Here is a 57,671-nt window from a genome sequence, read left to right on the forward strand (position 1 = left end):
GTAAAGGACGAAAAAGCCGAAGTATTGATTATTTCTGCACAGATCGAGTCCGAAATTGCACAACTGGAAAGCTACGAAGAACGTAAAATGTTTTTAGATGACCTTGGCTTAGCGGAATCTGGCGTTCACAAGCTGATCCGCGCTGCGTATTCGCTTTTAAATCTGGCGACTTACTTTACCGCTGGCGTACAGGAAGTTCGTGCCTGGACGATTGAGAATGGATTTACAGCCCCTCAGGCTGCAGGTGTCATCCACACAGATTTCGAAAAAGGATTTATCCGCGCTGAAGTAATCAAGTATGACGATTTCGTCACGCTTGGCTCTGAAAATGCAGTAAAAGAAGCTGGAAAATTATCAGTGGAAGGAAAAACATATATTGTCCAAGATGGCGATATCATGCACTTCCGTTTTAACGTATAGGCATCACAGCTAGCCAAACAGGTGAACATAAAAAGAGGCGAACACTTCAAAAGTGTTCGCCATTTTTATGTTTTAATCATCTCCCTTTCTATTGTCAAAACTATGCCCCACCTAGCGGACGAGCTATTATCAAATTCGCCTTGTAAGCACAGTGAGTACACCTTTTTATTGTACAGTCACTGTGCTCTCACCTTAGTCGAACCCCGCTCACAGGGCGAAGTAAGTACCGCATTGTTGTCAAGTAGACCCCTAGAAGCCTCCACTAAAAACACTTTTACATTAAGCTAGGGATACAACGCTTACTATTTAACAAAATAGCGATGCTCAATCACCTCTACTTTTTTGATATCCTTATCTTCTAATACTTTCTTAACATCACAATGGCCGGTTACGCCACGATAGATCAAAGCTCCACCAAGGGTTAGTCCAGACAATCCAGTAAGTGGGGATTTAAACAGTTTTTTAACACCCAAGCCCAATATGAATCCGCCGGCAATCACCGACAGAACACGCTCAGAGGTGCCAATATTTTCTTCGATACAATCGTCTTCGATCTTTGTTTTTATCTTATCAAATGCAAAGTTTAGTAGGTTACTCATAATTATCTTTATTTTATTTATCGTACATGTTATAAACAAATGGTGCCCTAAAAAAGTTTAGGAATAGAATAATAGTTTTTTATGTTGTTTCTCCGACGACATCTCTTATATTCGTATTTAACAAATTAGAAATACATGCAAATCAAAAAATATTCTGGTGAATTAGTACCCTTTAATGGTGAATCGCTACGCCATTCGCTTTCTCGTTCCGGTGCCAATGCCGACCAGGTTAATCAGGTCTACGATAAGGTACTCAACGAAATATATGATGGCATTTCAACAAGAGAGCTCTATCAGCTGGCCTTTGATACTTTAAAAACAGTACGAAATTCCTTCGCCGCACGCTATAGCCTTAAGAAAGCCCTGCGTGAACTCGGCCCTGAAGGCTTCTACTTCGAAAAATACATTGCTCACCTATTGCGATCCATCGGTTATGAAAGCACCACGGGACAGACCGTACAGGGGCATGCTGTTTCGCATGAATTGGACGTTGTAGCCTATAAGGACGGCAAACTGATTACCGCGGAGTGCAAATTTCGAAACGATATCGACGCTAAAATATCCGTAACTACGCCGATGTATTATCTTTCAAGATTCAAAGATATCAGCAATATCAATTATCAGTTTTTTGGGAAGCAGCTGCAGTTTCAAGAAGGCTGGCTGATTACCAATGCTTACTTCACTTCCGACTCGATTGATTTTGCCAAATATTATAATATCAACCTGCTCTCTTGGGATTACCCTAAAGAAAATAGCATTAAAAAAAGAGTAGATAAAGCAGTTTTCTATCCAGTCACTTGTCTAACAACTCTTTCAGACCTTGAGGAACAACAACTGCTCAAAAATCAGCTTATTTTAGTGAAAGATATCGTCAGTAATCCCGAAAAATTGGATCTTCTAAACTTAACAAAAGAACGGAAAGAAAAGGTTTTAAATGAGGCTCGCGAACTCATAAACTATCAAGTGGAAGAAGAGTATTAATAACATACTAAAAAAAGCATTATGTATATCTGTCCAAACAGGTATACATAATGCTTTTTTAGTAACCGATAGTACTCTTACAGCTTGGTTGGATGATAGATCTTGCCATATTTTGCAAGCGCGCTTAAATCTATTTTTTCCCAAAATATGCCATAAATAGCCGCTCCGGAACCTGACATCGAAGCATATATCGCTCCTTTTTGATATAAAGTTTCTTTGATTTCTTTCAACAATGGGTAATTCTCGAAAATACCATCCTCAAAATCATTTCGAATATGAAACTTCCATTCTTGGATGGGCAAACGAATCGCTTCTTCCAAATTAACTTCGGGTACCTTAGGTTGTACACCAGCATAAGCTTCAGCCGTAGAAATATGAATATTGGGCATAATGACTGCAATATGGTAGCCATCCAAATTTAGAGTTAAGTTTTTAAAATCAGTCCCAATGCCGGTTGCAAAAACAGGATTATTTGCGATAAAAAAAGGACAATCGGCTCCTAGCTTTGCAGCATACCCCGCTAGTTGCTCTTCTGTAAGATTCAATTGAAAGAGCGTATTGAGCCCTTTCAAAACAAAAGACGCGTCGGCAGAACCGCCCCCTAAGCCTGCTCCGATCGGAATTTGTTTGATCAAATCAATTGAAACGGGCGGAATGCCATAATCTTTTTCCAACAATTCAAAAGCTCTTATACAAAGGTTATCACGGAGATTTCCTGGGATATGTTCTCCCTGAATATTTAGTGTTGTCTCTGCAGCAGTCGTATCCAATAATTCGATAATATCGTAAATTGGAAGTGGATAAAAAACACTGTTCAGCTCATGATAACCATCCGTACGCTTGGCAATTACTTGCAGTCCAATGTTTAGTTTAGCGTTTGCAAAAAGTATCATGTGAAATGCTCTAAATCGTATATTTTTAAATTAATAACTTACCAATGAAAAGATATTATCACTGAACCTGGATAATCTTCCTTTCGCCTTTAGGAAGTCTAAAGAGATGATAAAACTATAAGCGACGATCTCGCCACCAAGTCTTTCAATAAGTTTACTGGCAGCAACGACGGTACCCCCTGTTGCTAAAAGGTCGTCGTGTACCAATATGCGGCTTCCTTTTTCAAAAGCATCTTCATGGATTTCAATCGTTGCTTGGCCGTATTCCAGTGCATAAGATTCAGACACGGTCTTAAAAGGTAATTTACCTTGTTTTCGAATTGGAATAAAAGGCAAGCCCAGCCTATTGGCAAGTAAAAATCCAAATAGAAAACCCCGGCTCTCAATTCCAGCAATAGCATCTATCTCTATTCCTTGCAATTGATCAATAATCGCATCAACCATTTCGCTACACAATGCCGCATCTTTCAACAAAGGGGTAATATCTTTAAAGACAATACCAGGTTTAGGAAAATCCACAATATCCCGGATTTCCAGTTTCAATTTATCTTGAATCATTCTCAAATATTAAATAAGGCGCAATCTTCGCAATCGCAAGATCTGAAAGTGTTCCTATTTTTGTCAAATCTTCTATATTGACATAACTTCCATGTTGATCCCGATAATTGACGATTAGTTTCGCATCTTTAGGGCTAAGATACGGATGTTTAGCCAATGAATTTGCATCAACTTTATTAATATTGATTTTTTTGATTCCATCTAAATTAGCCACAACAATATAGTCTTTAATCAGATCATACGTTTCAGCGGTAACTCCATAAACCTCCTTTAACTGTTCTATACGATAGAAACCACCAAGAACATCTTTATATTTCAAAATGCGTTTGGATAGAATCGAACCTATCCCTTTAAGACTGATTAGTGCCGTGGTATCACAGGTATTAATATCGATAAGTTCAGCTTTATTTCTTTCAAATTTATCATAAAGCAAAGGCGCTCTGTCTTGTTGTTTTGTTCGTTCCGAATCGGGAATTGTTTTTATTTGGATGTAAGGTTCTAATCTCTTGTAAAGTCGCTCATTAATAGAGTAAATTTTCTTCAGATCGGTTTTTACCTTAAATCGCCCCCCTTTTTTTTCATAATTTTTCAGTACTGCAATCTGTTTATCAGAAAGTCCCAACTTATGCCAATCAGCGTGAGGTAAATTATTTGGATCAAAATAAAATAGCTTTTCATCATCTAAATCTGTAGTCGGCGAGATGGACACAACACTTTCGTTTTTATTCACATAGGGGCTATTAAACTCCTGTTTGTTGGGTGTACTGGAAATCTCTATAGAATCGTGAAAGGACTGTTCAAAAAGTTTGGCCTGATTTGGAATAGGATCTCTCGTATTACGTTTAATCAGCGTATAAATCGTCGCAAACAAAACGATAATCACCAAAATAATGAAAAATCCATTTTGTTCTGTTTTACTAAATTTAAAATAAGCCAATAGCCTTTTCATAAGCCGCTAACAATTGGGTTGTTTAAATTTAATAAATTATAAGGAAAATAAAAAGGGAATTATTAAAAAACAATTCCCTTTTTATTAATTATTATCTACAAAGAGATTTATAACTTTGACTTATCAACTTTTTCAACTTGACTACCGTCTTTTAAGGTTTTGGAAATCGCATCAAATGGTCTAGAAACGACCTCGTCCCCTTTTTTCAGTCCTGAGGTAACAATGATATTTTTATCATCCTGAATGCCTGTCTTCACCAAAACCTGCTTAACTATTTTATCTTTTAGGACAAATACATATTCATCAACTTTTTTATTTGTATTTGTAGAGTCTTTATCATCAGAGCGCACGGTTACCGATTGAATCGGTACAACCAGTCCTTTATCGTGTTTTGTAAATATCTGAACTGTTGCTGAAAGTCCCGGTTTAAATGGCGATGCCACATTCTCTTTCATCAAGTCTTGATACGATTCCGCGCTGATGCGAACTTTTACATTAAAATTTGTCACCTGATCTGTCGATGATGTCGCCGTAGTTGTCGTTGCGATGTTTTTAGACGAGCTAGCGATTTCGGTCACAACACCTTTAAACTTTCTGTCCTTAAAAGCATCGACTTCAATCTCAGCTTGATTCCCTACTCTTACATTGTTAATATCATTTTCATTTACATCGACATTAACCTCCATCGAACTCATATTGGCGATACGCATAATTTCTGTACCCGCCATCTGCGCTGTTCCAACCACACGCTCACCCTTTTCAATAGACAAGAGAGAAATGATGCCATCTGATGGCGCATAAATTGTCGTCCGATTTAAATTGTCCTGTGCTTCTTTTACTGAGGCTTGTGATTGGTCAATACCATATTTTGTAGAACGTACAGTCTCTCTTTGTGCTTGGATAGAAGCCTGTGCTGCATGATATTCTGCCGAACTTTTATCCATTTCTGAGGCAGAAATAACACGTTTTTCAAAAAGTTCCTGATTCCGTTTATAGGTAGCAGCCACATTTTTGAAGTTTTCTTCCTGTTGTTTTAATTGCTGTTGTGCAGCGGCTAAATTGGCCCGCTGTGAATTCATTGCTGCAACAGAGCGATCATAACCAGACTGCAAGATATCGGGTTTGATCCGACAGAGTACTTGTCCTTTTTTAACAAAATCACCTTCTTTAATGTTAAGCTCAACAACCTCTCCAGATACCTCCGAACTCAGTTTGACCTCCACCTCAGGCTGAATCTTCCCACTTGCAGAAACTAATTCATCAACATCAGTCTCTTTTACTACATCCACCGCGACTTTGGTAATCTCTCCTTTGCCAAACCAGCCTGCTTTAAAACCTATAAAACCAAGGACTACCAAGAGCACAACTATTATTAATATAATTTTTCCAATGCTACGTTTTTTCTTTGCCATTTCTTTTGTTAAATCAAATAGGTTAATTGTTATCGAATTGAATTGGATTTCCGAGGTAATAATCGATGATCTTTGATCTGAATATTACATTATATTTTGCTTGAATAAGGTCAAATTCGGCCTTATTTCGTTCCGTTTGAGCAGTAAACAGCTCCAATGAATTCGCCATACCAATATCGTAACGCTCTTTTGTCGCCTTAAATGCTGTTTCAGCACTTTCAAATGCTACGGTAGCCGAGCTATAGCGTTGTTTGGCCGCATTCACGTCCAATACAGCCTGATTAACGGCCTTGTTTAAGTTATTTTTTGCCAATTGCTCGGAGGCTTCAGCCTGTTTCAAACCGATCTTTGCCTTTGCTACATTTACTTTATTCTGATTTCTTGAAAAAATTGGAATAGCAAGAGATAAACCGGTAAAAAAAGACTTATTATCCGATATCTGCTGGCCAAAAGGCACTCTAAAAAGGGTCGCAGGATCCAATGGATCTGTTTGCCTTGTTGTTGCAGACGAGTAATTCGTTCCATAATTCACATTCAAATTGAGTGTGGGATAATAGCCCCCCTTTGCAATATCGATTTGTTTCAATGCGACCTCTTTATCCAATGCAGATTTGTGAATATCAGGCTGCAATGTGAGCGCTTTCTGGTAAACATCCACCGCATTTTTATCCACTGCATGAACCAATATAGATTCCAAGCTTGGGCGCTCCAAGGAAATAGGCGTTTCAGGAGGCATTTCCATCAACTGCTTCAAGGTCAACAAAGACATTTCGTATGAATTTTTCAAATTAACTTTGTTCAATTCATTTGTAGCAACCTGATTTTTTGATTTGGCAAGATCGGCAATCGTTTTATTACCAACCGCAAACTGAATAGAGTCCAATGAAAATTGCTGTTTCGACAAAGCGATCTGGTCTTCACTCGCAACCATCATCTCATGATTGGTAATAGCTTCCAAATAATTAACCAACACATTGAGCACAAGGTCATTCTTGATCTTATCCACCTGAGTCGCCGTAGACTCCAGTTGCAATTTATTCGCTTTGATCTGATTGATCTGTTGAAAGCCCTGAAATAAATTGACACTCGATCCCACCGAGCCACTGGTTCCTTTTGTCCAGGTGTTATTGACGATTCGTCCGGAAGTTAAATCGAAGCCAAAGCCATAACGAAAACTTTGATCCACGCTAGCACTCAGGTTTGGCAATAAATTACTTTTTGCCTGAAACAAGTCCTGCTCGGCAAGATCTTTGTTCAATGCAGCTTGCTTTATTTGTACGTTCCGTTCCAATGTTATACGAATGGCTTCTGCCACCCCCACAACCTGTTGGGCTTGAACCAAATCATTAGTTCCTAGAAATAACCCAGTAAATACTACTGCAGAATAATAAAATCTTTTCATGTCCATATGTAGAACCATACATTTTTTTTTAGATTTGAACTTCATTTATCGGTTATGTATTTTGTCAAATCTCCATTTTTCCTTAGATGGCTATATCCCAAATCAATATGGAATATGCCACGTCATGAAAAAAAAGTCTATCTTACTTTTGACGATGGTCCAATTCCTGAAATTACACCTTTTATACTCGATATCCTAAAAAAATATCAGGCAAAGGCAACATTTTTTTGTGTTGGTGAAAATATTAAAAAAAATCCACATTTGTTTCAACGAATTTTAGATGAAGGGCATCAGGTAGGCAACCATACTTACAACCACCTCAAAGGCTGGGAAACACATGATGAGCAGTATTTGGCAAATGTTGCGAAATGCCAGGAACTGACCCAAACCGATCTTTTTCGTCCGCCTTATGCCCGAGCAACAAAATCCCAACTCCGTCAAATTTATAAAAAATACCGAGTGATCATGTGGGATATTATGTCGGGTGATTTTGATCCGAATTTAAGTCCCGAGAAATGCCTGGAAAACGTTCTGCCCAACATTAAAAATGGCTCTGTTATTATTTTTCATGATAATATCAAAGCCATTCCTCGTGTCGAATATGTTCTACCTAAAACAATAGAGTTTTTATTAAAAAATCACTATCAGCTTTCGAGAATAGATTAAGGTTTACTTCTAGCAAACGTTACCTCAGATTCGTAATATTTGCCTACACTAGCACTGAAATACCCCAGTGCATTGTTGCTTAAATTTGAAATCGGATTAGATGGTGAAGCCGAACCGGGATTAATCATTTGAAAACTATTCCAGTAATTGTACGCCCCTACATCGATACATTGACGTAGGATACGCACGCGATCACCTACTTTCAAATCTCTATCGCGGTCGACAATATCATGCTGCACCTCTAAGCCATTGTTATACTTATCGTTAAAGACATCAATAAAACGTAGTTTACCCCCATTGACTGACATTTTATACTTATAATAGTTGCCTTTTTCCGGTGGATCGATAAATACGAGAGTCGGGTAGTAAATCGTGTCAGTAAAAATAATTCGCTCTGAAAGCCCTATAGAATCCACATCCACATAGCTGGGAACCGTTGATACTCCTTGGATCTCCCTTCCATCAGCGGTCTTTACCTGTAACTGGTAAGTGACCTTCTCCTGTAACCGTAATGTCTTATTGGTATACACCCCATCAGCCCCTGCTTGAAACGTATAAGTGCGATTATTTTGCATATTCTTAACGCTCACCTCCGCATCTGTTATCGGAGAAAATAGAGAGTCTTTAATGCTCACAACCTTCTGTATACTAATCTCATGTTGTTGATCCGAAACCATCAAATCTGCGGTAATAACCAATTGACCTGTATTTTCGGGCAGTTCCAAATCTATTTTGTCCTCGCAGCCCCCTAAAGTAAATAATGCAACAGCTATAACTCCTAATATCTTCTTCATTCTTTGCTAAAATTTAAAATTCCAAGTAATCGATGGTATCGTCCCAAATAATGCTATCCGATAAATCTCGGTGACGTTGGATTGTCCTTCTTTTTCTCTAAAGTCGATCAAATAAGCATTTTTTCGATTATAGGCATTATAGAGACCAAACGACAAGCTCGAGTAGCTATTCTTTGTCCGTTTAATATCATAAGTTGCTGCCAAATCCAGGCGGTGATAAGCAGGCATCCGCTGCCCATTTCTTTTATCGTAATAGAAGATCGTACGATCGTCAACAAAATATTTCCCCGCAGGCATCGTTACAGCGTCTCCTGTATAGTAAACGAAATTGGCACTTAAATTCCACTTCGGATTTAATTGATACTGCGCCACGATGGCTATATTATGCGTTTTATCCTGCCGTGCACTAAACCATGCGCCATCATTGATTTGTTCAAATTGGCGCTCACTTTTGGATAAGGTATAACTCAGCCAGCCGCTAAATCGTCCCAGTCTCTTTTTCAGAAACCATTCAATGCCGTACGCTCTACCTTTTCCAAACAGCAATTCTCCTTCCAGCAATTCATTGGCCTGTAGATCGGCGCCATTCCTATAGTCAATCTGGTTCTTTAAATCTCGATAATAACCTTCGACGGAAAATTCATATCTGTTGGATGCAAAATTTCGAAAGTAACCCAGCGAATACTGATTGGATAGCTGGGGCTTAATCGTATTATTGCTCAGCACATATTGATCTGTAGGAAGACTACTGGTTGTATTGCTCAATTGATGCAGGTACTGAACATTGGTATTAAAAGAGGCCTTTATCGTCGTTAAATCATTGATAGCGTAGTTTAAGGAAACGCGAGGTTCCAGATAGAAGTACTTTTTACCCAACTTGCCATTTCCCACATAGGTAGAATCTATGGCCTCACCTGCAGGATCGAAAGTATAAAATGTCCCTGGCCCTAATGTTGCGTAAGCAGATGCCCTCAATCCATAGTTTAATTTTAAACGATCATTAATAGACCAGTCATCGGTCAGATAAGCAGCAACATCAGCACCCTTGCGATGTTGGATTTGCAATGAATTCACCTTCGAATCTTCCCCCGCTTCGATACTTGCCGGTCGGATTTCCTGCAAGGCTGCCTGCAATCCAAATTTTAGATTGTGACGGTCCGAAAGATTGTATTGAAAATCTTGTTTAAAATTATAATTAAAGATGTCTGAACGGATTTTAAAGTTGTTATCATCCTCAATCTTAACCTGATAATTGAATTTGCTAAAAATAAGCGTAGTATTGCTAAACAACCTATTGCTCCACACATGGTTCCAGCGCATCGTTCCAGTCGCATTTCCCCAATTGAAATCAAACAAATCATGATAAGCCATCGCATCCTTGCCGAAATATCCAGACAAGTAAAGTGTATTCTTATCATTGATACGATAATTTAATTTTGCATTGAGGTCATAAAAAAAGAGCGCGCTCTTCTTAATATTCTCATCACTTGAAAGCTTTAAGAAAAGATCGGCATAGGTACGTCTACCGGAGATCATAAATGAGCTCTTGCCTTTTTGAATCGGCCCTTCCAATTTAAGACGCGAAGCAATAAGCCCTAAGCCGCCTTCTACATTGAAATGCTGGTTGTTTCCGTCCAAGGTGGTAATTTCCATCACCGATGATATTTTGCCACCATATTGGGCTGGAACACCTCCTTTGTAGAAATTCACGTCTTTGATCGCATCGGAATTAAAGGTCGAGAAAAAACCGAACAAATGGGAACTGTTATAGACAGGAGCCTCATCCAGCAAAATCAGATTTTGGTCGCCACCGCCGCCACGCACATAAAAATTGCTGCTTCCTTCCCCCCCGCTGGTTACTCCCGGAAATAGCTGAATGGTCTTGAGAATATCCTTTTCTCCAAATAGTACGGGGACTTTTTCGATTTCCTTAGGGCTAAATTGTGTCAACCCAGGGGTTAGATCCTTTATTGATTTGCGCCTATTTCCGGTTACGGTAACCTCAGCGAGCTGATTTTCCTCAGGTACCAACTGAATAATATAAGTGGAGTCCTTGTCAAGGTGGACAGAGAATGCTTTCGTTCGATAGCCTACAGATGATACTTCCATCCCTTTGCCGGCATCACGGACAGACAAACTAAAAAAACCATATTTATTTGAAGCAGTAGATTTTTTCTCTGTATCGTTTCGTATGACGGCGCCAATGATATTCTCACCGCTGATACTGTCCCTAACAAACCCAGAAATAGATTTAGACTGTTGACTATGCGCTTGCTGCGCGCAGAACAAAATGGAAGAAAAACAAAATACAACCTTTATAGGTTTAAACATAATCAAGTGAAGTCAAAAATTTTGCTGAAAATAATAAAAAAGCCTTACAATTTGTAAGGCTTAATAATAAGTTTATAATTTGTTAGTTAAGGTCTCTGTTTAACAAAAATAGCATTTTATTCATTTATGCCAAATATTTATCCATTTTTCTTTTCACTTTTCTTCGCTTGATCAAAATATCCTTTAAAAAAAACCATTTGATAAACAATTGACCGAGACCAGTATTCCCAATTGTGCCCACCTTCACTTGTAACAAAGGTATGATTTATATTATGGTACATTAGTTTATCGTGCAGTGCAACATTCACGGTGTAGAAAAAATCTTCCTTACCGCAATCGATGATTAGGCGAAGTTTATTATTGACTAATTTGGGAACCATATTAATAACAACACGATTATCCCATTCTTGCGGTACATCAGCATAATTCCCAATGCGATCTTTAATTTCCCAGTTTAAGGGAAAAGGTCTAAAATCTACCCCACCAGCTGTACTTCCTGCAGCGCCATAGCTATCCTGATGTTTTATGGCCAGCGACAGCGCACCATGCCCACCCATACTTAATCCCGTAATTGCCCTTCCGCTCCGATCTTTGATCGTCGAATAATGCTGATCTATATAATCAATCAGCTCTTTGGACACAAAAGTTTCATATTGGTAGTTTTTATCATTCGCGACATCCCAGTACCAGCTTCCAAAACCACCATCGGGGCAAACGACCATATAACCGTACTGATCCGCCAATGCGCTCACACTTGAATTTTTAACCCAATTGCTATAATTACCAGAATAACCATGCAACAGGTAAAGGACCGGATAACTGATTTTGTTCGAGTAATTTTGAGGAAGAATTACGACAGTTTTAATTGCTTTACCCATGGATGGGCTCTGAATGGACAGGGTATCCACTTTGGCAGCAAAGGCGTTCGTGAAAGTACATAAAAATAAAACGAAGGCAATTAACATAAGCCTAATACCTCTTGAACAAAATAGGCAGTTTTTGATAGGCTCGGTTTGATGAAAATTATGCACCGAATAACTGAAAATAGGTCTAGTGTTTATCATAAATTTATTGATTTCTTTCAAAAAAATAAAGATAGGATTTTAAACCAAATGGACGCTCGCTAATTGTATAAAATCCATTTCCCTTGCTATCGAAAGCTATCGCTTCCCCCTGCGGCTCCACCTGATAAGGCAGAATAGCTGGCTTTTGTTGGAATACCTGTTTCCAGGATTCACTTCGGTTTCTCTGCCAATAGAAAATATGGGTAATATTCTTTACAAGCAACTGTGTACCGGTCGGATCTATAGCGGCAGCAGTAGCAAAAGTAAATGGCAGCTCCGCTACGCTATTTAAGGTAAAATACTGCTGTTTAGAATTTGTAAATACCGCTGCGGAATAAACAGTCGATCGAAATTCACGTTTAGATATTACATACAACATTTTGTCTATTGGATCAATCATAATCGATTCGGCATCTAAACGTTGCTGGCCCGGAAATTTAAGAAAGATAGCCCGAATTGACTTCTTCGGAATAAGCCCAGGATCATCGGCCTGAGGCTCAGGAAATACATACAGGCATGTCCAGGTTCTTTTCCCGGTGTTGTTTCCGATGTCCGCAAGGACGAGAAAATAAGTGTTCCCAATTTTCACTCGATCGATATCCTCACAGTCGACGACCGATACACCCTCAAGTGAAAATTTTTTCAGTAGTTTGGCCTGATGATCGATTAAATAAATCGTTACACCATCACCACTATCATTATGCACCCAAAAATTGCCCTCCAGATAAGCCGGTGTAATGCCAGACACCTCTTTCAGTTGTGGATCCGTCAATTCCCCGAGGGCAATTTGCGTTTTAAAATAATCCTTCCTATTTTGGCCGTAAACCTGCAGACTTAACAGAGAAAATACAAGCAGCAGGCACAGGTTCACTCGTGCAATATTCATGTTTAAAGATACGTTTTTATTGATATTTACATTCTAATTATGAAGAAGCCTTCCACATACAGTTCATTACTCCTTTTTTTAACACTTTTATTCCCCTGTCACAGCTTGCTTGCCCAGAGCTCTTCATTTCGCGTAAAAGTAAAATCAGGTCTTCGGCAAACACCACCCTATCTTGTCAAGTACTACAACAGCAAAGATTGGGAGAAATTCTATGCTGAAATCTTGCAATTTGATTATGACCCCAAATTTGAATACGACATCAAGATTCTCAAACGTCAAAACGGTTCACGTTCGACATACAACTTAGCCAAAACGATTACAAAATCACTATCGGAAAATACAGCAGTGGCCACATGGGAAGTTGGAGAAAACTACGTGAATGCCCAGAGCCTTGGCAAACTGAAATGTCTGCAGGTAAAATCTGATAAAAGGAATAAATGGGAATACCTCACTTCAACAATTCAAGGTTTCGATTACCAGGAGGGTTACCGTTACCGCATTCGTGTAAAACAAACGAAACAAAAAGATACAGACTCCGTCAGTTATAGTTTAATTGAAGTCCTATCAAAAGAACGTGCAAACGAACTGCCCAGTGTGGCCGCATTTCTTGCTCGTTTTAAATGGAAGCTGCTTCAGTTAAATGGAAAGGATGTCAGCTCCAGCAAAGCAAGTATCGGGTTCGATGCCAGAAATGGCACGATTACCGGCACAACGGGATGCAACAATTTTTGGGGAAATTTCGCCGTTAAAGACGACAAAATCAGCTTTCTGCACTTGTCAAGCACCATGCGCGCCTGCAATGGCATAAATATCGAAAATGACTTTTTTCAAATTTTTGAACAAAAACAAATTCAATTTGACATAGCCGAACAAACCTTAAATTTATATAACGACAGAAAACTAGTGATGATTTTTGGGTTGGAGCGAGAATAAAAAAAACACCCAAAGTCTGGGAGACTTTGGGTATCTTAGCCATATTATTAACCTATTTTATGAAAAGTATTTATGCCATTTGGAAATGACATAAACAAATGTGTGAAATAAATCGGAAACAATCGAAAGCATAATATCATTTTAACAAAATTTTAACATTTCAAAAAACAATGAGACAAATGGGCATATAAATGATCCATTTAGACATATCCCAATCAAATCTATCCCGTACCTTACAAGTTTAAACCGACATAATGATTAAAACATTTTTAACATCAACAACCTTACTTTTAACCGCGACACTTTTTGCCCAGAAGAATCCTGTTATCACGGGAAACTACGCTGATCCTGAAGGTATTATCTATGGAAATAAATACTGGATATTCCCAACCTATTCAGCGCCTTATGAAGAGCAGATATTCTTTGACGCGTTTTCATCTTCCGATTTGGCCACCTGGACAAAACATAGCCGTATCTTGGAGAACAGCAACGTTAAATGGGCGAAAAAAGCCATGTGGGCACCTGCGGTGTTGGAAAACAAGGGGAAATATTATCTGTTTTTCGGAGCCAATGATGTGCATCAAGGAGAGATCGGAGGCATTGGGGTTGCTGTAGCCGACAAGCCAGAAGGTCCTTATACCGACCTATTGGGCAAACCCTTAATTAACGATATTATCAATGGTGCTCAGCCGATAGATCAGTTTGTTTTCAAAGATAAAGACGGCACTTTCTACATGTATTACGGCGGTTGGAAGCACTGCAATATGGTCAAACTCAAACCAGATTTCACAGGCTTGCTCCCTTTTGATGACGGTACCTTTTACAAGGAAATCACCCCTAAGGATTACGTCGAAGGACCATTTATGTTTATAAAAGATGGAAAATATTATTTCATGTGGTCGGAAGGCGGTTGGACAGGCCCCGACTACAAAGTCGCTTATGCCATCGCCGACTCGCCCTTTGGCCCTTTTGAACGCATCGGAACAATATTGGAACGAGATCCTGAAGTCGCTGTTGGCGCCGGGCATCATTCAGTCATCAAAGTCCCCAACAAGGACAAATATTTTATTGTCTATCACCGTAGACCGCTTGGCAAAGATGGAGCCAATGAGCGGGTAACCTGTATCGAAGAAATGAAATTTGACAAAAATGGACATATCATACCTGTTAAGATGACCTTTACAGGTGTCAAATATCCATTAAAATAGCAGAATTACTTCTTTTCGCAAACAACAAAAAAGCCCAGATCAATTGAACTGGGCTTCTTTTTATATGAAAACGATTACCGCTTAAATACTAGATATTACATTATTCAATGTTTCAGACGGACGCATTGCCTTAGCTGCCAATCCATCATTCGGGAAATAGTAACCACCGATGTTTTGCGCATGCCCCTGAGCCGCGATCAATTCTTCATTGATTTTCGCTTCATTTTCTGTTAACACATTTGCAACGGTCGCAAATTTCTCAGCTAATTCAGCATCTTTTGCTTGTGCTGCCAAAGCCTGCGCCCAATATAGTGTCAAGTAGAAATGCGATCCACGGTTATCAATCTGACCAACTCTACGTGCTGGAGATTTGTCGTTCGCCAAGAATTTCTCCGTTGCTTCATCCAATGTCTCCGCCAATACCAGCGCTTTTGGATTATTTTGTGTTTGAGACAAGTGTTCCAAAGAAGCACCAAGTGCCAAGAATTCACCTAATGAATCCCAACGCAAGTAACCTTCTTGAAGGAATTGTTCGACGTGTTTCGGAGCCGAACCACCAGCACCTGTTTCAAATAAACCACCACCATTCATCAATGGAACGATCGACAACATTTTAGCTGATGTACCCACTTCTAAGATCGGGAATAAATCCGTCAAATAATCACGCAATACGTTACCAGTCACTGAAATAGTATCTTCGCCCTTACGAATACGTTCCAAAGAGAATTTCGTCGCATCAATCGGAGATAAAATACGAATATCCAAACCAGTTGTATCAAAGTTTGGTAAGTATTTTTCTACTTTTTTGATGATTTCTCTATCATGTGCACGGTTTTCATCCAACCAGAATACAGCTGGTGTCTCAGATAAACGAGCACGATTTACAGCCAATTTCACCCAGTCTTGAATTGGAGCATCTTTCGTTTGACACATACGGAAGATATCTCCTGTCTCCACTTTTTGCTCCATGAAAACATTTCCTTCCGCATCCACCACGCGAATAACGCCGTTTCCTGCAGCTTGAAAAGTTTTATCATGGGATCCGTATTCCTCAGCTTTTTGCGCCATCAAACCTACATTTGGCACAGAACCCATTGTTTTTGGATCTAAGGCACCATGCTCCTTACAGTCTTCAATTGTCGCTTCGTAAACGCCAGCGTAACAACGATCAGGAACCATAGCAATCGTATCTTCTTCTTGACCGTCTTTATTCCACATCTTACCACCGATACGGATCATTGCTGGCATAGAAGCGTCAATAATTACATCAGAAGGTACGTGGAAATTTGTAATGCCTTTATCCGAATTTACCATCGCCAAAGCAGGACCATTTGCGATAGCAGCGTCGATAGCAGCTTTCACTTCAGCCTCTTTTGCATGACCTGCGATTTTAGCATAAACCTCGCCTAAACCGTTATTTTTATTGATACCCAGCTCTTTGAACAAATCGCCATATTGCGCAAAAACATCCGCAAAATAAGTTTCAACAACAGCACCAAATATAATCGGATCAGAAACTTTCATCATTGTTGCCTTTAAATGCGCAGACAACAATACTCCTGCGGCTTTCGCTTCAGCGATAGCATCAACTACAAAAGCTTTCAATGCAGTTAAGCTCAACGTTGAAGAATCGATAACTTCACCTGCTTTCAGCGCAGAAAGTCCTTTTAATTCTGTTACTGCACCTTGTGCATCAACAAACTCAATTTTAAATTGGCCTTCATTTTCAACGGTTACAGACTGCTCTGAACCGTAGAAATCACCTGAAGTCATGGATGACACCTTTGTTTTGGAATCTTTCGCCCAAGCACCCATTTTATGTGGATTTGCTTTTGCATAATTCTTAACCGCTTTAGGCGCACGGCGATCCGAGTTTCCTTCACGTAATACAGGATTTACAGCAGAACCCAATACCTTTGCATACTTAGCTTTGGCTGACTTTTCTTCATCTGTGGTCGCTTCATCAGGATAGTTCGGAACAGCGTATCCTGCTTGCTGTAATTCAGCGATAGCACCTTTTAACTGCGGAATTGATGCGGAGATATTCGGTAATTTAATGATGTTTGCTTCAGGAGTTGTTGCCAACTGACCCAACTCAGCCAATGCATCAGCAATTTTTTGATCTTCTTTTAAAAATTCTGGAAAGCTAGCAAGAATACGGCCTGCTAAAGAGATATCTCTCAATTCAACATCGATACCAGCTGTAGCTGTAATCGCTTGAACGATAGGCAAAAACGAATAAGTCGCTAATAAAGGAGCTTCATCTGTTTTTGTCCAAACAATTTTTGATTTGTTTGACATAGTAATCTATTAGAAATATGTTTAATTTTTAATGCTATGTGAAATAATTGAAAAATCTGAATTTCTCAAAAATTCGCCTAAAGATAAGAATTAATGCCATAATTAACGAGGAATTGCACCCCTTTTGACAATAAAATTGTGAAAATAAATATATTTTGGCAATACAGAATAAGTCGCTTCACCTCCGCCCAAAAGTATCCCTCTTGACATTTCAGTGACCGGATACTACAGGCGAAATCCTATTTTAGCTCAAATTAAAAAACACAACTGACAATGAAAACATTCAAATTGAACAATGGAGTTGAAATTCCGGCAATTGGATTTGGAACTTGGCAAATTCCAGAGGGCGAAGAAGCTTATCAGGCAGTTAAAGAAGCTCTTGCCGCTGGATACACACATATTGACACTGCGGCTATATATGGAAACGAAAAGAGTGTTGGAAAGGCTATAAAAGACAGTGGTATAGATCGTAATTCACTGTTTATTACAACAAAACTCTGGAATACCGAGCGTGGATACGATAAGACAATTGCTGCATTTGAACAATCACTCAGCGATCTACAATTGGATTATCTCGATCTTTACCTGATTCACTGGCCAGCCAATGAAACACAGTTTGCAAACTGGTCTGACATCAACGCCGATACCTGGCGAGCTTTTGAGCATCTGTATCAACAGGGGAAAATAAGAGCTATCGGTGTGAGTAATTTTCCAAAAGACTACCTCGCCAAATTATTGGAGTCAGCGACAATCGTACCTGCTGTGAACCAGATTGAATTTCATCCGGGTTATCTTCAGGAAGATACCGTGGCGCTCTGCCAATCCAATGACATCCTTGTTCAGGCTTGGTCACCACTGGGTTCGGGCAGAATATTGCAGGATGAAACACTCGTTGCACTGGCAAAAGAAAAGAATACAAGTGTTGGACAGATCTGTATCAAATTTGCTTTATCCCAGGGCATCTTGCCGCTGCCAAAATCAACCAATCCCGATAATATAAAAAGAAATTTAGCTATCGACGATTTTGAGCTGACAGCAAGCGATATCAAAACTATCCTCGAACTCCCTGAAATGGGTTTTTCTGGATCGGACCCTAAAAAAGTCGCCTTTTAAGAGCGATAATACAGAATTTATGGAGTCGGTCTAAGGCTGCTCCATAAATCCTATATTGTAGAGCTTCCAGCACAAAAGAAATTGATTGTCCCTTTTTGCTGAACAGCATAGAACAAATTTTTGCTACTATAGCGGTAAAGTTGCCTACGCTATTCCTTACTTTTTTATTGAAAAAATGAATGAAATAGAACTTATAGATCAATCGGAACTTCCTGCGCACGGAGAAGACTACCACTATCATCCCTTATGGACGACTTGTATCCTGCTGTATAGAGGCTCTATTCAGGTCAATAGCAATGGTACCCCCACCGATCTTCAAGCTGGCAACATCCTCTTTATCGGATACAATAAGTACTACAGCTTTACAGCAATTAGTAACGATGCTGTTTTTAAAATACTCCATTATGACCGGAATTTTTCCAACCGAATACGATTGTCGATCAGTCGATACGATGCGTATCGGTTAATCAATGCCAATCGCTCCACACCCTTTACTCCTGCCCCCAACGATTTTGAAGCTATCTGGACATTGTTATCCACTTTACATAGCAACCGTAAAAAACCGATCGATCCGAAGAAGGATTTTCTCCAAAAAGCCAATATCAATATTTTTATGGCGATTATTTACCTTTTGGCCGATGTGATCTATACTGCCGGCGAAAGCTCCGGAAAGACACACAACAAAAGAAAGGAAGAAATTACCGTGCATTTTTTACAGCTTATAGCCGATCACTACAAAGAACAGCGCGATCTAGCATTCTACGCCGACCGCCTCAATATTTCCATCAAGTACCTGTCGATCAGCGTCAAGGAGATTACAAAAGAATCGCCCTCTGAAATTATTAGCAACTGGCTAGTCACAGAAGCTAGAGCGCAGCTCACCATTTCTACCAAAACAATCAATCAGATCTCACAGGAATTTAATTTTTCAGATCAATATGCTTTTAGCAAGTTTTTCAAAAAACATGTCGGGATAACACCTAAGCTATTTCGTGAACAGCAAGCTAATCTTGTTACCAATTGAACATCATAAAGCAGGAATCAAACATTTCTTGTCACCCCAAGGCATGCTAACTTTGTATCACATATATAAACAAAGTTAAATACCATGAATACGAAGTCAAGAGCCCGAAAAATAGGTTTTTACTTGACGTTATGCTTCTTTACATTCTTTTGCAATCAAACATACGGTCAAGACAGCATAAACAGCCGGAAAATAACAATTGAAAAACTGTTCGAATTTGCTATCCATAACCACCCAAATCTTATCGTTTCGGCATCAGCTGTAAGTATCGCCCAACAAAAAACAGAAGTTGCAAAATTAAGAAGGCTTCCCGAAATCAGCGCTTCGGCATCTGCTTTTTACCTCGGCAATGCTGCGTTGATCGACAAAGACTTATCAGGATCGGAAAAGATACCTCTACCCCATTTCGGTAATAATTATGCTTTGGAGGCGAAAGAACTTATCTGGAAAGGAGGTGTGGTAAAAAATAGCATCAAAGCCTCTTCCTTGGGTGAGGAGCTGGCTGAATTAGATCATAAGAATGAAGAACAGAACATTAAAATTTTGGTTTTAGGGTACTACCTTGATCTATTTAAACTTAAAAATCAGGAAGCTGTCTATAATCAAAATATTGAGCTTGCCCACAAAAGGCTAGACCTGACGGAAAAATTATATAAACAGGGCATGATCACCAAAAATGATGTCATCCGAAACCAATTGCAAATATCTGAATTGGAGTTAGCGAAAGAGGTCATTCAAAACAATCGGAAAATCCTGAATGACGAGCTTATAGTCGCGTTAGGACTACAGGAGGGTACAGTAATTGAGCCGGATGATAAACTATTAGATAGCAGATTTCAGCTGGCAGACCTCGCGAGCTTGAAACAAGACGCTTATGTATCCAGCCCGGGCCTTCAGCTTGCGGCCAAAGAGACCGAGCTTTTGCTGACAGAAAAGGCTATTACAAAATCAGAACGATCCCCTGCCCTCAGCGTATTCGCGGGAAACAGCCTTGTGAAACCCATCACCAATGTGATGCCAGTGATCGACAAATACATGAATACCTGGAATACTGGTATCTCCCTGAGCTATACGATTTCATCAGTCTACACAACAGGAAAAAAGCTTAAGCTAAATGATCTACAAATTGAAAAAAACGAGAAATACGCAAGCGCTCTGAAACAAAAAACCAGCGTAGCTGTTAATACTGCATACATTAAATACAATGAGGCCTACTCACAACGCAAGACTTTGGAGTACAATAAAGCCCTTGCAGATGAGAACTATCGTATTATTGAGAAAAAGTATTTGAACCAATTGGCGTTGATCGTCGATATCATGGATGCATCAAACTCAAAACTTGAAGCGGAATTGAAATACACAAATGCTGAAATCAATATCGTGTATGCATATTACAAACTTTTAAAAGAGACTGGAAAGATCTAGTACATTTTTCTTTTGCCTAATTTAATCAGTTTTATATATGTAAGGCCTCGTTAAGAAATTAATGGGGCTTTTTTATCTGCAATATTTTAACTCATTATTATGGCAAATTCATTTTTTAAAACGATTCGGACATCCATCAAGCACTGGTATATCCCATTGATTATCGGAATTCTATTAATTCTTTTGGGTTTCTATACCATTTCCACACCTGTTGCTGCATTTCTCACATTAGCGATTCTATTTTCATGGTCATTTATTATTTCCGGTATTTTGGAAATCATTTTTGCTGTGCAGAATAAAGATGAAGTGGATGGTTGGGGCTGGTACCTCACCGGGGGCATCCTCTATACCCTATTCGGCATATTGCTCATTGCCAATCCGCTGTTGTCAGCAAACACCTTGGCATTTATCGTGGGTTTTTATGCACTTTTTAAATCCTTCCAACTGCTATCCTTTTCCTTTGATCTCAAAAATTACGGTAGTAAATCTTGGGGTTGGAATTTGTTATTTGCCATTTTAGGCATTATTTTCAGCTTTATCTTGCTTTGGAATCCACTATTTGCCGGTTTCTCACTGGTGATCTGGACAGGAATGGCTATCAGTACGGTTGGTTTCGCAGCCTGTGTATTTGCATTTCAGCTGAAAAGTCTCAAAGATATCCCGAAAAAGCTACCAGACGAGTGGAAAGAGCGTTATCAGAAGCTTAAAGAAGAATTTGATCAACATCGTAAATAGAAAAAGGGCAATTAAGCCCTTTTTTTATCAATATAAATTCGGTGGTCAAGGTTATTTACTTATTTCAACAATCTTAAAAGGCACTTTATGAAGTGGATAATCTTGCTTATCCGTTTTTACACGACTTATTTTCATGATCACATCAAAGCCTTCATAAATTTCACCAAAAACGGTAAAATCATGATCGAGTCTTGGCTGTCCTCCGCGAGCTAAGTACTCCTTACGTTGTGCTGCAGTATATTTTATGCCTTTCTTTAATTCCAGACTATCAAGTTCAGCTGCCGTGATTTTCTTTCCAACCACGAAATAGATCTGATTCAAAAAAGATGCTTTCGCCGGATTTCCATCCCGTCCTGCCCCCAGAGCACCCATTTTATGAAAAGCCCGGTCATCAAACTCTGCTGCCAATCGTGGTTTTTTATGAAGGGGATCTGCTGCCTCACGTTTTTCAATATCAATATCATGCTCTCCGCCCTGCACAACAAAATTTTCAATAATGCGATTAAACAATGCTCCCTGATACACAGTATCCCGAATGGATCGCAACATCAAATCGCGATGATTGGGCGTATAGTCATAAAGTACAACTTTAAAATCGCCAAAATCAGTCTTGAAAAGCAGATGTTTTGATTGTGCATAACAATTCCCCAATACAATAAAAAGAAAGCATAGGATGGTCAGAATTTTCCTCATAGTACGAATTAATCAGTTTCTTAGATTTCATATAAAAATACATTAAATTTCGATTTATAAAAGACATCACGCAGTAGTTTTCCAAATGCGCTTGAAGGACATCTGCATTGGATTCTTCGGAAAGTTGCCCTGCACTAAAAAATTACATACGTCGTGTAAAATTAAAACTTGCAAATAAGCATAAATTTATCTTAGTTTGGATTAAAACTATTCAAGACTATGCAGTATACAGCAAATCCAGACCGATATCAAGATATGATCTATAATCGTTGTGGTCAATCCGGTCTTCTATTGCCTGCCATCTCATTGGGAATGTGGCATAATTTCGGTGACGACACACCCCATCAAACCAAAGTTGATATTTGCACAACCGCGTTTGACTTGGGAATTACCCATTTCGACCTCGCAAACAATTACGGTCCACCTGCTGGGAGCGCCGAAAAGGCCTTCGGACAAATATTAAAAGAACAATTTTACGGCCTCCGCGATGAAATGATTATTTCATCAAAAGCAGGATATCACATGTGGAATGGGCCTTATGGAGAATGGGGAAGCCGTAAATATCTGATATCAAGCTGTGAGCAATCACTCAAGCGCCTGGGTATCGATTACGTCGATATTTTCTATTCACATCGTTTCGACCCCAATACCCCCTTGGAGGAGACCATGTTGGCGCTGGATCAGCTAGTCCGCAGCGGAAAAGCACTTTATGTCGGTATTTCATCCTATAACTCGCAACGCACAAAAGAGGCCTATGCGATCCTGAAATCATTGGGTACACCTTTTATTATTCACCAGCCCAGCTATTCCATGTTAAACAGATGGGTAGAAACCGATGGCTTGCTTGATACCTTGGATGAGATAGGCATCGGTTCTATCGTATTCTCTCCCCTGGCACAGGGCATGCTCACCGATAAATATTTACAGCATATCCCGGAGAATAGTCGCGCTTCGCAATCCAAATCACTTCAGACGAAATTTCTGAACGAAGAAAATCAAAAGAACATCCAGGCTTTACATGCAATTGCACAGCGTAGAGGACAGTCGCTCGCACAGATGGCGATTGCCTGGGTATTACGTAAGAAGCAGGTTACATCGGCGCTAATTGGCGCGTCAAGACCACAACAGGTCATTGATTGCGTTGGTGCACTGAAGAATCTGTCGTTTAGCCCGGAGGAAATTCACGAAATTGATCTTTATGCAAAAGATGGGCATATTAATATCTGGGCTAAATCGGCTGAGATCGATTAAGATTAATGCCACAGAAGTTTTCATCCGGGGAACCGCTTCGCGCCCAGTTGAATTCCATAAAACAAAAAAGAGCCCGGCACTATCGGGCTCTTTCCGTTGATTAACCCATTTTTTTCAATATCTTTTCAAAGGTGTTGATATTCCGGCTTGTCATCTTATCTTTAAGATTCTTTTTTCCTAACACCTTTCCAAAACTGGAATCCAAAGTATTTCCCTTGGGCACACGCCAATAAAAGACCGTATTGACAATTTCAGCCTTCTCCCCTGGCACCTGCGTCGAATTGCTGAATTCATCCATCAGTATTGTTTCGACACCTGCTGTCCCTACAAAAGCATATACATGGAAGTCCGTATGCATTTCAAACGGAATGTTTGCCTGCAGCAATTCCACCTCTTCCTGTGACCGGATGAATAAAAAAGCTTCATAAGAAAAATATGCCGACATGGACTCCTCCAATAGCCGCTTGAGCGGGTCGGCCGCTTTGTCCGACGAAAAAACAATATTTCCAGAAGCCAGTACCGAAGTGACATCAGTTACACCGGCGTCCTTAAAAACTTGACAGACATCTACCATCTTCATGTTGGTTCCCTTCACATTGACGCCGCGTAGAAAAGCACAGTATTTCATGTTATTAAATTAATCGATTAATTCGTCCATCGGATTCCAAAACAACTTTCTAAAATCCTTGATCCGTAAATTATTCACAACAAGCCCCTCAGCTTCAAGCCGTTCTTGAAATCCAGGCACCGCAAGTGTACCGCTACTTGATATAACACGATGGGCAGGAACATCTTTCGGGCATCCTCCCATCGCTTTCCCTACGTGCCTTGAGTGGTTAGGAAAACCTAAAGCTTTTGCTATCGCTCCATAAGTCGTTACTCGACCTTTGGGAATCAGCTTTGCAACCTCATATACTTGTTGTTTGAATTGCTCATCCATGTTAATTTATATTTTATTTGCGTTGTTTAGCATGTCAAAAAATTTTCATTCCCTATTTCCACAGCAAAAACGGAAAGTAAACTAAGTTACAAAAGCTACTATAAGTTATTACTGTCTTTAATTGATTCACTTGTCTAATTTTTTGTTTCCATATGATTGAGGGGGAAAAGATTCTTCCAATTGTCTATATACACGACTCCAGCTAGGGTTATCATCAGCATTCAGTTTTACATATTGCCCCTTTTTTGTTGTAATGCTTATTTTTATATCTATTCCATCGTATGGCTGACGCGATTCCTCCTCTTTAGCGGCAATAAATTTTTCCAAATCAATTTTATCCAATAGCGAGTTCCATTTGTCTTCCGTATTGCCGTATGATTTTATCGTACTCTGTGCTGTATCAATTGCAGAAAATAGACAATAAACACTATCTCGTGTTATCTTCATCGTATAACCTTTTGAAGGTGTTACTGTAAATCCGCCAACCGTAGAAATTGACACTGCAGTAATCTCATTTTTATTATTTTCTGCTGTCACCCGCTGTGAGTTATGCGTACAGCTTTGCCATAAGAATAGCTGTACGACCAAAAGCGAGAGCTGTAAAATCAATTTTCCGCCCATATTTTATGCCTTTAAACGCTAATAAGTAAATAATTAAACAAAAAAAAAGCGTTTTGTGTTGTTAACAGACAACGCTCTTTGCTGCTTACCTAATTTACATAAGTTATTGGGATTTCGTGCTCCCAATCTCTGCATTCGTTACATATCAAACCGATCAGTTGCCTTGGATCAGCTCGAAGGCTGTTCCTCGTAGTGCCATACTCACTCGTGACTGGAAATTTTATTCCCTAACAAAAAGTTGTTCATTCCGTTTCCTATCAAAACACATTGATACAGGACAAAAAAAACAAGTGTTTTTTTATAACTATAGGTTAATATTCACTTTCCTTTTAGTGCCTTTTCGAAGGAAAAAAACGGAAGCTTCACAGCCCCAGTAGGGATAAAGCACATGCTAAGCACAGATAAAGCACAGATAAAGCACAGATAAAGCACTGTTCATGTATAAAGCAAAATGCGCTTTAAAGGTACTACAAGCATGCGTGAAGGCTGCACAAAGCGACCAAAAATGAGGGCAAATAGAGCTAGATTTAGTTAATTAATAACTATTTAAATTCATTCGATGAATATACGTAAATGCTCGTTGTTTTATCATTTAATCACTTGAAAATAAAATAGAAATAGGTGTTAATATAAATAATAGGAGTCCACGATTTTGTTTATAATGGTTGTTTTTCATGAATAGATTAAATAAAAAAAGAACTAGTAAGGTGCTTGCTATTCTTTCTGATTTTTCAGAAAAAATTTGAGCGGAGCTAACACGCTATAGCTCCGCCCGCTTAGCATTCTTTTGAAATTCCATCTACCGTAATTCGAACATAGACAATGCGGATAGTTCGGCTTTTTCTCTTGGGCTCTTTAGAAAGAAGTTTAGCCCATAACTTTGTTCTAACATAATCAAACTTTTTAAGGGTTATAAATGTCGAACCAAAGATTTAAGTACTCAAATCGTTAACCTAAGCATATACTTAACATTAAGTACTTAATAATATTTTTTGTGGCACTTTTTAAAAATTTGAAAAGTGCCACGAATGTGCCACAAACTTTTTGAGTATTTTTACATATTTCACCAATATCCACAAACAAAAAAAATCCTGCAAATCATTGATTTGCAGGATTTTTACATTTTTCAGTGCTTTTTTAAAACTTTAAATTTGCACTTGGCGGAGAGTGAGGGATTCGAACCCCCGAACCTGTGACAGTTAACGGTTTTCAAGACCGCCGCATTCGACCACTCTGCCAACTCTCCGCGACAAAAGTACGAATTTCCACTCTCCTACCAAATTTTATTTTATATATTGTGCTTATTGAGCTTTTATAAACTGAATATCAGCACTAAATTTTACATCGTCGCTCACCATTACCCCTCCTGTTTCCAATGCCGCATTCCAATTAAGGCCAAATTCTGAACGTTTGATTTTGCCCTCTACAATAAAACCAGCTTTGGTATTTCCCCAAGGATCTTTTTGGATACCTGCAAATTCTAAGTCAAAAGACACCGGTCTAGAAACGTCACGGATTGTCAAATTTCCTTTAATTTCATTATTCTCCAAGCTTGTTGCTTCAAATGTAATTGCTGGATATTTCTCCACATCAAAGAAATCTGCACTTTTTAAGTGACCATCACGTTGCTCATTACGCGTATTGATGGACGCAGTGTCAATAACAACTTTCGCTAGGGCATTTTTAAAATCTTCACCATCGGCGTCAACATCTATTTTAAAACTGTCAAAGTTCCCTTTAACGTTCGTAATCATCATGTGTTTTACTTTGAATTCTATCTCGCTATGTGCAGCGTCTAGTTCCCATTTTCCTTGTGCCATAATTTTATGTTTTTTCTATTTGTTTAATAACACAAAGGTAACAGCAGTTTTATTCATTTTGTTTGACCTAGATCAATAAAATAATCTTGTTGAAAAGCAATCAGTTATTGAAAAACCACAAAAAAAAGTTGGCGATATTTTGGAAATATAACACAAATGTCTACTTTTGCATTACCGAAAGCGACGCGCCAATAGCTCAGCTGGATAGAGCATCGGTTTTCTAAACCGACGGTCTCAGGTTCGAATCCTGATTGGCGTACTTAAAAGCCCCTTTGTTCAACGCAAAGAGGCTTTTCTTTTTATACACTATATGGTTTCAAAAGTTAAGATTCATTAAAATCTCGTCGATATGGCAGTCGAGCTTGAAGATGAAAATAAGCTAAGGTTTCTCATTTTTAAATTGACCATATAATCAAACCTATTTCTTAACAAACTCGCGCACGCGCTCATCTTTAATTACACCCGACCAGTTCAAACCATAACCAAAATCGTAAGCATGTCCGGCTTGATCAACATATACCTCCATATCAAAGGGCACATCCTCTGCTTGCTTCTCTACTATAGCCATATTCGCTGGCATTTGAACCGGTAAAAGACCAGATGGTTCATACTTTCCAAACATAACATCCAATACAGCCTGTGTCGATACGCCAAAATTCAAAACAATACCAGAGACTTCCTTTTCAAACTCGGCAAATACCATCGGCTTGTTGGCAGTTACAGCAACCAGAACTGGTTTATCTTTCATCATATCCTTCGTATCCAATATCGTCTGAAGATCCATCACATTAGCAGCAGTCACCATTTTATTCTTATAAGACCTATTCTTAATCGATGGATCGATTACTGGATCACCTGCAGCAATACTCTCCGCTCTAGCGTTTGAGGCTGTATAACTGCCATACTGCAAGGAAATGGGAACATAGCCATTTCCACCATTCCTGCGATCCCTTTCGCTATACCCACCTTCGGCACTGATCGGGCTCTGTACAAACACGATTGCAAGATCAGCTTCATTGGGGTTATCGGTTACATCGGCATATTTTTGCAAGAGATCAATGTTGGCGGGGTATTCCAATCGCGCCTGTGTATAGTTTCCCCACCAATCTTTCATTGCTGCCCTATACATCTTCGGAACATAAACTTTCTTCCGTCCACGAATAGGCAATTGCTGATCACTATTCTTTAGTAAAACAACGGACTTTACCTGTGCGTCGTAGCCCTCCTTCATATAGAGGGGATTTCCGACAGTGGCACGACTTTCCTCGACATCCAAATATGGATTTTCAAAAAGCCCTACCCGGAAAATATTTAACAGAAGCCTTCTAGCGGAGGCCTCAAATCGTTGTCTCATAAATTTCTGTCCGTGCTCTTTCACACCCAGTTCATAGGCCGTCAAAACAGGAGCCTTATCGTTATTGCCTCCAAATTGATCTACACCTGCCATTAATGCTTTATAATGACGCTCTGCCACCGACAGCTGTTCTACCCCCCAGGGTTTACCTGCAAATCCATCTGGCTTAGGCGCTTCATCTCCCGTAATCAACCAGTCCGAACAGATCACACCATCATAACCGTAGGTGCCACGCAACAAGTCGGTAAGCAAATATTTGCTATAACCATTTCCCACATTTTCACCATTCTTCTTGTCCTGACCAAAAGAAATCGTATAATAGGGCATAACTGCGGCAGCTTTGCTCGTCTTTCCAGTCAACTGGAAAGCTCCATTGACAAATGGAATAATATGTTGCTTCAGATTATCACCTGGATATACCGCAAACTTTCCAATAGCCCAATGGCCGTCCCGACCACCTTCCTCAGGCCCTCCACTGGGCCAATGTTTCACCATAGCATTGACACTCTTATACCCCCAACCTAAGGCAATTTCGTCTTTCCCGCTCGATGTCTGGAAGCCATCGATATAAGCTCTAGCCATGGCTGTGGTCAACTCGGGGCTCTCTCCGAAAGTCATACCAATGCGGTACCAACGCGGCTCAGTACCCAAATCTATCTGTGGAGATAATGCCGTCGTGATGCCCAATGATCGATATTCCGAAGCCGCCACTTGCCCAAAACGTTTAACGATAGCCGGATCGAATGTCGCCGCCATCGCAAGTCCATCCGGCCACATCGAAATTTGTCCCCCTGCCCCTGCATTGAACTCCGCACTGACAACTGCATTATGACGTGGATCGGAACTATTATTCGCCGGGATACCCCATCCCAACCCTTCCACAAAACCCTGCAACTCATTATTCCAGCGGGCAGCGGTTTCCGGATCTTTTACTGCCGTTAACAGGACATGCCTAAGCCCATCCTTCTTCAGAAATTCGCGCTGCTGATCGGTTAGAGCCCAAGGTGAAACAAGACCTTCCTGGTAATTTTTTCCTTGATAGGTGCCAGCCATAAATCCAAGTGCCGGTGCTGGTAAAGCTTGATGTCTGCTGTACAACATAAGCCCAGCAATCTGATCAATAGATAATTTTGAGGCGAGATCTTTGGCACGTTCCTCTGGTGTCAAACGCCAGTCTTCATAACGATCTAATTTCCCATTTCGATTGAGATCCTTAAATTTATTTCCAGCAATGCTTAGGATCTTCACTCCCGAAGTTGTCGAATACCCCAATACAGGGCCGTATTTATTCTCAATCTTTTGGTAAACCTGGGCTTGTGCCGAAAACGTTAAAAATAGACTGAAAGATGAAGCGAATAGTAGTTTCCTTGCGTTCATATAATCTGTTATTTTAATAAATGAGTTCGTAGTCAAAACGTTCGCCTTATCGGCAATAAAAACATTTGGCTTGATACGTTATAATCAGTTACTTATATTGCTTCGTTATGAAGCAATACAATTGTACAACCTTTTTGTTCAATTACAAAATAAAATCAACGAAATAACACAAAAAGCTAACTATCAATATATTGTTTTAACAAAAAAGCCCCTAATGTAATTTTTGACACAAAGTATTGTTCGACTTTTATCGGCCAACTTGCCTCCCATTGAGATATTTTTTTGTAATATTAAGCCAAAGACAGAAAGTACATGGATTTCAGAACACAGATTATTAACGCATCGGCAGAGAGTTATGAAAAATTTCTACCTCACATTTCTGTAGACACCGTCGTCTTTGGCTTCGACCAAGGTTCTTTGAGAATCCTTTTATTAAAAATGAACTACAATAAAGAGTGGTTTCTTCCTGGAGGTTATGTAGGGAAAGAGGAGGATACTGACGAAGCGGTCAAACGTGTACTTTATGAACGCTCGGGTGTAGAGGATATCTTCTTGGAAGAATTTGCCGTATTTGGAAGCCCGCAGCGCAGCCAGCAATCCTTTGCGGATTACCCCGACACACTGTGGAACAAACAGCGTTTTATTTCAATTGGTTACTACGCGCTAGTAAATTACAAACATGTTGTTCCTCAACCTGATTCCTTAAGTGAGACCTGCCAGTGGATCGATTTTAAGGACATCACTGAACTTAATATCACCATGGACCACCGCAAAATCATCAGCAAGGCTCTTCGGACTCTTCGCGAGCGGCTTTCTTACAAACCAATAGGATACAATTTACTACCAGACAAGTTTACACTGCCCGACTTGCAAGGGCTCTACGAAACAGTACTCGGTAAAAAACTTAATCGAGGCAATTTTTATCGTAAAATGAAAAACATGGGTATCCTTCAAAAACTTGACGAACAGCGGAAAGGTGGAGCCCATAAAGCTCCCGACCTCTATAAGTTCAATGTGGAAACCTATAATAATATCTTACAGGAAGGCTTAAATACCTGGTAGTACAATCACCAATACTTTGATACCAAATTTATAATAGACTACAGCATAGTCACCACTGACACAGGCCAACATTCTACCATCGGCTAAACTATCCCGCAAGAAACTGAAAGTCGCAGTACTGAAGTCCAACCTTTACAATTGATCTATACAATATATTTATTGACAATATTTTCCAAATCTTCCAAATCAAAAGGTTTAGATAAAAAATCATCCGCTCCAGCACGATCTGCTAGGGATTGAATATCGTTGTTTGCCGAAACGTAAATTACAGGAATATGGCTAAAGCGCTTATCTGATTTAAGCAATCTAGTCGCTTCAACACCACCTATGTTTGGAATCCAGTTATCCATTAAGATAAGGTTGGGCTCTGCAGATTCCACCTTTTGGATAATATCATGTGAAGTTTCCGAAACTTCAACATGGAACCCTAAATCTGTCAAAACAACCGTTATAACCTCCAAAATAATGGTATCGTCCTCAAATATCAATACCGTTTTTGCTTTACTCATATAAAATAGTTTATGTATACCTTCATTGTTTTACATCAGACACAAAAGATTCACGCCTGCCTGCACCCCCTTATAAGGTATAAAGTTTTTTCCAAATTTTTTGATCCCCTACAGGTGTAAAGTTATGCTGAATACCTGAAAATCGTATGGTTTCTTTACTACCTAATGCCAAATATCCTAAATTTTCTAGACTCGCGTCAAATAATTTAAAGACACGCTCCTGCAAGTCTTTATTAAAATAGATCAAAACATTGCGGCAAAGGATTAATTGAAAGCTATTAAATGAAGTGTCTGATACCAGATTATGGGTAGATAAAATCATTTTTTGCTTTAGATCGGCATTGAATTTCGCCCATTCATAATTTGCTGTATAATATTTCGAAAAATCCTGTTTTCCTCCAGACTCTATATAATTTTCAGAAAAAGATTTTATCTGGCTCAATGGATATACACCATTCCGGGCAATATCAAGTACCCGTGGATTAATATCCGTTGCATATATCAATGACTTGTGATACAGATTCGCCTCTTTTAGCAAAATGGACATCGAGTAAGCTTCTTCTCCTGTGGAGCAGCCTGCAATCCACACACGGATCAACGGGTATGTACCCAATTGTGGTAGAATTTCCTCCCGTAGCTGACGAAAGAATAAAGGATCCCGAAACATCTCAGTTAAGTTAACGGTAATCTCTTCTACAAAGTGCTGCAAAAATGCAGGATTGTCCTTTAATACAAAGCGAAGTTCAGCAAAGCTTGCCAAACGGTCATTCGTCATGATCCGATTAATCCTCCTCTTCATCGAGGCACGGCTATACTGCAAAAAATCATACCCGTAGTCTCGATAGATATCTTCAAGCAAAATATCTATTTCATGGTCTTTTATGATACTATAGCCCAACATTTAGATTAACTGTTCAATTTCACCCATCAATTTATCGACATCAATCGGCTTCGAGACATACGACTGGGCTCCAGCTTCCAAGCATTTCTCCCGGTCTCCACTCATCGCTTGCGCTGTCACGGCAATAACCGGAATTTTACCCATCAAACTCGAATTACGAATTAGCTGAATCGCCTCATAGCCATCGATTTCAGGCATCATCATATCCATCAATATCAACGCCACACCTTTATTCGCCTCCAAGATCTCCATAGCCTCGCTCGCACTCGTGCTGCTCAACACCTGATATCCCTTAGCTTTCAACGTCAAACGCAATGCAAAAATATTGCGTTGATCGTCGTCCACAATTAATATTACCTTATTCTGATCCATATATCAGTTGTCCTCAATTTTCATATAACCACACACGCAATAAAGACAAGAGTTGGTCAATATCCACCGGCTTCGAGATATAATCCGAAGCTCCTGCCTGAATACACTTTTCACGATCCCCGATCATCGACTTTGCCGTAACGGCGATAATTGGTAATCTTGCATAGTCCACATGTTGTCTGATATTCTTAATCGCCTCATAACCATCCATCTCAGGCATCATCATATCCATCAATACAATATCTATAGGTTCTCCGGACATCAATACCTCCAACGCTTCTTTACCATCCATCGCGGGAATTACCTTCACTTGAAATTTCTCCAATGCTTTGGTCATCGAGAAGATATTCCTAACGTCATCATCAGCGACAAGAACCTTCTTGCCCTTCAATACGTCGGTCAAAGCTCCAAGCCCATTGTTCTTCCTCCTAGCGTCGTCTGAATTATTAACCTCAATCAAATGAAGAAACAGGCCTACCTCATCCAGAATCCGTTGATAAGAATGAGCCGTCTTTACAACAACTGAGTCTGCATATTTTTTAATTTTCAACTCTTCAGCCTTGGACAAATTCTTGCCTGTAAAGATAATGATCGGCAAGTTCTCCAGTCCTTCATGTTGTTTGATTGCTTCCAACGTATGGTAGCCCATTTCATCAGGTACTCCCATGTCCAAAATCACACAGTCCACATCCGCCGTGCGTAAAGCTGTAATGCTATCCTCTACATTATCTTTTACTTCAAGTGATATATTAAAACTACTTAAGAAATAAGACAATGCACTTGCATGCTTTGGATTTTCTTCAACAATAAGCACCTTCTTCGGTGAACGACTTAACGCCGATTCAATTCTTTGGAATACCGAAGTCATTTGTTCTAACGCAACAGGCTTATTAATAAAATCGATCGCTCCTTTTAACAAACTTTCTTTCTTCACCTCAAGCGAAGACATAATATGAACCGGAATATGGCGTGTAGCCTTATTGCCCTTCAATTGATCCATGACAGCCCATCCATCCATAATTGGCAATTGAATATCAAGCAAAATAGCAACTGGGTGATATTTCTGGGCTGCTGGAAGTGCATGGTCACCACGAACAACAACTACACCTTTATAGTTTTGCGTATGGGTATATTTCAAGAGTGCCTTGGCAAAATTAACATCATCCTCCACAATCAAAATTACCTTATCGCCTTCTACAACCGTATCCCGATCATCGGGAATCTCCTCCGGGATCCTAATCGTGACCGGATTATAGGTATCTTCTTTAACAATCTCAATGACCTCTTCTACTTCCGAAGATATCTCCTCAACCAATTGCTGCTCCTTGGTCAATAGCTCTTTGACTTCAACTTTAGACTTCGGAATAATAAACAAAAACGTACTGCCTTTGCCAACTTCGCTTTCCAACCGGATTTCTCCACCCAGTAAGCGCGCGATCTCGCGGCTAATGGAAAGCCCCAATCCAGTACCACCAAACTTCCTTCTGGTTGAGCCATCAGCTTGTTGAAAGGCTTCAAAAATAATTTTCTGCTTTTCAAGTGGTATACCAATACCCGAATCGACTACAGCGAACACCAATCGATCACTATCGCTTGGGTCTTCATAGATTTCCAGACGTACTTCGCCTTCTTTGGTAAATTTAATCGCATTTGAAATCAAATTACGGAGTACCTGATCTATGCGAAGCCTATCTCCCTGAAATCTCCGGTTGACCTTATCGCTGATATTCGTTTTTAGCATCAAGCCTTTTTCCTGTACAATCGGCAAAAACAAACTATTCAAATCCGACAAAATATCATTCAGATCCAACGACGCATAATCCAAGGTCATCTTACCCGATTCAATTTTGGAAAGATCCAGAATCTCATCGATCAACGTCAACAAACTCGTTCCCGAACTTTGAATGACTTTAGCCGATTCAATCTGATCTGAATTTAAGTTTTCCTCTACATTCTCCGATAGCAAGCGCGATAGAAGTAATATTGAATTGAGCGGTGTACGGAGTTCGTGGGACATATTAGCCAAAAACTCGGATTTATATTTAGTACTCAACGCCAACTCTTCGGCTTTCTGTTGAATTTCCTGATTCCGTTCGGCAATCATTAAATTTTTATCTTCAAGCAATCGCGAGCGTTCCTCTAATTCTTGATTCGACTGCATCAGTTCCTCGTGTTGCACTTTGAGCTCTTCCTCTGACGACTGCAAACGCAATGTCTGCGCTTCCAATTCCGTATTCAGGCTTTCAAGTTCGGCATGCTGCGTCAACAGCTCTTCAGACTGTACCTGGGTCTCTTCCAACAGGGCTTGAATCTTTGCCCTTCCCTTTGCTGAGACAAGGGCGATACCAATCTGTCGGGCACATTCCGTCAAAAATGTCTGCTCTAATACTGTAAAAGGCTCCATCTGGCCAATTTCCAATACGCCCAGCACCTGACCATCAACCAGCATCGGTAAAAAAAGGATATGCTGCACACCGATCTTTCCATTGGCAAAACTGACTACATAATCCTTTGCATTTAGATTATGTAGTGCCTTGGGCTCACGATCCAAAAATACCTGCCCGATATAACCTTCTCCTGGCAGAAAATACTTTTGAGTCTGTATATCCAAGCCATATACCCCTGATAGCTGCAGCTTCTCATCATTAAAAATATAAATTGCACCACTGACTGATTCCGTATAGCCGACAAGACTTTTAATGGAATCCGTAGCAATAATATCTTCACTCTTATTTCCCACCAATCCCGTATAGAGTTTAGCATAACCTGCATGAAGCCAGTCATTATCCGTTAGCTGATCAAATGATTTTTTCAACGCTTTTGACATCCTATTGACGGCGTTCGCAATTTCGCCAAGATCATCATCTCCGGCTCCCTCTACCTTAACATCATAATCCCCCAATGCGATACGATTGGTAATCCTCTGAACCAAATTTAGTCGTCTAGAAATACCTTCATCCTTCTCACGTAGTGATTTTTCAAGCGCTGAACGTTTCAAGAAGTCTGCACGTAATCTAAAATAAAAATAGGATGTAATAATAAGAGAAAGCAGCGCACTGATGATAATAAACAAAGTTGTGATAAACGAAGAATTGTCCAGATCAGCCGACTTTTTGTCAATATTATCGTCCTCATAATGAATAATAGCCTTGATAATCGCCCGACACTTATCCATAGCCATCTTACTTTCATCCAAATGTGCTAAACTGACAACTCCCCCCTTTCTTTTAATATCAACAGACTCCTTTAAAATAGCTAAACGCCATTGTGCAGCAGTCAATAGGCTATCAACCCGAACTTTTTGTACGGGATCCATCTTGGTCAGCGCTTCAACTTCCTGCAATTCTCGAGGAAGGCTTTTAAGTGCCATATTAAAGGGTTCCAGGTAACTTTCCTTGCCTGTCAGAAGAAAACCTCTATTACCCGTCTCTGCTCCTTGCAATGAGCTAAGCAGACTATTCGACGTACTGATAATTTTGCGTGTAATAGCAAGTTCCTGACGGTGTCTATTCTGTTCCTGAATACCTAGATAGGATGCCGTAGAACTGATTAGCAGAATAATCAAAGAAAAGCCTATTCCAATCGTTAAATTATTGATTGTCTTATTATTTGGCATCTACAGGTAAATTTAATGGTAAAGTAAAATAGAAGGTGGCCCCTTGCTCACCTGAACTTTCTACAGCAATCGTGCCCTGGTGACTACGGATAATTTCGGCACAGATATATAAACCTATGCCTAGTCCCTGAAAGTCAAATGACGTTTCCTCCACGCGGTAAAATTTCTCAAAAACATCGGCTTGCTTCTCCACAGGTATCCCTATGCCAAAATCAATCACACTGATTTTCACAGCATCCTCAACGAGGGTGCAATCAACGATGACCTTCTCGGTTCCCGCAGCATATTTATATGCATTTGTTAGAAAATTAACTAAAACCTGCTCGAGACGAATCTCATCGCCGTAAATCAGCAAATCGCCAATCTCTCCCTGGCGATAAAGGACCATATTGCTCTGATCGTGCGTTTGAATAATCGAATCAATGGCGCTCTTGATCATATGCTCGAGTGAAAACACCTTCTTGTTGATCAATAGCTTGCCGTTATCGATCTTTGATAGATCGAGGAGATCACTAATTAAACTATTGAGTTTATCAACCTGCCCCTGAACGCGGTTCACATACTTTGCTTCAGCACTCTCTTCCTCAAGCTTAAGCTTGCGGTCCAGCAATTGCATATAGGCCTTAATGCTCGTCAAAGGGGTTTTCAGTTCGTGACTGGCGATACTCAAAAATTCATCTTTCTCTTTTTCCGCCCGCTTCTGGGCGTCAATATCGGTAAAGGTCCCTACCCAGTTGCTTTCGCTATTTTCTAAGATTGGCCATACACGCAACAAGTGGTACGAATATTCACCACAAACGCTCTTTTTCAAGCGAACTTCCATCTCCAGTGGTTTGCCCGACTGAAGACTCGCATGGAGCTCGGCCGCAATAGATCGATCTCCCGGATAGGTTTGCGGAAAAATAGTAGCATCGTCCGAAAACTGAAACCAACGACCATTGACAAAATCAATGTTCCCCCTGTTATCACAGGTAAATGCAATTTGAGGCAAGGACTCTAAAAGAGTATGCAGATAATCCACTTTGGACCGGAGCTCTTTCTGTGCCTGCTTACGCCGCTCTACCTCAAGTTCCAACGTTTGCTGAACGTCTTTCAGGGCCTGGGTTTGCTCATATAAACGATAAAATGTCTTGACCTTCAACAGGAGAATATCTGGATCAACCGGTTTGGTCACATAATCCAATCCACCCGAATCATATCCCTTTGTGATAAAGCGCTTGTCGGTATTCACTGCCGACAAAAATATAATCGGTGTCTCCTTCGTTTTGCTAAATCCGGCAATATTTTCAGCAACTTCAAAGCCATCCATATCCGGCATCTGCACATCCAATATAATGAGTGCGTAATTATATTTTAAGATCTTTTTTAATGCTTCTTCGCCAGATTGAGCGGTATCAACTTTAAAATTTTTGGATTCCAGCAATTTTTGTAAAGAGTAAATATTATCCGGATTATCATCGACAATTAATATCATAGTGTATTAAAACTTAGCATCAAGGTTAACAAATCTAAAAAAATTAACTGAATACCCCCAATATAAATAAGCAATCGCAGCGCTAAATTGAAAACGCGACAAATAAGTAAAACTTTAGCGCACGAAAGCCTGTTTTAATGAGATATGATACGTTTTACATCAAAAGGTATTTATTGCGTTCCGGGCAAGTTTTATCTCGATCCATGGCAGCCTGTAGATCTGGCCGTTATCTCCCATGGACATGCAGATCATGCCCATGTAGGAATGAAGAAATACCTCTGCCATCATTTTACGGTCAATATCCTACGAAGCCGCATAGGTCCAGACATTCAGGTTCAGGGTCTAGCCTACAACGAAGCGATATCCATCAATGGCGTCCGGGTATCACTCCACCCCGCTGGGCATATTATTGGTTCTGCCCAGATACGCCTGGAGTATAAAGGTAAAGTTGTCGTTTTTACGGGCGATTACAAGATTCAGGACGATGGCTTGTCCACGCCCTTTGAACCCATAAAGTGCCATGAATTTATTACAGAAAGTACATTTGGCCTCCCAATTTACCGTTGGGAATCTGTCGCAGCGCAAAATGAACGCCTACAAACTTGGATTAAAACCAACCAAAGCAACAAAAAAACGTCCGTTTTTATCGGGTATTCACTTGGAAAATCCCAACGTATCCTCAACGCTGTTCATGAAATGGGCCCTGTTTATGTCCATTACAGCATTGCCAAATTAAATGAAGCCTACAGTTTGGCGGGAATAAAATTGCCGGATTATCACATCGCCGACTTAAAATCGGACCTCAAACAACTAGACAATCAGATTGTTCTGCTTCCACCAGCCTTGCTGGAAAGCCAACTGCTCCAAAAAATACCACATGTAGCTTATGCGATCTGCTCGGGTTGGATGCAGATCCGGGGGGCGCGACGGTGGCGTAGTGCCGACGCAGGCTTTGCGATCAGTGACCACGCGGACTGGACAGGCCTGCTACAGGCTGTCCGTGGCAGTGCCGCAGAAAAAGTCTATGTCACTCATGGACAAACGGCGACATTCGCCAAATACCTCAATGAAATCGGCGTTGAGGCCGAAGAAGTGACTACACACTATGGTGATGAAGAGGATCCGCAAACCCAGACAACTTAATAGCCTATGAAAGAATTTGCCACATTGATCAATGCGCTTGATAGCAGCAATAAGACCAATTTGAAAAAAGAGGCTATATTGGACTTTTTCAGAACGGCTACAGAAAAAGACAAAATCTGGTTCCTGGCCCTGATGACCGGTAAAAGGCCCAAACGCAGCATCGCAATAAAGGACCTCAAAACATGGACTTTAGAAATTACAGGGATCCCCGAGTGGCTATTTATCGAATCTTATGCCGCTGTCGGCGATCTCGCCGAGACCCTGTCCCTATTGCTACCACCGCCCGCAATGCTGATCGAAAAAAGTCTGGGTGAATGGATGGACGAGATCATCGCCCTCCAGGATGCCACCATAATGGAAAAGAAAGCTTTTGTGCTCAGTTCCTGGAATACATTAAACACTGTGGAGCGCTTTATTTTCAATAAGCTTCTCGGCGGCAGCTTCCGGCTCGGTGTTTCCGCCAAGGGACTAATCAACACAATCGCACATTATGCGAATACCGAAGCAAGCGCCGTGGCGCATAGTATTATGGGGCAATGGAATACACATGAGGTTGAATTCGACAAACTAGTCAAGGGTGCTTACAGCAACACCAACCGCTCCAAACCGTATCCCTTCTGCCTTGCTTATCCTTTAGAAAAAACACCCGAAGAACTTGGCCCGATAACGGAATGGCAAGCGGAATACAAATGGGACGGTATACGTGGCCAGATTATCAAGCGCGAAGATGAGATACATATTTGGTCTCGCGGCGAGGAACTCGTAACCGCACAGTTCCCCGAAATTACCGAAGCTCTCAATCAGTGGAAAGGAAATTTTGTGCTCGATGGTGAGATCCTCGCTGTCAAAGATGGCCGTGTGCTGAACTTCTCCGAGCTGCAAAAACGGATCAACCGAAAGACCATCCCCAAATCACTGCGTGAAGAAGTGCCTATTTCTGTCTATCTATATGATATCCTGGAACTGAACGGCATCGATCTGCGCAATGAGCCCCTTACCTATAGACGTGCGCTGCTGGAGCAATGCTATGAAGCAAACCCTCCAGGTACATTACAGCTGTCACCTTTGGTACATGCAGCAGACTGGTCCGCGCTTCAGCATAGCCAGGCAACATCCCGTGCGCTAAACAGCGAGGGACTGATGCTGAAAAAGAAAGACTCACCCTATTATACAGGACGCAAAAAGGGTGGCTGGTGGAAATGGAAAGTCAACCCCATGAGCATTGATGCCGTACTCATTTATGCACAGAAAGGAAGTGGCCGTCGCAGTGCACATTATACCGATTATACTTTTGCAGTACGGGACGGTGATCAGCTTGTAACAATTGCCAAAGCCTATTCGGGGCTTACAGATCAAGAAATTCTGGAGGTGAGCCGCTTTGTAAAACAAAATTCACTGGAAAAATTCGGCCCTGTAAGAACGGTCAAACCGGAACTTGTTTTTGAAATTGCCTTTGAAGGTATAGGATACAGCAAACGGCATAAATCGGGTATTGCACTGCGTTTTCCAAGGATATTGCGCTGGCGAAAAGACAAAACAGCAGCAGAGATCGACGATCTTGAAGAGGTTAAGAAATTGATACAATAAAGAATAGAAACAATAGATATTGAACACAACGTTAGCACATAGTGAAGGGTTTCGAATTGTCAACGGCTATTTCGAAACCCAAGGAAAGGTCCCCTTTAGCTTTCAGACCAAGGCCTGGGAAAAGTATAGCCAGGGATATAGCGGACTGGTTATTGCCCCTACGGGTTTCGGAAAAACCTTTTCCCTTTTTATGGCGGTACTGATGGACTTCCTCAATCATCCGGAACACTATCAAAGGGGTCTAAAGCTCCTCTGGATTACACCCCTACGCTCCCTGGCCAAAGATCTTGCCCGGGCCATGCAAACAGCAATAGACGAAATTGGACTCGACTGGATCGTACAGGTCCGTAATGGTGATACCGACCCCAAGATCAAAGCGCAGCAAACCCGCTCCATGCCCGACGTTCTGCTCGTTACTCCAGAAAGCCTGCACCTACTGCTTGCTCAAAAACAACGCGACAAATATTTTAAGAATCTGCGATGTGTGACGGTAGATGAGTGGCATGAACTTATGGGCAACAAACGGGGCGTGATGGTCGAGCTGGCACTTTCCTTCCTGAAATCGTATACGAAAAACCTGCGCGTCTGGGGTATCACAGCGACCATCGGTAACCTTGATGAAGCCATGGAAGTTTTACTTCCACAGGCCACCAAACGTATCCAGATCGTTGCTAAGGAGAAAAAGAAAATTGCTATCAAACCGATATTCCCCAGCACAGTGGAGCTCCTTCCTTGGGCAGGGCACCTCGGTGGAAACCTCGTCGATCAGGTCGTCCCGATTATCCTTGCTAGCAAAAGCACGATCCTCTTTACCAACACGCGTAGTCAAAGTGAAATGTGGTACCAATTGCTACTGGAGGCTCACCCCGATTTTGCCGGACAAATCGCCTTACACCACAGCTCCATTGACGCCCATATCCGCGAATGGATCGAAGACAATCTCAGCAGTGGCAAACTTAAAGCAGTTGTATCGACCTCTTCCTTGGACTTAGGAGTGGATTTCAAACCCGTTGATACAGTCATACAGGTTGGCTCGAGTAAAGGTGTAGCCCGGTTTATGCAACGCGCTGGAAGAAGCGGCCATAGCCCTTTCGAAACCTCTACGATTTATTTCGTCCCCACGCACTCCCTGGAGCTCATCGAAGTCGCCGCCCTTAAGGAGGCCGTAAAAACGCAGACGATCGAAAACAGGGATCCTATGGTTCAAACTTTCGATGTGCTTGTTCAATTCATGGTAACCATCGCCTTGGGCGGAGGATTTCGTTCGGAAGAACTGCATGCGATCGTCGCCAATACCCATGCCTTTCGCTACATGGATACGGAAGAATGGCAATGGTGCATGTATTTTATTACTGCAGGTGGAAAAATAGGCAAACGCTACGAAGAATTTCACAAGGTTATCCAAGATGAAGAAGGCAAATGGATCATCAAAAACCGTCGTCTTGCACTGCTCCACAGGCTCAATATCGGTGCTATTGTCGGTGATGCCATGATGCGCGTAAAGTTTCTCTCCGGTGGTTACATCGGCATGATCGAAGAATACTTTATCAGCAAACTTAAAAAAGGTGAACGCTTTATTCTTGCGGGGCGGATACTCGAACTTGTGATGGTCAAGGAAATGATCGTATTTGTAAGAAACTCATCGGGTAAAGCCATTACTCCAAGCTGGCTTGGTGGCAGACTTCCCTTATCGTCCAACTTGAGCCATTTCCTAAGAAAAAAATTGGCTGCGGCAACAGAAGCTCCTGCAAGTGAAAAAGAGCTTCATTTCCTGGCACCACTGATCGAAAAACAGGCCGAACTTTCGGCCGTGCCGAGCGAAGCGGAATTTCTCGTCGAACATATCAAAACCAGGGAAGGCCATCATTTGTTTTTCTACCCCTTGGAAGGCAGATTGATCCATGAGGTCATGGCAGCACTTATCGCCTACCGCATCAGCAAGTTGTATCCCATCAGCTTTTCCATGGCCATGAATGACTATGGCTTCGAACTCTATTCCGACAAAGAGATCCAGCTCAGCCAAACGCAGCTCGAACAGCTCTTGAGCCGGACTAATTTGATGGATGATGTGATCAGCAGTATAAACGCTGCAGAGATGGCCAGCCGCAAATTTAGGGATATCGCCGTCATTTCGGGACTGGTTGTCCAGAACTACCCAGGCACACAGCAAAACAACAAATCATTGCAGGCCTCCTCAGGGATTATTTTCCGTGTACTGATGGAACACGACCCCACCAACCTTTTGCTCAAACAAGCTTTTTCCGAAGTGTTCAACCAGCAACTGGAAGAACATCGATTAATAAAAGCATTTGAAAGGATCAATCATAGCAAAATACGCTATACCTTTGTTGAAGAGTATACGCCATTGAGCTTTCCGATAAAGGTGGATAGCCTCCGGCAATCCCTGTCGAGCGAAGCCTTGATTGAACGGATTCAACGCATGGAAAAGACCAATGCTCAAAAAAAGAAGCGCAGAAAATGAAAATCGGAGAACAAACAATTACCTTCAATAAACAGGAATTAACCCTTAACACACAGCGATCTATATACTGGAAAGACCAAAAAACATTGATCTTGTCCGACCTGCATCTGGGTAAAGCAGCGCATTTCAGGAAGCATGGCATTGCCATCCCCATGGATATAGCCATAACCGACCTCAATCGACTAGAATCCCTCATAGCATACTATCAAGCCAAACAAGTCATCGTTGTTGGCGATCTTATTCACGCAGGCATCAATCAGGAAGTACTTTTGTTGGAATCATTCAGACAACGACACCCGGAGCTCCAGCTTCACCTTGTGAAGGGCAATCACGACCGCTTATCACAACAAATGACCACCCGTTTCGGTATAGTGCATCACAAGGAAATTTTTGAAACGCAACAGATTCAATTTAAACACCATCCCGCTGATGCTGCAGATTCATCTTCTTTTCGGATTAGTGGGCATATCCATCCAGGTATCAGCCTGGTTATTCCACCGAAACGACAGGTTCGCCTACCTTGTTTTCTCGTATCTGATCATCAGATTATCCTTCCCGCTTTTAGTACTTTTACGGGATTGGACAGTAAAGACCTGTCTTCCCTATATCAAAGCTATGCTATTTCGGACGATCACATCTTCCCGATCAGAAAAAACTAATCCAAGGCCCAGCTTATATTACATCTTGAGCTCTCCAGGTGAGATACCGTAATACTTTTTAAAAGCACTGCTAAAATTATTTTGGTGGCCATAACCTGTCAACAGTGCCACCTCATAGACCGTCATTTTATCTTCGAGCAGATAACTTTTGGCTTTTTCCATACGCACCCGTGTGAGATAGTCGTGAATGGTCACTGAAAAATATTCCTTAAAGTCCTTACGCAGTTTACTTTCACTTGTCAGCACCTCTGCTGCAAGTTCTTTTTGCGTCGGCGGATTGGCAATACGCTGTTCAAGAATCTGCCTTGCCATCTCCAGTCGCTGCACATCCTCCTCATGAAAGAGCGAATCACTGCTTTCCGTTTTCTCATTGTATTGCTCAAACTGATACATCAATAGTTCAACAACACGTGACTCCGTATGTAATCGACGGATCTCCCCTTTCTTTTTGGATTCAATCAGCTCAGTTATGGTATGCTGCATCTCGTAGGTTGCCATCAGATCCTCCTCCGAAAACGACACATACTCTCCCTTTTCGATCTCATGCACAAATTGCTGATGCAATAACGAATCGCGTTTGATCAGATTGAGGTAATACTCTTTGGAAATAACAGCTATAAAATACGTGTATTCAATACCGGGTTCCACTTCATGAATGGATTTGACAGAAGGAATGTAGCGTATATTATGCCGGCTCATACCATACGGCAATTTGCTATCTGTCGGCTTAAAGAAAATAAACTGGCTGGTTATGGTCTCGCCCTCGATCTCCGTAAGCACCTGCACTGGCCGATCAAACTGCATTTTCGAATGCAGGATAAACAATCCTGAAGTCGATAGCTGAAAATTCTCCATATGGACAGGATCTTTGGATATGGATATCCTATTTTCCACCAAAGGTTTGTCGGGAACATAGCCATCCGGAATTTCTTCTTCAAAAAGCCAATCTGCCAACTCTACTATTTTACTTTTCACCAACATGATTACAAATCCTAAATAAGCCTGAAGCAGTTAAAATTAACGAAATAAGATGGTATTCTAAAATTATTTATAATCTTTCTAAATAACACGGTTAATCCAAGTCAATATCCATTTCCTCCAACTGAACATAGGGTTTCAATGTTCTTGGATTCATAATGACATTGGACTCGACCGAAAAGATGGTATAGATCTCCTTTTGGGCCAATACCTCCACCGGGGTACCATGAAAGAGCTTTCGGCCATTTTTGAGCATCAGAATACGATCGGCATACATGGCGGCAAAATTGACGTCGTGCACAATCAGCACCACCATAAATCCTTTTCGGGCAAGTGCTCGTGCAATGGCCAGTACTTTCTGCTGATAGTGCAGATCCAATGCCGAAATCGGTTCATCCAATAACAACAAGGCATCCGGATTATCCCATATCTGCGCTAAGATCCGTGCAAGATGAACACGCTGCTGTTCACCGCCAGAAAGACTCAAAAAATCCCGTTCAGCAAAAGCAGATACCCCACAAAGTTCCATGGTTTCGGCCACGATCTTATAGTCCTGTTGCTTCGGACTATTCTTATAATGCGGATACCGTCCCATCAGCACAATCTCTTCTACATTAAAACTCAATGTCATCTGCTGCTGTTGACTCAGTAAAGCCCTGCATTTGGCCAAAGCCGCGGGCTCGTATGCCGACAGTGCCTTGCCATTGAGATGAACAGCTCCCGAATCCGGCTTCTTTTCACCACAAAGCACCCCCATCAGCGTCGATTTACCAGCGCCATTGGCGCCTAGGATTGCCAGAATTTCTCCTTTGCGCACCTGAAAGGTAATATCCTTCAGGAGCTTTCGTCCGTTCACTTCGTAGTTGATCTTCTCTACACGTAGCATAATGCGATTATTTTTTAAGCCTCTGCCAAAAGACTATTTATCTTTTATTAAAATATACAAGAATACCGGTGTACCCAATAAAGCTGTAATCACGCCGATGGGCAATTCGATGGGTGCCACGGCGACCCGGGCAATCACGTCTGCCAATGTCAACACCAGTGCCCCTAATAGTAATGAACCAGGAAGCACAAATCGGTGATCTGCCCCACCCATCAGGCGAACTGTATGTGGAACAATCAATCCCACAAAACCAATAATACCCGACACCGCAACGGATGCTCCCACAGCAAGCGTGGATAAGACAACCACCCAGCGTTTGACGCGATCGGTACGCATACCCAAAAGGTCCGCCTGCAACTCCCCGAGTGAAAAAGCGTTCAATGACTTTCCAAAAAAAGGCAAGATCAGCACCGGGATCAAAATAAAGGGAGCCAAAGCCCTTAGGTTATCCCAAGTAGCCCCGCCAAGACTGCCCAACATCCAAAATGTGATGGTACGCAACTGTTGCTCCGTCGACATATAAGTCATCAAACCCGTCAGCGCACCAGCAAAGGCATTGATGGCAATACCCGCCAACAACATCGTCGTCACATTTGGACGGCCATTTTTACTGGCGATACGGTAAACCAAAAAAGCGGTTAAACCAGCGCCCACAAAAGCACCAAAAGCCAATATATAATATCCAATCCAGGCCGCTAAAGAGGTGAAAAGAAAAGTCTCAAAGGCAATAATCAGTACCGCAAAAAGGGAAGCTCCAGAAGAAATCCCGATCAATCCGGGCTCCGCCAATGGGTTTCGGAAGATACCCTGGATCGCAGCACCCGATATCCCAAGTGCTGCACCCACCAAAAGTCCGAGCAAAAGACGCGGCATACGAATCTCAAAAAGAACATCTCCTTGCATATTGTGCACAGCGTCGGCACTCCCCAAGTGCAATTTTTGTGTCAACATCGTTAAGATATCAGCGGACGGAATATGGTAGGCCCCCATCCCCAAGGCAACAATACTTACAACACCCAATACCAGGCCCAAAGCTAATAGGATAAATTTCTGTTTCTTTTGCACCGGCTTTATTTTGAATCCATCACTTTTCCAAATCCACGGTGCAATTCTAAGATTGCGTCTGGCAGCCGGTTACTGAAATTTACCAGTAGTGAGGCATTCATCACCAAGATACGGTCGTTTTTACCCGCATTCGTAATACGCATACCCGGCAGTTTGAGGATAGCATCCTCTCCGCCAAGGCTACTCGCGCCAAAATCAAATAGCAACACAATATCTGGATTGGCCTGCACCAGCGCTTCCGTCGTATAGGGTTTGAAATCCGAAAATTCCTGAACCGCATTTTTACCACCAGCCAGATTAATCATCGCATCCAAGCTACTGCCCTTACCTGCCACACTCATGGTACCCGTACCACGCGCATATAAAAACAATACTTTGGGCGCCGCTTTACCCTGATTTTCCTTCTTTACTAATTCCATGGTATGATCCAAGCTTACTTTCGTGCGGGAAACCAGATTTTTACCGGCAGCAGATTCACCGACGGCATCTGCGACCTCCTGGATGTAACGAAGTGCACCCGGAACAGAATAATTTGGTTTAATGGAGACAAACTTCACACCAGCCGCACGAATCTGCTGAATGACCGATTTGGATACGTCGCCTTCATTCGCAATAACAATGCTTGGTTTAAAAGATAACAGACCTTCGGCCGATACCGACCGATTTTTGCTTACCCTCGGCAAGGCTGCAGCCGCTTTGGGTGATATACTTGTCACATCGGTAGCGACCATGCGCTCGCCTACTCCCAGTCCGTAGATCGTTTCGGTCAACGAACTGTTTAAGGTAATGATTCTCTGCTGTGCCGTCGCCCATCCGCCGATTTGCATCACAAAACACAGTATAACAACATAAAATCTACTCATCGTAATTCTTTATCTCCATGATGGCGATAGCAGATTTCCAGGAATGGTTTTCGCATCTCGCCGTTCAACTTGAGTACAAAACAAATCAATAATCAGTCTAAATACAAATTATATCGAATCTTTTAGAATAGCACTCCACAACGTAAAATAAACTATAAAGCACTACTAAACAACAATATACCCCATAAAACAAACTACTTTTCAGTCCACAAAAAACGGATTAAATAGAATTTATGACATTTTGCATAGAGAAAAATTCAGACGGATTACCGTTTTTTGTAACATTATTTAGAATTAGTAAAAATAAAAATAGTGTTTAGAAGCATCTCATCTATTCGAACAAGCACCCTGATCGCCTTATGCGCCTGCCAGGTTTATACCCTGCAAGCCCAGGAAAAATGGAAAATCTCCGGTGTATTGAAAAACGAATCCAATAAAGGCGTAGCCAATGCGACCGTATATCTTTATCCGGACAAATATGCTTTTAAAACAGATACTGCGGGAAGATTTCAATTCAGTCAGCTCTATGCGGGGCGCTACGAATTACTGGTACAGGCCATGGGTTATCAGCAGTACGGCCAAGTTATCGATTTGGAAGACAAAAATCAGCAGCTGAACATTGTGTTAAAAGCTGAAGAACGGCAGATGGATGTAGTTGATGTACAGGGTAAAGCGCAGGCTGTAGACAATCTCGTTAAGGCCGAAAATGCAGCCATGCCCGTAAAAGTCATCACCAAACGTGAAATTGAGCTTATGGGCAGCCGCCGTCTGGATGAAGTTTTAAAAGAACAGACGGGTATCGCCATCGTTAACGATATTGCCGGGGGCTCCAGAGCCGTCGGTGTACAGATCCAGGGATTCAGCAGCAACTACGTGATGGTCCTTGTAGACGGGCAACCTATGCTGGGACGCAACAGTGGCAACTTTGACCTGTCCCGTATCTCGGTGACCAACATCGAACGTATCGAAATCATCAAGGGCGCATCCTCCTGCTTATACGGCAGTGACGCATTGGGTGGTGCGATCAATATCATTACACGCCATGGTGCAATCACACCACAGGCACAGGCATCGCTTCTTTACGGCAGTCTCAATACCGTTGATGCAACGCTGGAAGCAGAAACACCTTTTGCTAATCAACGCGGGAGCGCCGTCTTTTCGGGCAATTACTACCGCACGGATGGTTTTAATACCGACAAGCAGTATCTGGACCCCAAGAGTACCACTTTTCCTCCCTATACGAACTATAGTTTCCAGGGGCGGGTACGTTATCGTACAAGCAAAAATGGGACTTTGGGCGTTACAGGGCGTTATGCAGCCCGAGAATCTGAAATGATCAATGCATGGTCCGAATCGGCCACACTACAGGATAAACAAAAAGATCAGGACATCAACCTTTCGGCAAGTTACGACCATAATTTCGAGTCGGGACTGCGCAGTATGACGCGTTACTATTTCTCGCGTTTCCACTCCCAGATCGCCGCACAATGGTTGCAACAAGGTATTGTTGCCAGTGCCGAGCAATTCGGTCAGAATGTACACCGCATTGAACAGCAATTTGCGTATAGCCCCGCACAACAGGTCAAACTTACCGGTGGTATAGGCGGCAGTCTTGAACTGATGGACAACCAGGATCTGGATGCCAAACGCTCATTGAACAGCGCATTCGCCTATTTGCAGACCGAATGGAAACCTGTCGACCGCTTATTGACGACGCTGGGTCTACGCTACGATCAGACCAATGTCTACAACGGCCATCTGAGTCCAAGTTTAGGCCTGCAGTATCATCTCAGCCCTAAGCTTTTGATCAAAGGTGGTATCGGAGCCGGATTCAAGGCACCCGACTATAAGATGCGCTATCAGGTCTTTTTCAATCCAGCAGCCAACTATTTGGTCGTCGGTTCAGAACGCGTAGCCGATGTGATTGCAGCCATGGATCAAGCCGGAGAACTGAGTTATAAAAACAGCTATATGCTCAATTTGGTGGCGGGCAACCTCAAAGCCGAAACCAGCATTTCAAACAATATTGGACTTACCTGGAGTCCGTCCAATAGATTTCAGGCCGATTTCTCGGTCTTCTACCATCGGATCAACAATCAGATCAACACAGTTAGTGTGGGTAACGGGACCAAAGTAGCACAGATCTATAGCTACCGCAACCTGCCCAAAGCAATGAATAAAGGTTTTGAAGTTTCATTGACCTATCAGGCGACCAAAGATCTGCAATTGTCGATGGGCTATCAATATCTGATCGCCAAAGACCTGAGTGTATTGGATAGTATTGCCAAGGGAAGTTATCCCTATAACCAGATCAACGATCCCGCTACAGGCGAATATCGCCAGAGTAAAAAATCAGATTATTGGGGTATTGAAGACCGTTCGAGACACATGTTCAATGCAAAAGCCCAATACGAATATAAACCCTGGGGCGTCAATGTCAATGCGCGGGTCAATTTCAGAAGTGCCACACCTTTTCAGGAATATAACGGCAACCAGTTTATCGACAAATATGACATCTTTATCCCCTATCACACACTGGTGAATATGACTGTGGAAAAGAGTCTGATGAACCGCAGATTGACACTGCGTCTGATCGGTGACAATCTATTCAATTTTACAAGCCGTTATTTACTCGGGCAACCTGGACGCGTTATTATGGGCGGCGTGAGCTACCGTTGGATAAAAGAATAATAAGGACTAATGAACAAGAATTTAGCACACAAAGTACAAGATAAAAGATGAGAACGATTCGCATGATTATTGGAGAATGTAGCATCTGGCTTTCCTTTCACAAGATTGGCCGTTGTATTTTTTCAGCACTATTGTTATTGACAGTGGTATCCTGTGGGAAAGACAAAGACTATACGATCGGATTAGAAGATGGCAAAAGTACCTTGATCAAAGATCTTGCTGGCGATACCGATGCAGCCATGGGTGAAGGTACTGAAGGAAAAGAGCAAAGACCATTTTTTATGTTTCTTTTTCGTTTTAAAGACCAAAAGCAAATATGGGTTAAAACCAAAGCCGATTCTGCGCAGTGGCTTAAAACAAAAGATTGGGATATTGCCTTTACAGGTCCTTACAATTCGGAGATCTATGTGAACAATTCCCAGCATGAATACAATCCGGGATATGGCGGCCAGGCAAATAATACCGCTGTGGTTTTACTGCGACAAGCCTATCAGAGTGTAACTGTGGCCCCTTCGGATGAAGAGTTTAATAAAAGTGAAGTAAACAAAATTGGCTGGGCAGCAACAGATGGTTCGGATGGCTGGTTTCGCTATAGTTTGAGCACCCATATTATGCAGGCGCTTCCCAATCGTACCTATGCGATTCGCTTACCCGATGGCAAATATGCCAAGTTGCAACTGATCAATGCCTATAAGGGAAATCCAGCGGCGGTAACCAACCTCAATTGGCCTGCCCCATACTATACATTTAAATATTATGTACAGCAGGATGGCAGCAAATATTTAAATACAAACACATTATAATAAGGAAAAATTACACAATTAAATTAAAGATGAATAGATTATTTACAACAGCAGCACTACTATGTGCATTGAGTTTAGGTTTTACTTCTTGTAGCAAGGATGATGATAAGGTGGAGCAAGTCGAGCCGGAATACCAAGCTAAGGTTATGGTCAAAGACGGTGAAACTGTTGATTTAACAAAAGTTTCTAAAACCATCAATACACAAGGAACAATCAAGCGTACAGGCAATACCTATTCACTTCGTAACTTTAAACAATTTACAATCGGTGAAGATGGAAAAGCAACAACAACTGCTGCAGCAGATTATTATTTTGATTGCAAAGAAAATGATGCAACCAGTGATGCCGACAAAATGTTAAGTCTTTCAGGAACAGCAGCTGTAACTTTAAAAACAAATACCGAAAAGGGCTATACATTATCCTATATTGATAAAAGTTTTGATCAAGTCCAAGCTTCTGATCAATTAATCTCTATTGAGAATAACGCTAGTGAAATCTATAAAATGATTATTTCCCCAGCAATGCAAACGATTAGAACAGAATCGGGTTGGTGCAATTATAGTTTAGTCAATCATATAGTAACTGTAGTAGAAAATAGAACACTCGTAATATCAAAAGATAAAAAACCATTATTTAAAATACGAATGAATAGCATCTATTCAGATGGAAAACCAAATGCTGATGAAAAAGCAAGCAATATGGTTTTCTACTCTATCGATTATCAAGAATTTAAATAATATCAACATAGCAGCTGGTTAAAATTCCAGCTGCTTTTGTTAACCAAAAATCAAAAACCGAAAAAAATATATTAAATACCAATTTTCATACACACTTTATCAGCAAAAGATTTTATCTTTACTATTATTTAGAATCAATTTAAATAAAAATAACATACTAACAACCCTACTACATGTATAGAAAAGGGACAAGGTATCAACTAACACAAAAAAACTAGTAACAATGAAAATAAAGAAACGCAGCAACCTATTAAAATTCATACCGGTATTGGCATTTTTAATTGTGTTGGGGTCCTGTAGCAAAAGCGAGCCCACAGTAGTAGAGCCTGAACCAGATCCTGTTGCACCAGAAGCTATGTTCAACCGCTTGATTACTGTTAAGAATTTTGGCGAAGACTTACCTGCTGGAAGTGCACCAACCACGGCGCAATCACCAATATATTACAGCCTGGAACAGAACAAAGCTGTGACACCGGATTATAAACTAACCGCACGATGGGACATCTCTTGCTCAGAAATATACCGCAGTTTTATCAATTGCAACAATACAGCAAACGGATTTGGTAAAGGTGGTCCAGGGAAAGGCGGTATCCTAATTGTCAAGAAAAAGTTCGAAGATGTAATCGATATCCCTTCAGATGCTGAGTTCCGCAAAGGTGAAAAAGCATATGGCACGGATGATTCAGGAGCTTTTGGTGAAGGCTTGGGTTGGTATTTATATGATTTTGATGGCGTAATCAAAGGTGGTGGAGCGGAAAACAAAAAACACGTTTGCTATCCAATTGAAAGCAATACATTGATCGTCCGTACAGCCCAGGGAAACTATGCCAAGATCAAGATACAAAGTATCTATAAAGACCTCTTGGATCCAAAAGATTGGTTTAAAGATTCACCAACACCCTACTTTTCTTTCCAATATGTACTTGCCAAAGCTGGCAGTACCAAATTTGTGATTGCTAACTAAATAATATAAGCTAAGCATTCTGATTTAGACACTAAACTAACATGAAAAGAATATACAGCATTTTAAGCTTCCTTTTTTTAGGATTGCTGCTAACCCGCTGCACCAAAACGGAAGAATTAGCCTTACTTCCCACAGATAAGATACTCGAATATAAGGTCACCAACCTCCCTAATGATGAGGTTATCTATGGCGCTATAGACAATGAAAAAAATGTCATTACGGTATATCTCCCTTATTATTATGGGTTGCTCGTCATCGACCCGACTATTAAAGTCGCGAATGGTGCTAGTTTAACAAAAGAAATTTTGCCTGTTAAAACAGATGAAAAGAGCCAGACGTATACCGTAAAATCTGCTACAGGTACCACAAGAACCTATAGCTTAAAAATTGAATTACAAAGTACGCCATCTTTTGAAGCGACTTTTGCATCGACATCTTCTATTTCGCTTACAAAAGGTCCTGGCGCTGGTTTCCCGGCGATTAATGGAACCTTTATGCATACCAATCCTTCATTGGTGAGTATTGCACTGATTAATCAGGAGACCAAACAAAGGTATCAAATGGCTACGCCGAATAGCCTGAAAGTATCGGGGATTGGATACCAATTAAGCTATACGGGTACCGAACGGGAAAACCGCATTCCATCCGATATTAAAGCAGGTACCTATGATGTAGAGGTAACCAACATCAACCATACCATTACATTAGCCAATCCGCTCAAAATTACATATCGTCAACCTGACGTAATTGTTAGCTTATTGGGTCTAAATCTCGCAAAAAATAAAGATTGGACCATAAAAGCTGGCCTAGATAAGGTTATTCTAGATCCTACGGCCGTTATCATGACACTCAATGGAAAAGATTATCCATTGACTATTAAATCTTATAACCGTACCGAAATGACAGTTTCATTACCAGCGACTCTTCCAATCGGAACCTTTGATAATTTGCAGATCAAATTCCAATTTAAAGACTGGGCCGATGTTGTAAAGACACAGTTGTCTCCAAGTACAATAACGGAATCATAAACAAGCATCCACAGTATGCCATGGTGGCATCAAAATTAAATAAATTAAAACAAGAGGAGATCTCAACATGAACTCAAACATCAAAACTATCTTAAAATCAGCGATGGCCGTGACTGTGCTATCGGCAGCAGTATGGGCAGCAGCCCCAACAACAGAATCAGCAACAGCTCCTTTAGCGCTGAACCAAGCTAAAGCAAATAGTAACTACACTGTTGTAGGTCAATGGTGGAGCCCAGCAGCTGCAGCAACTTGGCCTGCAGTATATGTCGACCTTGCTACAGGTGCACAAAGCTTGAGTAGCTCTGGTCAAGTTGCATTCTTTAGCCATGTAAATGGTTCGATCAAGGCTAATGGATCTTATTCGATCAGAACGGTAGCAAAAGACATCGCTTCCGTTACAGCATCAGATTGGGCAACAGCGACTTCAGTATCATCACAGGGTAGTGGCGAATGGTATGAATATGATTTAGATAGCCATGCAAACCAAGCAATCCAACCTTTGACAGTGTTGGTCGGAAATTCTTCCGGAGCTTCGTATGCTGTTAAGTTAATTAATTTTACAAATGTTGGCCAACAAGTAGTGGCAGGTCAATTACAAGTAAAAGCAGATACCAATATCGAAGTTAAGGCATTATAGTCCTTCCTATTTAATGAATGAAAGATTCCGCAACCTGGTGGATGGGTTGCGGATCTTTTTAGCCTAATCAACATCCGCATAACGATTTTTTTAACCAAAAAAATTATGCAACACTCATTTTTGAAAAAACAAATACATATCCTTCAATTTCTAGCGATTTTTATGCTAGCACTAACATGCTGGTCCTGTAAAACGGAATACCCCAGCCTGCCCTACAATGACATTGAATCTTTTAGCATTCAGGATGCTGATGGCAAAATCTTGTCAGCCAGCATTGTGAATGACCAGATTATCTTATATTGGCCTCCATTGGTGGAGCAGCCCGAAAACATTACACCTACGATTAAAGTTTCGGAATTAGCGACTATTACGCCTGCATCGGGTACACCGATAAAACTCCAATCCGAAAAACCCATCACCTATACTGTTCGGGCACAGGACGGATCCAGCAAAAACTATACATTGACCTTCCAATACAATCAGCCCATAGTACAAGCTACATTTAACAGTTTATCGTCTGGTCAATACTATATCACTGATCCGAATACTTTCACTTTTATTGGAGAAAACATTATACCCAACGAGACACAAACTAAAGGCTATTTAATAGATAAAGATGGAAAAGAAACATTACTTTCGTTTAGCAAAAATATAGTACCCACTAATTTTGCTGTCACTTTTACGGCTCCAGATGACTTCAAAGCAGGTACTGGCTATAAGGTCAAATTGGTGTCAGGCCGTTATTCCATCGTAAGCGATTCATTTGAGGCTGTCTTACCTAGCATCCTCAATCTATTAATAAAGAGTAATCTCTTATATAGCGTTAAAAAAGGAGAAAACTTTGTGGCTCCTTTGCAAAGTAAAGTCCTTTACGAGCGTTATTTTAAAAGCGATTTTGACCATTTCATCGCGGTGGACAATCTGAATAAAGAATATACTATAAACAATGCGGTATTTGATGTGAACGCAATGACGGTTACCATCCCTATACCGTCCAATGTAGCGGGTAGTGGAATCAACAAGCTAAAAATGGTAGACAAATCAGGAAAAGTATTATTAGAGGATACTTATTATATCACGCTAAACTAATACGCTTTACCAACTCATTTTAATCGTGTTTGTCACTAATCAAACAAAACAGTTTATCGTGATCGCATTAGTAGCTATCATTGTATACAGCTGCAGCAAAAGTAAGTCTACGCCAGAAGAGCCGACGATTGTCCCTCAACCTGAAGAAACCTTACGTCAACAATATAGTAAATCGGTAACGCAATGGCCAGCTGCCACTTGGTACAACAATATCAAGATACGTGAACTGGCCGCTTTACCCGAAAACCCATCGAAAGATAAGGCCGAGCTAATAGCACTTGGCAAAGCCTTATTTTTCGACCCCCGCACCGGTAATGGCATGAAGACTTGCGCTTCATGTCATAATCCGGACACCTACTGGATCGACCAAAAAACAACGGCAGATGGTATCGCACTGCATCACCGCAATACACCTTCCATGGAAAATGTCTGGTACCTGGAAGGCAAACTCTTCCACGACGGCCGCGCAATGACTTATCGAGAGCAGATTGCCGAAGCCATCAACTCCCCCATCGAAATGGGCGGAAATACGACTGCTTTACCCGCTAAGCTGCAAGCTATACCAGGCTACCTCAGTTTATATGAGGCGGCTTATTCGAGCCAGACGAAGAGCGCCGAAGGATTGCTAGATGCCATAGCAGCGTATTCAAGATCAATTAGCAGTGGTGAAACCGCCTTTGACCGTTTTATCAAAGGAGATTACCAGGCATTAAACGATGCACAGCTCGAAGGTCTCCATCTGTTTCGCACAAAAGGGAAATGCATCAACTGCCATAATGGTGCCTTCTTTACAGATCTCGATTTTCATAATCTGGGTTATGCTGTTACCAGCAAAGGTGCCTTGGACAATGGTCGCTTTGAGGCAACAGGACTGGAAACAGACAAAGGTAAATTTCGCACGCCGGGTCTGCGCAATGTGATCCATACTGCACCCTACCTGCACAATGGTAGTATTTCGAGCTTAAGTGAACTGATCAACTTGCTGAGTCAGGGCATGCCCCAAAAGACAGGACAACAGATCAATGGCACCTTATCGCCGCATATTCAAAATGTCCGATTAAGCAGTAAAGAACAGGAAAATATCTTGGCTTTTTTGGAGAGTTTATCCAGTGTACCAAACAAAACAGAACGACCTGTATTACCCTAAAATAAAAAATCCCAAAGGGAATACCTTTGGGACATTTTGAGTACTCCACAGTAGCGGAGGCATCAAAAATTAAATAAATTGGCACAAAATTAGGCTTTTATATCAAATAAAAAAGTAAAAAAGTATTAAATTTCAGATAATTATCCATTTTGTAGCGAATCAACTACAAGGATAAGGAACAAAATGCGCATCAAATAATGAGTCGAATCCGCCAAATAGTTGGTCTATTAGTTACAATAACTGCTATAACAGCTTGTCAGAACGGCAGTAAAACAACAACTCTGCCCGATGAATTTATTAGTCCAAAAACAGGAACAAAAAAAGAATTGACTCTCGACTCAATCTACCTGTATGCCAAACAGCTATACCGCTGGCAGGAATCTCTCCCTTCATATACTACTTTTGATCCGCGGACGAAATATGCACAGATAGACCCCGAACAAACGGCTTATGAGCGGGCACTTTTTGCCCTCAGCCAATACGCTTTGCACAAGAAAGATAGACCTTACGAATTGTCGACCATCCCCAATAAACCCAAATATTCATATTTGGAGCGTCGTCGTAACGACAGGAAAAGTAGTGGTCACATGGCCAGCATAGAAACACCCTACAGGTATGCGACACACCTGTCCTACTGGTCTGTGGGAAACAAACGGATTGCTTATGTTTACATTCCCTCCTTTCCCCAGCTCCAGACAGTGAAGGCCGAACTGGATCAGCTTGCAGCCGAACTGGCTCAAAAGCAAGTTACTCATCTCATCCTAGATCTACGTCATAACGGTGGCGGTTATGTGGAGACCGCAGAATATTTAGCCAACCTCATTAGCCCAGCCAAACTGGATAAAAAAGTTATGTTCAGCGAGCAATTTCATCCGAATGTACAGCAAGGCAAGGCAAAACTACTCCTTCAACAACCTTATCTGGATGCAAATGGCAAAGTGGTCCAATACAAAGGACGCCCTGCCACCCTCGCCGATGTGGATTATAGTGAAAAAGCCAATACGCATTACTTTATCAAAAAGGGACATTTTAATTCACTACAGCAGCTGTCATGCATTGTATCTGAACGCACGGCTTCGGCAAGTGAATTACTGATCAGCAGCTTCAAACCTTATATTCCGATACGCCTCATCGGTCAGCAGACCTTTGGTAAACCCGTAGGTTTTTTTTCAGTCCACATTGGAGATTTCGATGTATACCTGGCTTCATTTCTCATCCGGAATGCCAA

51 protein-coding genes and 2 tRNA genes (2 of these 53 running past the window's edge) are annotated in these 57,671 nt (G+C 41.2%); 25 read left to right on the forward strand and 28 right to left on the reverse strand.

Annotation, left to right across the window (positions count from 1 at the left end; translation table 11 throughout):
* On the forward strand, positions 1 to 420 hold the 3' portion of the coding sequence (ychF, locus tag HS960_RS08835) for a redox-regulated ATPase YchF (protein ID WP_153845895.1). It extends 681 nt beyond the left edge of the window; the window shows 420 of its 1,101 coding nt (coding positions 682-1,101); its start codon lies beyond the left edge, outside the window; it ends in the stop codon at positions 418 to 420.
* 302 nt (positions 421 to 722) lie between these two features.
* On the opposite strand, the gene HS960_RS08840 is transcribed toward ychF, so the two are convergent.
* Complete coding sequence (locus HS960_RS08840; protein WP_046676248.1) at positions 723 to 1,019, reverse strand: YgaP family membrane protein; 297 nt, start codon at positions 1,017 to 1,019, stop codon at positions 723 to 725.
* A 135-nt stretch (positions 1,020 to 1,154) separates the two neighbouring features.
* Here HS960_RS08840 and HS960_RS08845 point away from each other — a divergent pair, with 135 nt between their 5' ends.
* Positions 1,155 to 2,000, forward strand: coding sequence for an ATP cone domain-containing protein (locus HS960_RS08845; protein ID WP_153845894.1), 846 nt, complete (start codon positions 1,155 to 1,157; stop codon positions 1,998 to 2,000).
* Between the two features lie 77 nt (positions 2,001 to 2,077).
* Here the strand turns inward: HS960_RS08845 and ispE are convergent, their stop codons facing one another.
* The 5 genes from ispE to HS960_RS08870 all read right to left on the reverse strand — a co-directional run bounded on the left by ispE (position 2,078) and on the right by HS960_RS08870 (position 7,214).
* Positions 2,078 to 2,893 (reverse strand): 4-(cytidine 5'-diphospho)-2-C-methyl-D-erythritol kinase, encoded by an 816-nt coding sequence (gene ispE / locus HS960_RS08850; protein ID WP_182332181.1) that lies wholly within the window; start codon positions 2,891 to 2,893, stop codon positions 2,078 to 2,080.
* Between the two features lie 30 nt (positions 2,894 to 2,923).
* On the reverse strand, positions 2,924 to 3,451 hold the full coding sequence (locus HS960_RS08855; RefSeq protein WP_046676245.1) for an adenine phosphoribosyltransferase: 528 nt from the start codon (positions 3,449 to 3,451) through the stop codon (positions 2,924 to 2,926).
* Entirely contained in the window at positions 3,438 to 4,400 is a 963-nt protein-coding gene (locus HS960_RS08860) for a helix-hairpin-helix domain-containing protein (RefSeq protein ID WP_159726881.1), read from the reverse strand. The genes HS960_RS08855 and HS960_RS08860 overlap by 14 nt, the downstream gene beginning before the upstream one ends.
* Positions 4,401 to 4,507: 107 nt before the next feature.
* Positions 4,508 to 5,812 carry an efflux RND transporter periplasmic adaptor subunit gene (locus HS960_RS08865; RefSeq protein WP_182332183.1) on the reverse strand — a complete coding sequence of 435 codons (1,305 nt, stop codon included), beginning with the start codon at positions 5,810 to 5,812 and terminating at the stop codon, positions 4,508 to 4,510.
* A 22-nt stretch (positions 5,813 to 5,834) separates the two neighbouring features.
* Positions 5,835 to 7,214, reverse strand: coding sequence for a TolC family protein (locus HS960_RS08870; RefSeq protein WP_182332185.1), 1,380 nt, complete (start codon positions 7,212 to 7,214; stop codon positions 5,835 to 5,837).
* A gap of 114 nt (positions 7,215 to 7,328) precedes the next feature.
* Between HS960_RS08870 and HS960_RS08875 the strand changes: the two genes are divergently transcribed.
* The gene (locus tag HS960_RS08875; protein ID WP_394353585.1) at positions 7,329 to 7,880 is read left to right on the forward strand and encodes a polysaccharide deacetylase family protein; all 552 of its coding nucleotides are present in this window, start codon (positions 7,329 to 7,331) and stop codon (positions 7,878 to 7,880) included.
* On the opposite strand, the gene HS960_RS08880 is transcribed toward HS960_RS08875, so the two are convergent.
* From HS960_RS08880 to HS960_RS08895, 4 genes are all read right to left on the reverse strand, one after another.
* On the reverse strand, positions 7,877 to 8,674 hold the full coding sequence (locus HS960_RS08880; RefSeq protein WP_153845888.1) for a DUF4249 family protein: 798 nt from the start codon (positions 8,672 to 8,674) through the stop codon (positions 7,877 to 7,879). The two genes, HS960_RS08875 and HS960_RS08880, sit on opposite strands and share 4 nt — an antisense overlap.
* 6 nt (positions 8,675 to 8,680) lie before the next feature.
* Complete coding sequence (locus HS960_RS08885; RefSeq protein WP_153845887.1) at positions 8,681 to 11,005, reverse strand: TonB-dependent receptor; 2,325 nt, start codon at positions 11,003 to 11,005, stop codon at positions 8,681 to 8,683.
* A gap of 137 nt (positions 11,006 to 11,142) precedes the next feature.
* A complete protein-coding gene (locus tag HS960_RS08890; protein ID WP_317167977.1) occupies positions 11,143 to 12,069 on the reverse strand; it encodes an alpha/beta hydrolase in 927 nt (308 codons plus the stop codon).
* A gap of 4 nt (positions 12,070 to 12,073) precedes the next feature.
* The gene (locus tag HS960_RS08895; RefSeq protein WP_182332187.1) at positions 12,074 to 12,955 is read right to left on the reverse strand and encodes a hypothetical protein; all 882 of its coding nucleotides are present in this window, start codon (positions 12,953 to 12,955) and stop codon (positions 12,074 to 12,076) included.
* Positions 12,956 to 12,994: 39 nt separating this feature from the next.
* Here HS960_RS08895 and HS960_RS08900 point away from each other — a divergent pair, with 39 nt between their 5' ends.
* Together HS960_RS08900 and HS960_RS08905 are read left to right on the forward strand one after the other, a co-directional pair.
* Entirely contained in the window at positions 12,995 to 13,888 is an 894-nt protein-coding gene (locus HS960_RS08900; protein ID WP_182332188.1) for a DUF4377 domain-containing protein, read from the forward strand.
* Between the two features lie 254 nt (positions 13,889 to 14,142).
* Positions 14,143 to 15,096, forward strand: coding sequence for a glycoside hydrolase family 43 protein (locus tag HS960_RS08905; protein ID WP_159726893.1), 954 nt, complete (start codon positions 14,143 to 14,145; stop codon positions 15,094 to 15,096).
* Positions 15,097 to 15,177: 81 nt separating this feature from the next.
* Here HS960_RS08905 and HS960_RS08910 read toward each other — a convergent pair whose 3' ends face one another.
* On the reverse strand, positions 15,178 to 17,397 hold the full coding sequence (locus HS960_RS08910; RefSeq protein ID WP_182332190.1) for an NADP-dependent isocitrate dehydrogenase: 2,220 nt from the start codon (positions 17,395 to 17,397) through the stop codon (positions 15,178 to 15,180).
* 273 nt (positions 17,398 to 17,670) lie between these two features.
* Here HS960_RS08910 and HS960_RS08915 point away from each other — a divergent pair, with 273 nt between their 5' ends.
* The 4 genes from HS960_RS08915 to HS960_RS08930 all read left to right on the forward strand — a co-directional run bounded on the left by HS960_RS08915 (position 17,671) and on the right by HS960_RS08930 (position 21,694).
* Positions 17,671 to 18,510 carry an aldo/keto reductase gene (locus HS960_RS08915; RefSeq protein ID WP_159726897.1) on the forward strand — a complete coding sequence of 280 codons (840 nt, stop codon included), beginning with the start codon at positions 17,671 to 17,673 and terminating at the stop codon, positions 18,508 to 18,510.
* A gap of 175 nt (positions 18,511 to 18,685) precedes the next feature.
* A complete protein-coding gene (locus HS960_RS08920; protein ID WP_182332192.1) occupies positions 18,686 to 19,534 on the forward strand; it encodes a helix-turn-helix domain-containing protein in 849 nt (282 codons plus the stop codon).
* 84 nt (positions 19,535 to 19,618) lie between these two features.
* A complete protein-coding gene (locus tag HS960_RS08925; RefSeq protein ID WP_182332194.1) occupies positions 19,619 to 20,959 on the forward strand; it encodes a TolC family protein in 1,341 nt (446 codons plus the stop codon).
* Positions 20,960 to 21,058: 99 nt separating this feature from the next.
* Entirely contained in the window at positions 21,059 to 21,694 is a 636-nt protein-coding gene (locus HS960_RS08930) for an HdeD family acid-resistance protein (protein ID WP_182332196.1), read from the forward strand.
* A 51-nt stretch (positions 21,695 to 21,745) separates the two neighbouring features.
* Here the strand turns inward: HS960_RS08930 and HS960_RS08935 are convergent, their stop codons facing one another.
* Positions 21,746 to 22,387 (reverse strand): peptidylprolyl isomerase, encoded by a 642-nt coding sequence (locus HS960_RS08935; RefSeq protein ID WP_145329154.1) that lies wholly within the window; start codon positions 22,385 to 22,387, stop codon positions 21,746 to 21,748.
* Between the two features lie 219 nt (positions 22,388 to 22,606).
* Here HS960_RS08935 and mgrA point away from each other — a divergent pair, with 219 nt between their 5' ends.
* Complete coding sequence (mgrA, locus tag HS960_RS08940; RefSeq protein ID WP_182332198.1) at positions 22,607 to 23,638, forward strand: L-glyceraldehyde 3-phosphate reductase; 1,032 nt, start codon at positions 22,607 to 22,609, stop codon at positions 23,636 to 23,638.
* Between the two features lie 100 nt (positions 23,639 to 23,738).
* On the opposite strand, the gene HS960_RS08945 is transcribed toward mgrA, so the two are convergent.
* The 5 genes from HS960_RS08945 to HS960_RS08965 form a co-directional block, all read right to left on the reverse strand.
* Positions 23,739 to 24,266: a DUF1697 domain-containing protein gene (locus HS960_RS08945; RefSeq protein WP_182332200.1), complete on the reverse strand. Its 528-nt coding sequence runs from the start codon at positions 24,264 to 24,266 to the stop codon at positions 23,739 to 23,741.
* 9 nt (positions 24,267 to 24,275) lie between these two features.
* Positions 24,276 to 24,578 carry an MGMT family protein gene (locus tag HS960_RS08950; RefSeq protein ID WP_088161428.1) on the reverse strand — a complete coding sequence of 101 codons (303 nt, stop codon included), beginning with the start codon at positions 24,576 to 24,578 and terminating at the stop codon, positions 24,276 to 24,278.
* A 126-nt stretch (positions 24,579 to 24,704) separates the two neighbouring features.
* Positions 24,705 to 25,199, reverse strand: coding sequence for a hypothetical protein (locus tag HS960_RS08955; RefSeq protein WP_182332202.1), 495 nt, complete (start codon positions 25,197 to 25,199; stop codon positions 24,705 to 24,707).
* Positions 25,200 to 26,357: 1,158 nt separating this feature from the next.
* Positions 26,358 to 26,445 (reverse strand) — tRNA-Ser (locus HS960_RS08960).
* Between the two features lie 55 nt (positions 26,446 to 26,500).
* On the reverse strand, positions 26,501 to 27,019 hold the full coding sequence (locus tag HS960_RS08965; RefSeq protein ID WP_153848580.1) for a YceI family protein: 519 nt from the start codon (positions 27,017 to 27,019) through the stop codon (positions 26,501 to 26,503).
* Positions 27,020 to 27,204: 185 nt separating this feature from the next.
* Between HS960_RS08965 and HS960_RS08970 the strand changes: the two genes are divergently transcribed.
* Positions 27,205 to 27,278 (forward strand) — tRNA-Arg (locus HS960_RS08970).
* A 159-nt stretch (positions 27,279 to 27,437) separates the two neighbouring features.
* Here HS960_RS08970 and HS960_RS08975 read toward each other — a convergent pair.
* Positions 27,438 to 29,750 (reverse strand): glycoside hydrolase family 3 protein, encoded by a 2,313-nt coding sequence (locus HS960_RS08975; protein WP_182332204.1) that lies wholly within the window; start codon positions 29,748 to 29,750, stop codon positions 27,438 to 27,440.
* 312 nt (positions 29,751 to 30,062) lie between these two features.
* Between HS960_RS08975 and HS960_RS08980 the strand changes: the two genes are divergently transcribed.
* Complete coding sequence (locus HS960_RS08980) at positions 30,063 to 30,812, forward strand: NUDIX hydrolase (protein ID WP_182332206.1); 750 nt, start codon at positions 30,063 to 30,065, stop codon at positions 30,810 to 30,812.
* Here the strand turns inward: HS960_RS08980 and HS960_RS08985 are convergent.
* The 6 genes from HS960_RS08985 to HS960_RS09010 form a co-directional block, all read right to left on the reverse strand.
* Positions 30,798 to 30,941, reverse strand: coding sequence for a hypothetical protein (locus HS960_RS08985; protein ID WP_182332208.1), 144 nt, complete (start codon positions 30,939 to 30,941; stop codon positions 30,798 to 30,800). The genes HS960_RS08980 and HS960_RS08985 overlap by 15 nt on opposite strands.
* A 14-nt stretch (positions 30,942 to 30,955) precedes the next feature.
* Positions 30,956 to 31,321, reverse strand: a complete 366-nt coding sequence (locus tag HS960_RS08990) for a response regulator (protein WP_153847546.1) — start codon at positions 31,319 to 31,321, stop codon at positions 30,956 to 30,958.
* A 70-nt stretch (positions 31,322 to 31,391) separates the two neighbouring features.
* The gene (locus HS960_RS08995) at positions 31,392 to 32,222 is read right to left on the reverse strand and encodes a CheR family methyltransferase (protein WP_182332210.1); all 831 of its coding nucleotides are present in this window, start codon (positions 32,220 to 32,222) and stop codon (positions 31,392 to 31,394) included.
* Positions 32,223 to 32,594: a response regulator gene (locus tag HS960_RS09000; protein WP_153847548.1), complete on the reverse strand. Its 372-nt coding sequence runs from the start codon at positions 32,592 to 32,594 to the stop codon at positions 32,223 to 32,225.
* Positions 32,595 to 32,607: 13 nt separating this feature from the next.
* Positions 32,608 to 36,210: a response regulator gene (locus HS960_RS09005; RefSeq protein WP_182332212.1), complete on the reverse strand. Its 3,603-nt coding sequence runs from the start codon at positions 36,208 to 36,210 to the stop codon at positions 32,608 to 32,610.
* On the reverse strand, positions 36,200 to 37,684 hold the full coding sequence (locus HS960_RS09010; protein ID WP_153847550.1) for a hybrid sensor histidine kinase/response regulator: 1,485 nt from the start codon (positions 37,682 to 37,684) through the stop codon (positions 36,200 to 36,202). Before HS960_RS09010 ends, HS960_RS09005 begins: the two co-directional genes overlap by 11 nt.
* Before the next feature lie 144 nt (positions 37,685 to 37,828).
* Between HS960_RS09010 and HS960_RS09015 the strand changes: the two genes are divergently transcribed.
* Genes HS960_RS09015 through pdeM form a run of 4 tightly spaced genes read left to right on the forward strand, consistent with a single transcriptional unit; the run spans position 37,829 to position 43,555 of the window.
* Positions 37,829 to 38,827: a ligase-associated DNA damage response exonuclease gene (locus tag HS960_RS09015; RefSeq protein WP_153847551.1), complete on the forward strand. Its 999-nt coding sequence runs from the start codon at positions 37,829 to 37,831 to the stop codon at positions 38,825 to 38,827.
* Positions 38,828 to 38,833: 6 nt separating this feature from the next.
* Entirely contained in the window at positions 38,834 to 40,414 is a 1,581-nt protein-coding gene (locus HS960_RS09020) for an ATP-dependent DNA ligase (RefSeq protein WP_182332214.1), read from the forward strand.
* Between the two features lie 19 nt (positions 40,415 to 40,433).
* Complete coding sequence (locus tag HS960_RS09025) at positions 40,434 to 42,896, forward strand: ligase-associated DNA damage response DEXH box helicase (protein WP_182332216.1); 2,463 nt, start codon at positions 40,434 to 40,436, stop codon at positions 42,894 to 42,896.
* Positions 42,893 to 43,555, forward strand: a complete 663-nt coding sequence (pdeM, locus tag HS960_RS09030; protein WP_182332218.1) for a ligase-associated DNA damage response endonuclease PdeM — start codon at positions 42,893 to 42,895, stop codon at positions 43,553 to 43,555. Before HS960_RS09025 ends, pdeM begins: the two co-directional genes overlap by 4 nt.
* Positions 43,556 to 43,573: 18 nt before the next feature.
* Here pdeM and HS960_RS09035 read toward each other — a convergent pair whose 3' ends face one another.
* The 4 genes from HS960_RS09035 to HS960_RS09050 all read right to left on the reverse strand — a co-directional run bounded on the left by HS960_RS09035 (position 43,574) and on the right by HS960_RS09050 (position 47,347).
* Positions 43,574 to 44,536: a helix-turn-helix transcriptional regulator gene (locus HS960_RS09035; protein WP_075992433.1), complete on the reverse strand. Its 963-nt coding sequence runs from the start codon at positions 44,534 to 44,536 to the stop codon at positions 43,574 to 43,576.
* 91 nt (positions 44,537 to 44,627) lie between these two features.
* Positions 44,628 to 45,419, reverse strand: coding sequence for a heme ABC transporter ATP-binding protein (locus tag HS960_RS09040; protein WP_120336043.1), 792 nt, complete (start codon positions 45,417 to 45,419; stop codon positions 44,628 to 44,630).
* 33 nt (positions 45,420 to 45,452) lie between these two features.
* Positions 45,453 to 46,484 carry a FecCD family ABC transporter permease gene (locus HS960_RS09045; protein WP_228280256.1) on the reverse strand — a complete coding sequence of 344 codons (1,032 nt, stop codon included), beginning with the start codon at positions 46,482 to 46,484 and terminating at the stop codon, positions 45,453 to 45,455.
* A gap of 5 nt (positions 46,485 to 46,489) precedes the next feature.
* Positions 46,490 to 47,347: a heme/hemin ABC transporter substrate-binding protein gene (locus tag HS960_RS09050; protein ID WP_145330214.1), complete on the reverse strand. Its 858-nt coding sequence runs from the start codon at positions 47,345 to 47,347 to the stop codon at positions 46,490 to 46,492.
* Between the two features lie 312 nt (positions 47,348 to 47,659).
* Here HS960_RS09050 and HS960_RS09055 point away from each other — a divergent pair, with 312 nt between their 5' ends.
* The 9 genes from HS960_RS09055 to HS960_RS09095 all read left to right on the forward strand — a co-directional run.
* Positions 47,660 to 50,038 (forward strand): TonB-dependent receptor, encoded by a 2,379-nt coding sequence (locus HS960_RS09055; RefSeq protein ID WP_228280258.1) that lies wholly within the window; start codon positions 47,660 to 47,662, stop codon positions 50,036 to 50,038.
* A 47-nt stretch (positions 50,039 to 50,085) separates the two neighbouring features.
* Positions 50,086 to 50,841, forward strand: a complete 756-nt coding sequence (locus HS960_RS09060) for an HmuY family protein (protein WP_228280260.1) — start codon at positions 50,086 to 50,088, stop codon at positions 50,839 to 50,841.
* 29 nt (positions 50,842 to 50,870) lie between these two features.
* The gene (locus HS960_RS09065; protein WP_182332220.1) at positions 50,871 to 51,578 is read left to right on the forward strand and encodes a hypothetical protein; all 708 of its coding nucleotides are present in this window, start codon (positions 50,871 to 50,873) and stop codon (positions 51,576 to 51,578) included.
* Positions 51,579 to 51,801: 223 nt separating this feature from the next.
* A complete protein-coding gene (locus tag HS960_RS09070; RefSeq protein WP_182332222.1) occupies positions 51,802 to 52,542 on the forward strand; it encodes an HmuY family protein in 741 nt (246 codons plus the stop codon).
* A gap of 41 nt (positions 52,543 to 52,583) precedes the next feature.
* Entirely contained in the window at positions 52,584 to 53,570 is a 987-nt protein-coding gene (locus HS960_RS09075; protein WP_182332224.1) for a hypothetical protein, read from the forward strand.
* Between the two features lie 67 nt (positions 53,571 to 53,637).
* Positions 53,638 to 54,207, forward strand: a complete 570-nt coding sequence (locus HS960_RS09080; RefSeq protein ID WP_182332226.1) for a hypothetical protein — start codon at positions 53,638 to 53,640, stop codon at positions 54,205 to 54,207.
* A 162-nt stretch (positions 54,208 to 54,369) separates the two neighbouring features.
* Entirely contained in the window at positions 54,370 to 55,296 is a 927-nt protein-coding gene (locus HS960_RS09085) for a DUF5018 domain-containing protein (protein WP_182332228.1), read from the forward strand.
* A 58-nt stretch (positions 55,297 to 55,354) separates the two neighbouring features.
* A complete protein-coding gene (locus HS960_RS09090; protein ID WP_228280263.1) occupies positions 55,355 to 56,443 on the forward strand; it encodes a cytochrome-c peroxidase in 1,089 nt (362 codons plus the stop codon).
* A gap of 197 nt (positions 56,444 to 56,640) precedes the next feature.
* Positions 56,641 to 57,671 carry the 5' portion of a S41 family peptidase gene (locus HS960_RS09095; RefSeq protein ID WP_182332230.1) on the forward strand. 217 nt of this gene lie beyond the right edge of the window, so 1,031 of the gene's 1,248 nt are visible here — the first part of the coding sequence; it begins with the start codon at positions 56,641 to 56,643; the stop codon falls past the right edge of the window.

It is taken from the genome of Sphingobacterium paramultivorum (genome assembly GCF_014109745.1).
GTDB classification, from domain to species: domain Bacteria; phylum Bacteroidota; class Bacteroidia; order Sphingobacteriales; family Sphingobacteriaceae; genus Sphingobacterium; species Sphingobacterium paramultivorum.

Excerpts from the sequence above, each read along its gene's own strand:
- HS960_RS08840 (WP_046676248.1), bottom strand. The coding sequence starts at position 1,019 with ATGAGTAACCTACTAAACTTTGCATTTGATAAGATAAAAACAAAGATC.
- HS960_RS08845 (WP_153845894.1), top strand. The coding sequence starts at position 1,155 with ATGCAAATCAAAAAATATTCTGGTGAATTAGTACCCTTTAATGGTGAA.
- ispE (WP_182332181.1), bottom strand. The coding sequence starts at position 2,893 with ATGATACTTTTTGCAAACGCTAAACTAAACATTGGACTGCAAGTAATT.
- HS960_RS08855 (WP_046676245.1), bottom strand. The coding sequence starts at position 3,451 with ATGATTCAAGATAAATTGAAACTGGAAATCCGGGATATTGTGGATTTT.
- HS960_RS08860 (WP_159726881.1), bottom strand. The coding sequence starts at position 4,400 with ATGAAAAGGCTATTGGCTTATTTTAAATTTAGTAAAACAGAACAAAAT.
- HS960_RS08865 (WP_182332183.1), bottom strand. The coding sequence starts at position 5,812 with ATGGCAAAGAAAAAACGTAGCATTGGAAAAATTATATTAATAATAGTT.
- HS960_RS08870 (WP_182332185.1), bottom strand. The coding sequence starts at position 7,214 with ATGAAAAGATTTTATTATTCTGCAGTAGTATTTACTGGGTTATTTCTA.
- HS960_RS08875 (WP_394353585.1), top strand. The coding sequence starts at position 7,329 with ATGCCACGTCATGAAAAAAAAGTCTATCTTACTTTTGACGATGGTCCA.
- HS960_RS08880 (WP_153845888.1), bottom strand. The coding sequence starts at position 8,674 with ATGAAGAAGATATTAGGAGTTATAGCTGTTGCATTATTTACTTTAGGG.
- HS960_RS08885 (WP_153845887.1), bottom strand. The coding sequence starts at position 11,005 with ATGTTTAAACCTATAAAGGTTGTATTTTGTTTTTCTTCCATTTTGTTC.
- HS960_RS08890 (WP_317167977.1), bottom strand. The coding sequence starts at position 12,069 with ATGATAAACACTAGACCTATTTTCAGTTATTCGGTGCATAATTTTCAT.
- HS960_RS08895 (WP_182332187.1), bottom strand. The coding sequence starts at position 12,955 with ATGAATATTGCACGAGTGAACCTGTGCCTGCTGCTTGTATTTTCTCTG.
- HS960_RS08900 (WP_182332188.1), top strand. The coding sequence starts at position 12,995 with ATGAAGAAGCCTTCCACATACAGTTCATTACTCCTTTTTTTAACACTT.
- HS960_RS08905 (WP_159726893.1), top strand. The coding sequence starts at position 14,143 with ATGATTAAAACATTTTTAACATCAACAACCTTACTTTTAACCGCGACA.
- HS960_RS08910 (WP_182332190.1), bottom strand. The coding sequence starts at position 17,397 with ATGTCAAACAAATCAAAAATTGTTTGGACAAAAACAGATGAAGCTCCT.
- HS960_RS08915 (WP_159726897.1), top strand. The coding sequence starts at position 17,671 with ATGAAAACATTCAAATTGAACAATGGAGTTGAAATTCCGGCAATTGGA.
- HS960_RS08920 (WP_182332192.1), top strand. The coding sequence starts at position 18,686 with ATGAATGAAATAGAACTTATAGATCAATCGGAACTTCCTGCGCACGGA.
- HS960_RS08925 (WP_182332194.1), top strand. The coding sequence starts at position 19,619 with ATGAATACGAAGTCAAGAGCCCGAAAAATAGGTTTTTACTTGACGTTA.
- HS960_RS08930 (WP_182332196.1), top strand. The coding sequence starts at position 21,059 with ATGGCAAATTCATTTTTTAAAACGATTCGGACATCCATCAAGCACTGG.
- HS960_RS08935 (WP_145329154.1), bottom strand. The coding sequence starts at position 22,387 with ATGAGGAAAATTCTGACCATCCTATGCTTTCTTTTTATTGTATTGGGG.
- mgrA (WP_182332198.1), top strand. The coding sequence starts at position 22,607 with ATGCAGTATACAGCAAATCCAGACCGATATCAAGATATGATCTATAAT.
- HS960_RS08945 (WP_182332200.1), bottom strand. The coding sequence starts at position 24,266 with ATGAAATACTGTGCTTTTCTACGCGGCGTCAATGTGAAGGGAACCAAC.
- HS960_RS08950 (WP_088161428.1), bottom strand. The coding sequence starts at position 24,578 with ATGGATGAGCAATTCAAACAACAAGTATATGAGGTTGCAAAGCTGATT.
- HS960_RS08955 (WP_182332202.1), bottom strand. The coding sequence starts at position 25,199 with ATGGGCGGAAAATTGATTTTACAGCTCTCGCTTTTGGTCGTACAGCTA.
- HS960_RS08965 (WP_153848580.1), bottom strand. The coding sequence starts at position 27,019 with ATGGCACAAGGAAAATGGGAACTAGACGCTGCACATAGCGAGATAGAA.
- HS960_RS08975 (WP_182332204.1), bottom strand. The coding sequence starts at position 29,750 with ATGAACGCAAGGAAACTACTATTCGCTTCATCTTTCAGTCTATTTTTA.
- HS960_RS08980 (WP_182332206.1), top strand. The coding sequence starts at position 30,063 with ATGGATTTCAGAACACAGATTATTAACGCATCGGCAGAGAGTTATGAA.
- HS960_RS08990 (WP_153847546.1), bottom strand. The coding sequence starts at position 31,321 with ATGAGTAAAGCAAAAACGGTATTGATATTTGAGGACGATACCATTATT.
- HS960_RS08995 (WP_182332210.1), bottom strand. The coding sequence starts at position 32,222 with ATGTTGGGCTATAGTATCATAAAAGACCATGAAATAGATATTTTGCTT.
- HS960_RS09000 (WP_153847548.1), bottom strand. The coding sequence starts at position 32,594 with ATGGATCAGAATAAGGTAATATTAATTGTGGACGACGATCAACGCAAT.
- HS960_RS09005 (WP_182332212.1), bottom strand. The coding sequence starts at position 36,210 with ATGCCAAATAATAAGACAATCAATAATTTAACGATTGGAATAGGCTTT.
- HS960_RS09010 (WP_153847550.1), bottom strand. The coding sequence starts at position 37,684 with ATGATATTAATTGTCGATGATAATCCGGATAATATTTACTCTTTACAA.
- HS960_RS09015 (WP_153847551.1), top strand. The coding sequence starts at position 37,829 with ATGATACGTTTTACATCAAAAGGTATTTATTGCGTTCCGGGCAAGTTT.
- HS960_RS09020 (WP_182332214.1), top strand. The coding sequence starts at position 38,834 with ATGAAAGAATTTGCCACATTGATCAATGCGCTTGATAGCAGCAATAAG.
- pdeM (WP_182332218.1), top strand. The coding sequence starts at position 42,893 with ATGAAAATCGGAGAACAAACAATTACCTTCAATAAACAGGAATTAACC.
- HS960_RS09035 (WP_075992433.1), bottom strand. The coding sequence starts at position 44,536 with ATGTTGGTGAAAAGTAAAATAGTAGAGTTGGCAGATTGGCTTTTTGAA.
- HS960_RS09040 (WP_120336043.1), bottom strand. The coding sequence starts at position 45,419 with ATGCTACGTGTAGAGAAGATCAACTACGAAGTGAACGGACGAAAGCTC.
- HS960_RS09050 (WP_145330214.1), bottom strand. The coding sequence starts at position 47,347 with ATGAGTAGATTTTATGTTGTTATACTGTGTTTTGTGATGCAAATCGGC.
- HS960_RS09060 (WP_228280260.1), top strand. The coding sequence starts at position 50,086 with ATGAGAACGATTCGCATGATTATTGGAGAATGTAGCATCTGGCTTTCC.
- HS960_RS09065 (WP_182332220.1), top strand. The coding sequence starts at position 50,871 with ATGAATAGATTATTTACAACAGCAGCACTACTATGTGCATTGAGTTTA.
- HS960_RS09070 (WP_182332222.1), top strand. The coding sequence starts at position 51,802 with ATGAAAATAAAGAAACGCAGCAACCTATTAAAATTCATACCGGTATTG.
- HS960_RS09075 (WP_182332224.1), top strand. The coding sequence starts at position 52,584 with ATGAAAAGAATATACAGCATTTTAAGCTTCCTTTTTTTAGGATTGCTG.
- HS960_RS09080 (WP_182332226.1), top strand. The coding sequence starts at position 53,638 with ATGAACTCAAACATCAAAACTATCTTAAAATCAGCGATGGCCGTGACT.
- HS960_RS09085 (WP_182332228.1), top strand. The coding sequence starts at position 54,370 with ATGCTAGCACTAACATGCTGGTCCTGTAAAACGGAATACCCCAGCCTG.